This window comes from Geobacillus sp. FJAT-46040, from assembly GCF_002335725.1.
Classification (GTDB): Bacteria; Bacillota; Bacilli; order Bacillales; family Anoxybacillaceae; genus Geobacillus; species Geobacillus thermoleovorans.
On the sequence record NZ_NISS01000001.1, the window covers coordinates 2,597,892 to 2,655,562 of the forward strand.

Sequence of the window (57,671 nt, forward strand, 5' to 3'; positions counted from 1 at the left end):
ATAGAAAGCGAACGGAAGAAGCGCTGCGTTTCTTACGTGAAGTACATGTTCCCTTTGATAACAACCAAGCCGAACGCGATCTTCGCATGGTCAAAGTCAAAGAGAACATTTCGGGTACGTTTCGCGAAGAAACATTCGCGCAGTCGTTTTGCATCGCAAGAAGCATCGTTTCCACACTGACGAAACACGAAAAAAACGTGTGGGATTCGTTATGTCTTCTGTTGGCAGGCGAAACGATCGATCGAGTTCTTTCCGCTACCTAGGGCATTTTCTATGACCGAAATGCCCTATTTGTGCTGGGCTTTTTTATACACTAGCACTGGGGTGAATAGTTACAACGTAGCTCCTTTCACAGCCCTGTCTGATAGTTTATCAAGTTTAAGAGTTTGTAGTGCATAATACAAATATTCTGGTATTAGTTTATCCTTTTGAATGATAGGAAAAGACGCAATTGCTTCATTTGTATATAGTTCTTCAGTTGTTATTGCTATTTTTCCTATAGAAAGTTTAAAACTCATTAAAACAGTATTTTTCGGCACTATTTTCATTTTGCACTCGTTAACAGCTAAATCAGTAATCTGTTCTTTCGTGTTAGATACATATTTACCTTGCATATCAGAAATTGAAAGCCACTTGTTTCCATTTCCCCAATATGCTTGATTTGATCTAGAAGGGGTTTTCCCAATATTAATCTCACATAATTCATTTAGTTTTACATACTCCATTCAATCATTACCTTCCTATCATTTCTTTCAACTCTTGTAATCCCTGCATAATCTCTTTTTCCAACGTTTCCACTCTTTCAAGTATCACACTTGGCGCTTCATACTGCACTTCTTCATACTCAATCTCTTTATATTTGTTAATCGAAAGGTCATAGTCGTTTTCACGAATTTCTTCCACCGGCACGAAGAACGACTGCTCCGTGCGCTTCCGTTCTTTTTCCGCTTCACGGTTATGGAAGCGCGCAATGATGTCCGGAATGTCGTTGTCTTCAATCGGAGTGCGCTTGTCGTCCAATGAATAGCCGTCCGCTTTCATATCATAAAACCATACTTGATCCGTTCCGCCGACGCCCGTTTTCGTGAAAATCATAATCGCTGTCGACACGCCGGCGTATGGTTTAAATACGCCGCTTGGCATCGAAATAATGGCTTCTAATTTATGATTTTCCACGATTTCTTTGCGGATGTCTTTATGCGCTTTGGAGCTGCCGAACAATACCCCATCCGGCACAATGCACGCGCAACGTCCGCCCGTTTTTAAAATGCGTAAGAATAATGCCAAAAATAAAAGTTCGGTTTTCTTTGTCTTTACAACTTTTAACAAATCATTTGAAACTGCATCATAATCTAATGAACCTTTAAAAGGCGGATTGGCAAGGACAAGGGTGTATTTGTCCTTATCTTTGTTTTGTTCCGACAAGGAGTCGCGATATTCGATATTCGGATTTTCAATGCCATGGAGCATCATGTTCATCGCGCCAATCCGCAGCATCGTGCGGTCCATGTCAAAACCGTAGAACATATGGTTATTAAAATGCTCTTTTAAACTTTGCACTAAAAATAAATCGCTGCGATGTTTACGCAAATATTCTCCTGCCGCTACCAAGAAACCTGCGGAACCGGCGGCCGGATCGACAATAATATCTTCCGGTGTCGGTTTGACTAACTCTACCATCATCTTGATAATATGACGCGGTGTGCGGAATTGCCCGTTCGTGCCTGCGGTCGCGATTTTGGATAACAAATATTCATATAAATCCCCTTGTAAATCACGGTCTTTCAGCGGGAGCTTATCAATGCCGTCCACAATTTTGGAAAGCATTTGCGGCGTAGGAATCATAAAAATTGCATCGCTCATATACTTGGCATATGCGGAATTTTTATTGCCATGCAAGCTTTTAATAAAAGGAAATACTTCCTTAGATACAATTTCATACATTTGGGAAGCTTCTAGATTTTTAAACTTGCTCCAACGCAAGTGTTGTTTATCTTCAGGAAAGATTCGTTCAAACTCAATTCCTAATAAAGCAGCCTCTTGTTCTCTTTGGGTTTCAGCTTCATCGAGGCCTTTAATAAATAAAAGGTATGTAAATTGCTCAATGACCGTCAACGGATTTGTTATCCCGCCTGTCCAAAACGTTTCCCATATTTTATCGACTTTATGGCGCAATTCGCCTGTGAGCATGGCTTCTATGTACCTCCTTGTGATTTCCAATCTCCATTATATACGGTTTTCGGTACAAAAGGGGAAGAAAAATATGTTTTATGCCGGTTGACGCTCAGAAAGACGGAGAATGGCTTTCTTTGTGGAACAAAGAAACTCCCACTGTGCTTTGTTATGAAGCGGGAGTCGTTCACTATAACCGTTCGAGGAACACTTGCAAGTGGTGTGGATTCTCAATAGGATGAATCTCATCCAGCCCCCAGTTTTGCAGGCGGATGAAATCTTTATCATGTCATTCGTGTCGTCATGGCCGTTTGCCCAATTCGACTGCAAACAACAAGGCCGGATCCACCGGCCCGTTGTCTTATCTCAACTGAATCTTCGCCACACACTCCACATGCGCCGTATGCGGAAACATATCGACCGGCTGGACTTCGATCGTTTCGTAACCGCCGTCTTCTAGGATGCGCAAGTCGCGGGCGAGCGTCGCCGGGTTGCACGAGACGTAGACGACGCGCGGCGGTTTCATGGCGATGATCGTCTCAAGCAGCGAGGCGTCACAGCCTTTGCGCGGCGGGTCAACGACCAAGCAGTCAGCGCGGACGCCTTCTTCGTACCAACGCGGGATGACGTCTTCGGCGGCGCCGACTTCGAAGGTGACGTTTTGGATGCCATTCAGCTCGGCGTTGCGCTTGGCGTCTTCGATCGCTTCAGGGACGATTTCGACGCCGTAGACGTGTTTCGCTTTACGCGCCAAAAAGAGCGAGATCGTGCCGATGCCGCAGTAGGCGTCGATCACCGTCTCCCGCCCGGTCAGCTCCGCGTATTCGAGCGCTTTGTCATACAGCACTTTCGTCTGTTCGGGGTTGACTTGGTAAAACGAGCGGGCCGAGATGGCGAATTGGATGTCGCCGATGCGATCGGTGATGTATTCACTCCCCCATAACACCCGCGTTTTGGCGCCGAAAATGACGTTCGTCCGCTCGGGGTTGACGTTTTGCACGATCGATGTCACGTCCGGGATTTCACGGACGATGGAGCGAACGATCTCTTGTTCATGCGGCAAATGGTTCGTGCGGGTGACGAGCACGACCATCACCTCGCCAGTTGACGCGCCGTAGCGGGCGACAATATGGCGAAGAACGCCCTTGTGCGTGGTTTCGTCGTATGGGGGAATACCATAGCGCTCGGCGATGCGCTTCACGGCCTGGACGACGACATCGTTCGCCTCTTGCTGGATGAGGCAGGCGTCCATATCGATGATTTCATGCGTCCGCTCCTTGTAAAAGCCCGCGACCAAGCCCCCTTCGCGCTCGCCGACCGGCACTTGCGCCTTGTTTCGATACCGCCATGGGTTCTTCATCCCGATGACGGGATGGACGGTGACGCCGTCAAGCTTGCCGATGCGGGCGAGCACTTCTTTCACTTGCTTCTCTTTCGCCTTCAGCTGCCCTTCGTAGCTCAGGTGCTGCAGCTGGCAGCCGCCGCATTGACGATAGACAGGGCACGGGGGCTCGATGCGGTCGGGGCTTGGTTCGTACAGCTCCACGAGGCGGCCGTACCCGTAGCCTTTTTTCACTTTGACGACTTTTACGTTCGCCCGCTCCCCGGGAAGCGCGTGTTTCACAAACAACGGAAAACCGTCGACTTTCGCCACCCCGAGCCCGTCGTGGGTCAAATCGGTGAATGTGACGTCATAATACTCGTTTTTGGCGACTGGTGGTTGCTGCTTCGTCATGTCGTTCTCCTTTCTGCCGTTCCTCTGTATATGTAGCGTGCCCTTTATAGGGGAAAGGCATAAGAAAAGAACAGGCTTATCTTCCTGTTCTCACTTGTTCTGCCTTGTCTTTCGGCATGATGACTTCCAAATGGCGGTACAAATTGACAAATTCCCCTGGAAGCATGCCCCCGAATTCGCCGTCTAAGTTTAGCTGCATCGGCGAGTGCACCTTCACCCGGTTCGCTTTCGTGTAAATGACGTGCGGGTCGTTGATGTGCTCGCCGCGCGCCGCGAGGGTGACAAGGCGGATGAATTCGGCCAAGTTCGTTTTTTTGACGATGATAAAATCGAACAGACCGTCATTGAGCGACGAATCGGGAGCCAGTTTTTCAAAACCGCCGACCGAGTTCGTGAGCGAAACCAAAAACATCATAATCTCGCCTTCAAACAGTTTGCCGTCGTACTCGATTTGCGCTTCGGTCGCCTTGATGGACGGAAGCATCTCGATCCCTTTTAAGTAATAGGCCAGCTGGCCGAGCATCGTTTTCAGCTTGCTTGGCACTTCGTAGGTGAGCTCCGTCAGGCGGCCGCCGCCGGCGATGTTGATGAAATAGCGTGTTTTGTCTTCGTTCGTCACACAGCCGATGTCAATGGGGACGGGCTCGCCCGTGGCGATCACGTCGCACGCCCCTTCGATCGAGCGCGGCACGCCGATGGCGCGGGCGAAATCGTTCGTCGTCCCGACAGGAATGACGCCCAGTTTCGGCCGATACGGCTGATCGGCGATGCCGTTGACAACTTCATTGATCGTTCCATCGCCGCCCGCGGCGACAACGAGATCAAATTCCCGCTCGACGGCCTGACGCGCCGCTTTCGTCGCATCTCCCGGACCCTCGGTGGCGTGGCACGACGTTTCATAGCCCGCTTTTTCCAACCGAACGAGCACATCGGGCAAATGGCGCCTAAACAGCTCGCGCCCTGATGTCGGGTTATAAATGATTCGAGCTCGTTTCATCATCCTCAACCTACTTCCTTTTTTCCATTCCACTCGTTCCCATCATAGCGAAACAATGCTTAATACGCAACTCCGAAGAATGTCGCAAGTATGACCACGAAAAAAGCGCCCTTCGTTCGATCAAGGGCGCCGCACACCATGTTCATGACTGGCTCGCATTCGCCTCTTCGGCAACGGTTGGCTTGGCCGTGACGGCCGATGATGCACCGCTTGTCGTGAGATTCTCAAGCAGCTGCTTCACATCGATGCCCGTCGAAGCTTTTAACGTCTCCTGCAAGCTCGCCATTAAGTTCGTCGCATAGCCCGTGACACGGTTGGCGCCGCCTCCTGCCCCTGAGCCAGTGTCGACGATCGTCAGCTTCTCGATGTTCGCAAGCGGGCTCGCCACTTGTTTTGCATATTCTGGAAGCATCTTGATGATCATGTCGAGCACAGCTGCTTGGCCGTAGCGCTCAAACGCTTCGGCGATTTTTTGTTTCGCTTCCGCTTCGGCGAGACCTTTCAGGCGGATAATTTCCGCTTCTGCCTCCCCTTTTGCTTTCTCGGCCTCGGCTTTCGCCAGCCCGTCGAGACGGATGCGCTCCGCTTCCGCTTTCGCCAGCGTTTCGACGCGGTATTTTTGCGCATCGGCTTCGGCGATTTGCTTCGCCTTTTCCGCCGCCGCTTTTTGTTCAATCGCATAGCGTTCAGCGTCGGCTTTTTTCTTCACTTCCGAATCGTACTGGCGCTCGCGGCGCAAAATTTCTTTTTCTTCCAGCTCGATTTGTTTTTGCCGCTCGATGATTTTAATTTGCATTTGTTGCGCCATGACTTCCTGCTTCGCCTTCGCTTCTTCGAGGTGGTACGCCTGATCGGCGCGCGCTTTGGCGATGTCTTGCTCGCGGCGGAACTCAGCGAGCTTCAACTGGTTGATTTTCTCCGCCTCCGCGATTTCCGTCAGCCGCTCGAGCTCCGCCTTGCGCGCTTCCTTGTCTGCTTCAGCCCGCTTGATGCGCGTCTCTTTTTCCGCCTCGGCCGTGGCGATGTCAGCATCGCGCTTCACTTGGGCGATGCGCGGCTTCCCGAGCGCATCGAGGTAACCGTTTTTGTCGCGCACGTCTTTGATCGTGAACGAGACGATGACAAGCCCCATTTTCGCCAAATCTTGCGAGGCGACACGCTGCACTTCTTGCGAAAACTTGTCGCGGTTTTTATAAATTTCTTCAACCGTCATCGACCCGAGAATGGAGCGAAGATGGCCTTCAAGCACTTCACGCGCTTCGTTTTCCATGTCTTGACGCGTTTTGCCTAAAAACTGCTCGGCCGCGGTCGCGATTTCGCCAATCGAGCTGCCGACTTTGATGATCGCCACCCCGTCCGCCATCACGGGCACGCCTTGTTCCGTATACACTTCCGGCGTTTGTACATCCAATTTGATCGACAATAAACTAAGCGGCTCGGCCTGCTGGAAAATCGGCACGACGAACGTGCCGCCGCCGCGGACAATTTTGATTTTGTTTCCCGATTCGTCCACGTGGACGTTTTTGCTTCCTAAATAGCTGCCAGTGACAATAAGCGCCTCATCCGGCCCGACCGTGCGGTAGCGGGCGATGAAAATGGCAATGAGTCCGACAAGAAGCAGGACGACGACACCAATGACAATCAACCATGGCGCAACCATTGACAGGTCCCCTTTCTTTGTTTTAGATGGAAAGGTGATACGGATCGTGCCTCGCCACCACAGCGACGCCGTTTTCCATTTGTACGATGATGACCTCTTCCCCTGACGGAATGGCCTCATTATTTGCGCTTTTCGCCGCTTTGGCCACCGCGCCGCTTTTACGGGAGATGAGAATTTCGCCCAACCCGTCAGGCGGCACCGAGACGATCACTTTAGCAAGCGCCCCCTCCAAATCGGCGTCCGTATACCCAAGCGACGCCTCGGCCGAGCGGAGCGGCAAAAAAACGAAAAAGTGCAAAAGCAACACGGCAACAAGCGCCACCCCAATGCTAAGCCAAATGATAGAACCTGATGCCCAATCCGTATACATTTCCGCCAACAGCCCGATCGCGCTGCCGACGATGAAAAATGATAAAATGAGCTGCGGGCTGAACAGCGGATGATCGGCTACATCGAACAGGCCGTCAAGCACGTCGCTGAAGAAAAAATACAACACCGTCAGCAGCGCACTGACGACAAGCACCCATCCGTACACAACTTCAGGCGAATGGCTGAACAACTCCCCTCCCTCCTTTCCCCTTCGCTTATACATACGGCGAGGGCAGCCGTTGGTTTCATCATTTTTCCAATATCATCAAAATTCGACAATCCTCCCTGATTTCCTTCTTCTAACAGCAGAAAAAATGCAGGGAGACCGGCAGGATTTTGCATAGTGCAAGGCGAATCAAGCTATGCGAATCTAAAAACATATCGGGAGGAAGACCATGTCAGAAACGCGCATTGACCACGATCGGCTGTTTAAAGAGTTGTTGAGCACCTTTTTTGAAGAATTTGTTCTCCTCTTCTTTCCTCACGTACACGAACAGATTGACTTTCACTACCTTTCCTTTTTATCAGAAGAAGTGCTGACCGATGTCACCGCGGGTGAAAAACATCGAGTCGATTTATTGGTCGAGACGAAGCTGAGAGGAGAAGATGGACTGATCGTCGTCCACATCGAACATCAAAGCTACATCCAATCCTCGTTTTCAGAGCGAATGTTCATTTATTTCAGCCGCTTGTTTCAAAAACACCGCCGCCGCATTCTTCCGATCGCCATCTTCAGCTATGATGCCATCCGCGATGAACCATCTTCATTCACCGTTTCGTTTCCGTTTTTGACCGTTCTCGATTTCCGTTTTTTGACGGTGGAATTGTCCAAACTCCCATGGCGCACATACATCCGCCATGACAACCCGGTCGCTGCCGCCCTGTTAAGCAAAATGGGGTATAATGAAGAGGAGAAGGTGGAAGTGAAAAAGGAATTTTTGCGCATGCTCACCCGCCTCGAGCTCGATGAGGCGAAACAGCGTCTGTTGTTCGGCTTTTTCGAAACATATTTGCGGTTATCGGATGAAGAAGAAATCCGACTGCGAAATGAGGTGAATACAATGGAGGAAAAGGAGGCTGCCAAAGTCATGGAACTCATCGTTTCATACGAGCAGAAAGGAATGGAGAAAGGAATAGAAAAAGGAATAGAGAAAGGAATGGAGAAAGGAATGGAGAAAGCAAAGTTGGATGTTGCGAAACGAATGTTGGCAAAAGGATTTGATGCTGACACGATCCATGAACTGACCGGACTGCCGCTAGAAACGATTGAACAATTGAAGCCATGAGAAGGCAAACCCCTTCTCCCTGAATCATTCGAATGGCCGCCCCCACTCCTTCGAACTTTGAAACATCTTCAGGGAGAAGGCCTTTTCATCGTTCTTCGCTTTATTCCTCTGAAATCCCCAGCCGCTCCAATTCCCGCCCAAGCTGCCCCGTAAGCATGAGCCTGTACATGCGAAAATCGGCCCGAAGCGACCCAAACGGATGGCCGAAGGTGGCGGGGTTGTTTCCTTCGATGAAAAAGTGGCTGAACCAGGCGAGCGCATAGGCGGCGATTGGCGCGCCGAGCAACCACCACGCATTCCTCGTCACGATCGCGATGATCACAAACAAAAACACGAAGCTCGTTCCGACAAAATGCCAACGCCTTGTCGCTCGTTTCCGGTGCTGGGTCAAATAAAAGGGCCAAAACTCTTCATAATCGCGGAATTCCATCTCCCTTTCCCCCTTTCATCCTGCACACCCTAAGCGTTGCAGCACTTCCTGCGGACGTTCGTGGATGTCGTCCGCAAACCGAGCAATGGCCTAGACGATATCGTTTCGATGTTTGTGAAACACATTGGCGATCACGGTGTCTTTCAGCCATTTCCACAATCTGAATGCGGGCGTGATCCAACACCAAGACGATGAGACGGTCTGGATCGCGCTCTTTGAGCATTCTCAAGAAATTCAAGAACGTCGCGGCATTGGCGCGGCAGTCGTTTGATGAAGCACCGTTTCGCCATCGTGGATGTTGACCGCGCCAAACCGCGATACGTGGGCATGATGGCCGAACGTCGGCACTTGTTTTTGGCGGCCGACTTCTGACCATGTGGACCGCAAGACATGGTAAGAGCGGATATGGGTTTCATCGATGTACAGAAGAACGGCATCTTCTGTGTCCTTGGTGATCAAGTTTTTTGATCAGATCCATTTGCTTTTCCAATTGCTTTTGCTCATCCGGGTTCCCTTTCGCCAGTGTGTACGTCGGTCGTGTCCACGACAGCCCTTTGCGGTGCAGGAGTTTTCGCAGCGCTTCGCGGGAAATGGAAACACCGAATTGCTTTGCGACATAGGATTGCAGGAGTTTGGTGTTCCACGCCGAGGCGACGTCCCAGCCCAGTTCGGCGGGAGTGGTGGTCAACACAAGCTGTTTGATCTTTTCCTGCTGTTCTTCGGTGAGAAACGGCTCTCGCCCGGGGGCGAAATCCCGATGAAGCAGGAGTTCAAGGCCGCCTTCGTTGAACAGTGAGACATAATGGGACGCCGTTTGTCGGCACACGTTGACCATGGAGGCCGCTTCTTTGCCCGAATAGCCTTCCATGACGAGGCGAACGGCCATCACCCGTTGGCGAAGAAGGGTGTTTTTGATTTTCCGTTCCTGTTTGCGAAGTGTCCGAGGTGTCCATCCGTGATCGTTGGTGATTTTGAGACGTTTCATGCAGAATTCCGCTCCTTTTCCATACTTTTCCTTAGGGACAGTATAACCGGAGTGGGCACCGCTTATGCGAAGGTTAACTTTTCAATGAGCATGTATATAGAACATAATCAAATCTTTGTTTTTCTCGGCCTATGGCTCTTGATTTTTCTGCTTCCTGCTTTCCAATCTCTATTCACACAGTGGATGGAAGTCCGGGCAGATCATTTAGGAGCAACGCTGTTGGACGGTGGGAATGCTCAAATGGCTAACAGTTTGACGATCCTGTGTGAATATCAAGATCGAGCATTGGAAAAGTCTGTAGGATACCACATTGATTTTAAAAACGAGCAAGAAGCAAATAAAAAGGACAAAAAAATCTCTTCCTTAGAAAGAGATTCTTGGTTTTTTAGATTTTTGGAATTCCAGTTTATGTCCCATCCGCCCATGTATTGGCGTGTTCATGCGCTTCAAACAACAGAAACCGAATGGAGCATCAGGAAAATCAAATTATGGTGGTGCAGCCGCTTCCGAGAGTCGTTGCCCAATTGAAACCGTAGGTGAGCAAACTTACTCATCTCCATGGACAACTGAGATCCCTTCGTGAGACTTCGCTGTTGTACATATGAGGCACGAACGTCCTTGTGGCTCGTAGTAGGCACGCCTATTCTAGCCAAGGAATTCGGTCCTTGTGACAACAGCAAACGAAGCCCTTCCTCCAACATCATTCCGAGCGGCGTTATGATCCGGGTCATGGTGCGCCCTGCATTGCGGGCGCACCCACTCTCGGACATGCAGCGGCTGCGCGTCGTCATGCCAGCTCTCGCAATATGAGCAGACTCGATACAAAGTGCTGACGACACGGAATCAACGTACAGCCGTCTCATTTCGCTTTATACTCCAGCATCATGAGCAAGCGCTCCACACGAAAATGAAAATCGCCTCTTTCCAGCCGCTTCGGCTGAAAAGAGGCGCTGTTTCTTACGATTGGCTGCTGTCTCTCGCTTTTAAGGTGACGGATACGGTCGTCTCAAACCCATCGCGATAGATCGTCAGTTTGATGCGATCGCCCACCGCTGTTTTCGTATACAAATATTTGCGCAACGCGCTGACGCTGTCGATTTTGTCGCCGTTGATGGCGACGATGACGTCTTTTGATTTCAGCCCGGCTTCCGCGGCTGGGGAGAACGGTTCGACGGACGTGACGGCCGCCCCGCTTGTGATGTTCGACGGCAATTTCAATTCATTCGTGCGGACGTCATCGGACAGATCCGCCACATCGACAAGCTGGACGCCAAGGTACGGGCGTTTGATTTTCCCATCTTTCATCAGCTGTTCGACGATCGGTTTGACATTTTCGCTCGGGATCGCAAAGCCGAGCCCTTCGACGCCCGTTTCGGCGATTTTCATGCTGTTGATGCCGATCACTTGCCCCGCGCTGTTAATGAGCGCTCCGCCGCTGTTGCCCGGGTTGATGGCGGCGTCCGTTTGGATGACGTCGATTTCCCAATCTCCCGCTGACGTTGAGACGGGCATCGTCCGTTTGCCGCTGACGATCCCTTCGGTGACCGTCCGCGACAAATCAAGGCCGAGCGGGTTGCCGATCGCCGCGACAGGCTCGCCGATTTTCACCTTCGACGAGTCGCCGAAGCTCGCCACTTTCGTCACCCCTTCAGCAGGGATTTTCAAGACGGCGAGGTCGGTGAGTGCATCCACGCCGACGATCTCGGCTTTCACTTTTTTCCCGTTCGCGAGCGCCACTTCGACTTTGTTCGCCCCTTCAATGACATGGTTGTTCGTCACAATGTAGGCCGCATTGCCGTCTTTTTTGAAAATCACACCCGACCCCGTCCCCGCTTCCGTATCTTGTGCTTGATCAGAGAAAAAGTCGACTTGTTTTTGAATGTTGACGACCCCGACGACCGCATCGGCCACTTTATTAATGGCGGCGATCATGTTCGTGTTGACGTTCGCCGTCGGCTGCAATGGCAGCGCCTCGCTTTTTGCGGTCGTTTCCGCTGTTTCCGTTTGGGAATTCGTTTCTTCATGCATCCATTTCGGCGCCACATACCACGTCGTCGCGCTCCCGATCACCGCCCCCGCGACGGAAGCGGCGAGCCACGATACGAAGCGGCCGCGGCGTTTCGGTTCTGGCGTTGGGGTTGGTTCAAATGGCATCATGTCCATGGGTCATCTCCTCCTTCATGATCCCTAATCGCATATGCGGCATTTTTGTGCGAATGGCCGCCAAGCAGTGAAATGGCGGGCGAAATACGACGATGCCACCGACATCGATCGGCCTTGCATAAAGAGAAGACCAGCGTCGCTGTTTCTTCCGGTTGTTCTGATGCATCGTTTCATCCCTTCCTGCATACGTTATGTTGTCTCCGGCGCTGGCGTCATCCGCTTCTGCTTCCGCCTCCGTCCCGCTGCGAGCGTGCGGATCGACAGGAAAATCCCCGTCGCGGTCAAAATGATCATCGCCACCGCCGCGACATCAACCGCCCAGCGGATGTCAAGCGAACCGATTCTCCCTTCGTGCAGCTGGCGGACGAACATCATGAGCGACGATCCGCCTCCCTCGTCGCGCGGTGCCATCGGGGCCGTAGATGCCCCCGCTCCCGACGTCTGCCCCGCCCCGAACGCGTTCATTCCTTCCTGCGCGGCGCGGTGCATCTCGCCGCGCTCCGCCTAGCCAATGAGCCACGGCTCGGATAGAAGGAGCCCCGTCACCGCCTCAACAAGCAAAAAGATCGAACTGATCAGCCCAATCCAAAGATGCAAATTCCTCATTTTCCTCATCGCCGTTTTCCTCCTTTTCCTCTTCGTCCATCATGATAGCCAAGGAAGGTGAAAAAATGGTGAAAATTCTTTTTGAGAGAACGGCCTTCTGCGCGGCGAATCGGCTGCGTTTTCACCGTTTTTTCACGAACGATTTGATATGATAAGAAGGAAGAGAGACAGAACGGGAGGAATGGCGATGAAAATTTTGCTGGCCGAGGATGATCTTCACCTAGGGGAGCTGATCGTTCATTTATTGAAAAAGAAAGGCATCGACCATATTGATTGGGTGCAGGAAGGGGAAGATGCGTACGATTACGCCATGGCGGAGTTTTACGATGTCGTCGTGCTCGATTGGATGCTTCCAAACGGCGATGGGGTCGATGTGTGCCGCCGCCTGCGGCAAAACGGCTACACGGGCGCGATTTTGATGCTGACGGCGAAAGACGCCGTCCATGACCGCGTCACCGGGCTTGAGGCGGGAGCGGACGATTACTTGGTCAAACCGTTTGAAATCGACGAGCTCGTCGCGCGGCTCAAGGCGCTCGCCCGGCGCACGTTCGTCCCGCTTCAAGAGGAAAAAGTGGCGTTTCACGGCTTCACCTTAAACCGGACAAGCCATACGCTCCATCGCGGCGATGAAGAGATTTTCCTCACTCCACGCGAGTTTCAGCTTCTCGATTTGCTCGTGCAAAACCAAGGGCAAGTCGTGCCGCGCGAAACGATATTGGACCGCGTCTGGGGGTGGGATGCCGATGTGTCAATGAAAACGATCGACGCGACGATCAAGCTATTGCGCAAAAAGTTGAAAGATGATGTCATCCAAACCGTTCGAGGAGTGGGGTATAAAATTGAAAAATAACTGGAGGGAATGGCGCGGCTGGCTGCGCCGCTTAGAAAGCGCCGACTTGTTCCGCCGCGCCCATTGGCGGCTGACGGCGCTCTACAGCGGCATTTTCACGTTGTTTCTCGCCTTGTTTGTCATAATCGCCGCGGCCTTGTTTTACTGGATCGCTACCTCTGACCAAGAGCGGCGCATCAGCCGCCTCGCCGAGCAAGAGGCGAATACGATCGAACAAGTGCTGCTCAAGCAAAGCAATTTCGACTTGTTTGATGATGAAAATGTCATTTTGTTAAGCGAAGACCAACTCTTTTTTTACGTCATCGGCCCGGACGGGGGCTTGCTCGCCGGGGATGAAGTCCACCCGCGCCTGCGTCCGTATTTTTTAAACGCCTTGTCCCATCTCAAGGCAAATGAGCGCGCTCCCGTCTACATGAGCGTCTCTTTGCCGGAACATATGCCCGGCCTCGCGCGCGAAGCGGCCCGTGACTGGCGCGTGCTCGCCGCCGCCCGTCCGCTCGTCATCCACGGCGATTTCGTGGGCATGCTGTATATCGGCATGGACGTCACGTCGTTTTTCGGCGTGTTCCATTGGCTGCTTATTGTGCTCATCGGTTTGGCCGTTTTGTTTCTCGCCGTCGGCGTGGCGCTCAGCTTCTTTATGTCCAAGCGTGCGCTCGCACCGATTGAAGAGGCGTACGAGCGGCAGCGCCAGTTCGTCGCCGACGCCTCTCATGAGCTGCGGACGCCGCTCAGCGTCGTCTTCTCGTCCGTCGAGGCGCTTTCGCTTGAGGAGGATGTGATGAAAAACGACTTTGCCCGCCGCCTGCTCGACCGCCTGCGTGACGAATTGAAGCGAATCACGAAACTGATGAACGACTTGTTGACGCTCGCCCGCGCGGATGCGAAACACGCCGCGCTGGAGCTTTCAAAACAAACGTTCGATTTCCGCCCGCACGCCGAGCGCACGTTCCAGCTCATGTCGGAACTGGCGGCGAAAAAACAGATTACGATGCATTTTCACGCTCCCGAGCAAGCGCTCGTCACCGCTGACCCGGACAAATTGACGCAGCTGTTGTACATTTTGCTCGACAACGCGATCAAATACACCCCCGAAGGCGGCGAGGTGACGCTGTCGATCCGCACCGAGCCAAAGCACGTGTTCCTTTCCGTCAAAGACACCGGCATCGGCATCCCGCCGGAAGACATCGGCCGCATTTTCGACCGCTTTTACCGCGTCGACAAAGCGCGCTCGCGCCAACAAGGCGGCCACGGCCTCGGGCTGTCGATCGCCAAATGGATCGTCGACGCCCACGGCGGCGCGATCCACGTCCATAGTCAAATCGGGAAAGGAACCGAATTTCTTGTTCGTCTTCCTCGCTAAATCCAGGGGGCAAAACAGTAAGGCGAAGGCTTCCTTCCCCTAACAGAACGTGCCGTTGAGTGAGAAAAACGAAACATCATACTTTGTTGCTGTTGCAAACCGAACATATTCATGTTATGATTCAAAACGTAATGACCAAATTGTCCATTTAGTCAAAAATGAAGGATGAATGCCCATGTCGGATAAAAAACAACAAATTATTGATGCCGCCACTTAATCATTTTCGCTGTTCGGCTACAAAGCAACGACAATGGATCAAGTAGCGAAGATGGCTAATGTCGGCAAAGGAACGATTTATACATTTTTCAAAAGCAAAGAAGAGCTGCTTGACCATATCGTTTCCTCTGTTATATCCGAAATTAAGCATGAAGCGGATGCGGCTATGGATGATCGTTTGCCGTTCAGCGAAAACGTCCAACGCGCCTTGCAGCGTATTTTTACATTCCGTCAAGAACATGAATTAACCATCAAACTTTTGCAAGAAATGCGGGATATTGGCACCGCAGCTGTACGAGATGTGATGAAACGCCTTGATCGCGAAATGATTGCCTATATTCGCGAAAAAATTGAAGAAGCGATGGCAAAAGGGGACATTCGCTCTTGCGATCCAGAGTTAACGGCATTTTTCATGTTTAACTTCCCTCCGAAAGAAGTCTCCTACTTCTAAACGTGAAGGTGCGCCAGCACCAGTGAAAGTGGGAGATGAATTTCGGTTGGCGTTAGCCAACGAATAGGATAGAATATGGCTAGAACGGACACCTTCGGAACGAAGGGAAGCGTAAAGGGTTCTTGTGTGTGGCTTACCGTTCAGCGAACACACACAAGTCGCTTGAAGCCCCCACCTCTAAGCGAAGCGTAGGTGGTGGGTAGTTCACAATGTACATCGCATTAAGCATTGAATGGGAAAAAGATCACGAACCATTGTCTCAACAAACCATTGCCGAACTGTTTGATCTGTATTTGCTGAAAGGATTGTCTCCATGATAATCCTTCTCTTTTCGGAGCGAAATGACTAAATGGACAAATCAGTCAGAATTATAAACAAAGGAGGTTCGGGCATGCACGCATTTCAATTATGGTTAAAAGAATGGAAGGCCATTCTGTCCAACCGCAAAGTGCTGATTCCTGTCATAGCTGTATTATTCATCCCTCTTCTATACAGCGGCATGTTTCTATGGGCATTTTGGGATCCATACGATCATTTGGATGAACTTCCCGTCGCTGTAGTCAACCAAGACAAAGGGGCGGTTCTCAACGGCAAAGAGATTCATCTTGGGGAAGATCTTGTCGAAAAGTTAAAAGAGAACAAGCAGTTTGACTGGCATTTTGTAACCGAACATGAAGGGGAAAAAGGGTTAAAAGAACAAAAGTATTATATGCTCATTCAAATCCCTGAAGATTTTTCACAAAATGCGACGACGTTGCAAGACGATCATCCGAAAAAACTGCAGCTCATTTACAAACCGAATGAGGGATTTAACTTTCTATCGGCACAAATCGGCGAAACTGCAGTTGAAAAAATAAAAAACGAAGTAGCGAACGCCATAACAGAAACATATGCCGAAAGCATGTTTGATACGATTCAAACTGTCGCTGACGGATTGACAAACGCGAGTGACGGAGCCGCACAACTGCATGACGGACTCAGCCAAGCACAAGACGGAACAAACCGACTGTATGATGGCATGAAAAAAGCACAAGACGGAACTGAAACGTTATATCACCATTTAGCGACACTCGCGGAAAAATCCGTGAGCTTTACTGACGGACTGCACCAAGCTGCCAATGGCTCATTGCAAGTTCAAACCGGGGCCGAAGCGCTTTACAACGGGATGAAACAGATGACCGCTGGGCAAGAGAAACTCCTCTCCGGAGCAAAGCAGGCTCAGCAAGGAGCAGCGAATCTTGCTTCAGGGACAAGACGCGTATATGAGGGAATGCAAGCGCTCGACGCCCGCACTCCGCAGCTTTTGCAAGGTTCGGAACAATTAAGCGGGGGAGCCGAAAAGCTAGCATCATCGCTTGCGCAATGGCAACAAGGGGCGGCTCGGGTTCAAACAGGGGCGACCCAAGTAACAGGCGGGCTTGAACAGTTAGCGGCGCAGCTTGATGCACTCATTGCTCAAACCCCCGATCCGACACAAAAGGCGGTGTATGAGCGGCTAAAGGAAAATGTTGAGAAATTATCATTCGGAAGCAAACAAGTCGAAAACGGCATTGCGCAGTTAAACGATAGAGCCAAAGCATTACAATCAGGAGCAGCGTCGTTAAACAGCGGGGCGAAACAGCTGCATGAAGGGCATATTGCTCTCGACCGCGGGGTCGACGAACTGCTTTCTGGACAACAGCAGCTTGTCAATGGCGCAGACGCACTGGCGAATGGCCAAGAACAACTCGTCAGCGGCATGAAAACAATGTATGACAAAATGCAAGAAGCTGCACAAGGAGCAAGCCAGCTTGCCCATGGCAGTGGAACACTTTCTTCAGGCCTGCAAACATTGGCTCAAGGAGCGGATCAGCTTCAAGATGGTACGCGCCAGTTGAGGGACGGTTCACAACAAGTAGCGGCTGGAACGAAGGAATTAACGAACGGGACAAAACGTTTGCAAGATGGTGTCAACCAACTGACAGACGGCTCGAAAGAATTGGCGGATAAATTGAAAGAAGGAGCCGAACAAGCAAGCGATGTCAAAGCCAATAAGGCTGTCTACGACATGTTTGCCCAACCAGTGAATCTCCACAAGGAAGAAATCAATAAAGTGCCGAACTACGGAACAGGGTTTACGCCGTACTTCTTATCACTTGGATTGTTTGTCGGAGCGCTGTCGCTTTCCATCGTCTTTCCGCTTCGCGAACCAGCGGAGATTCCGCGTTCACCATTGCATTGGTTTTTGGCTAAATTCGGCGTCTTGATCGGCATCGGGATTTTGCAAGCACTGCTGGCGGATGTCGTGTTGCTGGTTGGACTCGATTTACACGTAAAAAGCGTCCCACTCTTTATCGTGTTTAGCATTGTCACTAGCATCACATTTTTATCTGTCATTCAATTTCTTGTTACCGTGTTCGGCGATCCAGGAAGATTTATCGCGATTGTCGTGCTGATTTTGCAATTGACAACAAGCGCGGGAACATACCCGCTCGAACTAATTCCACGCTTGTTGCAACACTTTAACGCATGGCTTCCGATGACGTATTCGGTTCTCGGATTGAAAGCGGTCATCTCAAGCGGTGATTTCTCGTTTATGTGGGAAAACATCGGCAAGCTGCTTCTATTTGTTGTTGCCATGATGATGGGAACACTCGTTTATTTGACTATCCAACATCGCCGCCAATTTGCCACGGCCGTCGAACAAGCTTCTGAAGCGTAATGCTTCAGAAGCTTGTTTTTTTCTATCGACCCTTGCCATCGTTATCATTCTTTCATGATTTCTCTCTGATGCAAGGGACAATGATGGAGAACAGTTTTTCATGTTCTTCCTCACATTTCAACTAATGATTCTTGAACGGTGAGACAGGCGTTATGAGCCGCTTCAGCGTTTTTTCGCAAACGGAACGTCGCCCTGCTTCAGGCGATGCAACAGGTGGAGGGCGTGGAGAATGCCAAATATATCAACGCATTCACAACCGCGTTGATATACTGCATAACCAAGTCTCCGACATCGCGGATTTCGATCGGAAACAGGCGGATGATGAGGACAGACACCGCGATGATGAGGAACGAACCGATCAGAGTACCGCCGAACCGCGCCTGCGGATGCCATCGAATTCTCGCCAAGCCGACGATCAACGAACCGATGGCAAACCCCAAAAACGAGCCGTACGCATAATATCCAACATAAAACGTCGGAAACAAAAAGGAAAACAACAACACCAACAAAGCGCCGCCCACATCAACCCCATACGACCGAACCACGTCTTTCCTTCCTCCCCCGTCATGTCATGCGAACATCACCGTTCATCTCGCAGCTCCCCCCTAATGGATGATATGCTCAAAACCCCTCCAAAAAACATTCGCTTTTCACCTAATTTTCTCCTTCCCCTTCTACAATACAAACCGTAAGCCAGTCCACCACACAAAAGGAGGTGACGAGATTGAAAAAAGCTCGAGCGGTGTTTCTGCTCGCCTTTGTCGCTCTCGCGGGGGTCAGCCTGTTTCACGTTCTCTCTCCGCATGAAGTGATGGCGCACGGGCGTCCGGGCGCTCCGTTTGACGGCATGCCGGGCGGATTCGGTCATCCCCATCGGGAGTTCATCATGGAGCGGCGCGATGGCTGGATGATGCCGATGTTGTTCCTAAAGTGGCTCATCCCTCTTTTGCTTGCCGCCGTCGGGGCCGTATGGCTCGCCGCGGCGCGGTCGAAGCGCTGGATCGGCTGGGTGCTCGTCGCTGTAGGGATTGCGGCGCTCCTGCCGAAATGGGTGTTGATTTTGCTTGCACTGGCCGCGGTGTACGCCTCGGGGCGGCGTCAAGCGCGCAAACCATCTGCTGTTGAGGCGTTGATGCCAGCGGCGCCATCCGTTTCCGCCGATTGGCTTGATGAATGGGAAAAAACGATTCAAAAGGAGGCACAAACAAATGGGCATTTTTCGCCGAATGAAGACGATCGTTCTCGCTGAAGTGAACGAACAAATCGACCGCTGGGAAGACCCTGTCGCCATGACGAAACAATATTTGCGCGAACTTGAAGAACAGCTCGAACGAGGGCGCCAGGCGCTCGCCCAGCAATGGGTCGCCGAGCGGCGCTATGAGACGCTCATCGCCCAAGCGGAGGCGACGATTGAAAAACGGAGCCGCCAAGCGAAACTGGCGCTCGAGCGCAACGAAGAAGCCGTCGCCAAACTCGCCTTGCGCGACAAGCTGTTGTATGAGAAAAAGCTGGAGGCGTACAAACAACAATACGACGCCATCAAAGCGAAAACAGCCGAAGTCGCCAACCGTCTGAACCAACTGCGCGAGCGGTACGACGAGCTCGCAGCTAAGCAGCTGGAGCTCGCTACCCGCGTTAACGCCGCGCAAGCGTTGAAGCAAATCGACTCGGCGCTCGCCTCCTTTTCCGCCGACGAGGCGCTGCGCGGATTCGCCCGCATGGAAGAGCGCGTCATCGCGCTGGAAGCCGAAGCGGCAGCCGCCCGATTCGGAACGAACGCCGTGTTGTCCCCCGTGCCGTTTGAGGAAGAAGTGGAACGTGAATTAGCGAAATGGAAGGAAGCCCAAGCCAATAACGCCTAATCCCCTCCCCCTTTGACATAGATGACCCCCTTGCCGGGCAGGCAAGGGGGATTCGTTTGTTTCGCTCCCTTGGACAAGCGGCGGCCAAAAGCACATGCAGCCCGCGACAAGCCTGAACGATGCCCGATGCCATGGTCTTGCCCCATTGATAAGCAAAATCGTTTCCTTTGTTTTTCCATCGTGCTAAAATTAATTAGAGAGACGAAAGAATACAGGAGATGACCTGCCTTGAACTGGAAACGAAGCGTCCGCGTTCTTTGGCTGTGCAATTTCATCCTATTTCGCGCAGGAGACTCCCACTTCAACGACCAAAGGGAGTAAGTGGGAGAGGAATGCGCGTTCCCCTTTTCTTTTGTGTATGATATAATAAAGGCGTGGAGAAAACCGTTTAATAAAGGCACTCCAATAACTGCTACTCGATGTATGGAGTTGGTTACAGGAAACGTTGTAACCGTAAAACATCGAGCGTAGGTCCGTCTGTTGTGTGTGGAAGCCAAGTACTGCCAACAGACACACCGAGAGAATCGGTAACGATGCAGGCATGACCTGCGTCGTTGGGTAGTTGTCAACCTGCCCTGATGCAACCCCAAGTCAAGGAAGGAGGACGAAGTCCGCTTGTACTTCTGGGGAGTTGCAAGCCCCCACTTCAAGCGTTAGCTAAGTGGGGGTAGTTGACGGTGTCGGCGGGAATGACGATAGTCATTCCGTTTTTGTCGCTGCTGTTGTGGGAAATGGGCATCACCGAGCACCATTCGTTGAGCGTCTGGACCGGTCTTGTCTTTTCGGCGACGTTTTTGTCGGCGGCCATCATGGCGCCGATTTGGGGGGTATTCGCCGATAAGTACGGCCAGCGCGCCAACCTCATCCGCGCGGGGATCGGCATGGGGCTGATCACCGGATGCATGGCGTTCGCCGCCTCACCGATAGCGCTTCTTGCTCTCCGATTTCTTGTCGGCTTTTTCTCGGGATTCATCACCGTCTCGTTTTCGTACTTGGCGCGCGTCGTGCCAAAAGACCATAGCGGCGAGGCGCTCGGGACGCTGCAGACGGGAAGCATCGCCGGCAACATCATCGGGCCGCTCATCGGCGGCGCCTTATCCGATTGGTTCGGCTTCCGCCCGGTGTTTCTCGTGACCGGGTTTTGCATTTTACTGACGCTCTTACCGGTCATTTTTTGGCTCGAAAAAGATCCCGTCGTGCCGCAGACAAAAGAAAACAAGGCCAGCTTCAAAGAAGTATTCAGACACCGGCCGCTCATCGTCTTATTTATCGCCACGTTTCTCGTGCAAATTGCGGTTCTTGGCGTCAACTCAATGATGACGATTTTTGTCCAGTCGCTCGTCGGCCATTCTCGCAATCTCGCCTTTCTATCCGGCCTCGCCTCGTCGATCACCGGCATCGCGACGATCATCGGCGCACCGTACTTAGGGAAACTCGGCGACCGGATCGGGCAGGAGAAAACATTACCGATACTGCTTGTGCTGTCCGGCTTGTTCGCCTTGCCGCAAGTATGGACGGACAACATTTATGAGCTGTACGTGTGGCGCTTCTTGCAAGGGCTTGTTGTTGGCGGCGTATGGCCGTCTATTCAAGCGCTCATCAACGCGCAAAGCCCGCGCCGCATTCAAGGGCGGGTGTTCGGCGTCACGGCAAGCAGCCGCTTCCTCGGCAACTTGACCGGCCCGACCGCCGCCGGCGCGGTCGCTGGGCTGTTTTCCATCGCCTACATGTTCGCGTTGTCCGGCCTCTTGCTCATCGCCACCGGCGCATTGGTCGGCTACGCCAACCGCCAGGCGGCAGCGGGGGCGCAGTCGTTTGACATAAAAGAAAAACTCGCCGCTTGGAAACACCGCCTCCATAGCCGGCACTAAGCCCGGTCCGTTTCGCAACGCCGGCGAAGAAACGTCGGTTTTGCCAGACCTCTCATTCGAAAAGAGGCAGTGCTCCGCCGTTTTCCACTGATAGACGCCGCCCGGCGAAAAACGGACAGAGCCCGAAAGGCGGATTCCTTTCGGGCTGTTTTGTTGAGCCAACGCCACAAGCAGAGAGCCTTGTCCCCATGCAAACGATGCGATAATCTTGACTTTCATCCCTCTCCATGACCGCCGTCCAGCTGGCAAGACGGCTGTAGCCATTCTCACCACGCCCGTTTCATCCGTTCCAGCAGCGCATACGGAATCGCTTCCCCGATCCGCCCGTTGCGCCCGGTCGTCGTCTCAGCCATCGTAAGCGAATTCCAAATCGCTTCCTCGGTCGCCTCAATCGCCGCTTGGAACAGCTCATTCATAAGCGGCGCATCGTCGCGGATGAGCGGCGGGACCGATTGAAGGGCAGAATCGGAAAAATGCGGGATCGTGTAAGCGTTGGAAAACGCAATCACAATATCACCGCTCCCGTGATGGACGCAGCTTCCCGTCCGCCCGAGCCCCACCGCCGCCCGCCGCGCCAGCCGCTTCAACTGCCGCGCATCAAGCGGCGCGTCAGTCGCGACGATCATCATAATCGACCCAGGCGGCACATCCCGTTCATCGAACGCCGGCGGCACATACGGCACGAACCGCAACTCCTCACGCCGGCCGAAATTGCTCACCACCAGCGCCCCGACCGTATACATCCCGCCCGCGATCCGCGATGAACTGCCGATGCCCCCTTTCCAGCCGAAACACATCATCCCCGTCCCGGCCCCGACCGCTCCTTCCTCCATCTCCACCCGGGCGTCGGCCAACGCCCGTTTCGCGTGCTCTTTCGTCACCGCCAGCGCCCGCGCCGTGTTCAAATAACTGTCATTGCACTCGCCGACGACAATGTTGATCGACCCGGTCGTATCGCCAATCTCCGGCGTCGCAGCAAGCATGGATTCGAGCGTCCCTTGCCAAACTTCCCCGACACTGAACGTATTCGTCAGCATAATCGGCGACTCGATCGTCCCAAGCTCCTCCACCTGCACCAACCCGGTCGTTTTCCCAAACCCGTTCAACACAAAGCAAGCCGCCGGCACTTTCTCCAAAAACAAATGGCCTCCGTGCGGCAGCACCGCTGTCACCCCGGTGCGAATCACCGTCCGTTCATCGACATCTTTACGAATCGTCACATGACCGACCCGCACCCCAGGCACATCCGTGATTTGATTGCGTCTCCCCACCGGAAGCGTGCCGATGGAAAAACCGAGATCGCGAAGCTTGCGGCGCATCCATCCCACCCCCGTCGCTTTTCTCCGCCTTCTTTCAAACCGTCCAACGCCAACGCAGCATGTCCGCCGACACGACGGTGAACGAGAAAGAAGCGTGATTGTTCCCATGTCAAGTATATCGCATCGGACTGAGGAAATGCAGCAGCGGCAAAGAAAGGCGGTGAACAACCATGCCTGGTGGATCAATGGGGCCATACAAAAAAAGCAGATGCCAAAACGTTCTCCATGTGCGAAACAAAAAAGCGGCTTCCTGCAAAGCAAGCGGCGCAAGAATGAGCAGCCGAAGCAAAACGAAGCGGTCGATCGGGGAAGTGCAGCCATCCGGTTTCTTCAAACGGAAGACGTTCATACGATGGCGTGACATTGAAGAGGGTTTCGCCTCTTATAGGCGCGACAAAAACTGGGCGGAAACGCGTGGAGAAAGCGGCCGACTCCGGTTTCAATCCCTCGTAGGTACGATAAAAACCATTGATAACAGCCAAAATATTATAAAGGTCAAACGGTTTTCAATCCCTCATAGGTACGATAAAAACGCCAATGCTGCATAATCGACGGCTTCAACTTGACGCCGTTTCAATCCCTCATAGGTACGATAAAAACGCGTCAAGTTCTGCGCGTTGCCGTAGCCGTCAAGGATGGTTTCAATCCCTCATAGGTACGATAAAAACTTTCTCTGACTTTCGATACTAGGTTCATCCCACATGGTTTCAATCCCTCATAGGTACGATAAAAACCCAAACCATGCGCATCAAATCAAGCTTTTTCCCTTTGGGTTGTTTCCAGAATATCACGTTGCAAATATTCTGTCAATATCGTTCAGCCGTGTTGGCTGTAGGATTTTGGCGCAAAAGAACATTGTCGTCGATCCCCCGGGGTTTTGGCACGATTGGAGGTCGACGACAATGTGGGGCTTGACGGCGAAGAGCCGTCTCACCCCTTCATCCTTTCAATCTTCTCCATCGGCAGTCCGGTCAGTTCGTGGATCGTGTCGACGTCGTATCCTTTCGCCAGCATTCTCTTCACCACGTCGAGCTTCCCTTCCTCGATCCCTTCTTGGCGTCCTTGCTTCATCCCTTGCTTTAACCCCTGTTCGATTCCTTGTTGTATTCCCTTTTCCAGCCCCCGCTGTTCGTATGAGACGATGAGCTCCATCACACGCTTTGCTTCCTTCGTTTCCATTTGGCTCACCTCGTGTCGCCGTTTTGCTTCCTCCTCTTCGGATCGCCGCAAATACGTCTCGAAAAAACCGAACAACAGCCGCTGTTTCGCTTCATCCAATTCGAGACGGACAAGCATGCGCAAAAATTCCTTTTTCACGTCGACTTTCTCCTCTTCATTATACCCCATTTTGCTTAGCAAGACGGTGGCAACCGAATTATTTGGTGGATGCAGCGCTAGGGCAGAACCATACGAGTGGGTTTCCCTCCACTCAAAATGATCTAATTTTTGAAAAAATGATTGCGTTTTCTAAAATTCCCCATTATTATAGTAATAGGATCATACCACAGCAATGATCTCAGGGTTACTATGATAAGGGCTTTCTGCCTAAGGCAGACTGACCCGCGGCGTTGGGGATCGCCTGTCGCCCGCTTTTGGCGGGCATTCCCCATCTTTGCGCAAACTCAGACCTTGGCGGAAAACGCTAAGGTCTTTTTTACTACATAGCTCTATTAACGGGAGGGGATCGACATGAGATACAAAATCGGCCTTGATATCGGCATTACCTCTGTAGGTTGGGCAGTCATGAACTTGGATATTCCTCGCATCGAAGATTTGGGCGTCCGCATTTTTGACAGAGCCGAAAATCCGCAGACGGGAGAATCCCTAGCTCTTCCCCGACGCCTCGCCCGCTCCGCCCGGCGTCGCCTGCGCCGCCGCAAGCATCGGCTGGAGCGCATTCGCCGTCTGATCATTCGTGAAGGAATTTTAACGAAAGAGGAACTGGACAAACTATTCGAGGAAAAACACGAAATCGACGTCTGGCAGCTGCGTGTTGAGGCATTGGATCGAAAATTAAACAACGACGAGCTGGCTCGCGTCCTCCTTCATCTAGCCAAGCGGCGCGGCTTCAAATCCAACCGCAAAAGCGAGCGCAGCAACAAAGAAAACAGCACGATGCTCAAACATATCGAAGAAAACCGGGCCATTCTCTCAGGCTACCGGACCGTCGGCGAAATGATTGTGAAAGATCCAAAGTTTGCGCTCCATAAGCGCAATAAAGGAGAAAATTATACAAACACGATCGCCCGCGATGACTTAGAACACGAAATTCGACTCATTTTCTCCAAACAGCGTGAGTTTGGAAACATGAGTTGCACGGAAGAGTTTGAGAATGAATATATCGCCATTTGGGCTTCCCAGCGTCCTGTCGCTTCCAAAGATGACATCGAGAAAAAGGTCGGCTTTTGTACCTTTGAACCGAAAGAAAAACGGGCGCCAAAAGCAACTTATACATTCCAATCGTTCATCGCCTGGGAGCACATCAATAAATTGCGGCTCATCTCCCCATCAGGCGCACGGGGGCTCACCGATGAGGAACGACGCCTTTTGTATGAACAGGCATTCCAAAAAAACAAAATCACCTACCATGATATACGGACGTTGCTCCATTTGCCTGATGACACTTACTTTAAAGGCATTGTGTATGATCGAGGCGAATCACGAAAGCAAAATGAAAACATCCGATTCCTTGAACTCGACGCCTATCATCAAATTCGGAAAGCCGTCGATAAAGTGTATGGAAAAGGGAAGTCAAGTTCATTTCTCCCAATCGATTTCGATACATTCGGTTATGCCTTGACGTTGTTTAAAGATGATGCCGATATTCGCAGCTACTTGCGAAACGAATATGAACAAAACGGAAAACGGATGCCAAATTTAGCGAACAAGGTATATGACAACGAGCTAATTGAGGAACTATTGAACTTGTCATTCACCAAATTCGGCCATTTGTCGCTAAAGGCGCTCCGCAACATTCTCCCGTACATGGAACAAGGAGAAGTCTACTCTTCGGCTTGTGAGCGGGCGGGATACACATTTACAGGGCCAAAGAAGAAACAAAAAACAATGTTGCTACCAAATATTCCACCGATCGCCAATCCGGTCGTCATGCGTGCATTGACACAGGCGCGAAAAGTGGTGAATGCCATTATCAAAAAGTACGGTTCGCCGGTATCCATTCATATCGAGTTGGCCCGCGATTTATCACAAACGTTTGACGAACGGCGGAAAACAAAAAAAGAACAAGACGAAAACCGGAAGAAAAACGAAACCGCCATCCGCCAGCTCATGGAATACGGGCTGACGCTAAATCCAACCGGTCTTGACATTGTCAAATTCAAACTGTGGAGCGAACAAAACGGGAGATGCGCCTACTCACTTCAACCGATCGAAATCGAGCGGTTGCTTGAACCAGGTTATGTAGAAGTGGATCACGTAATCCCGTACAGCCGCAGTTTGGACGACAGTTATACAAATAAAGTGTTGGTATTGACAAAAGAAAACCGCGAAAAAGGCAACCGCATTCCTGCCGAGTATTTAGGCGTCGGAACTGAACGCTGGCAGCAGTTTGAAACGTTTGTGTTAACAAACAAGCAGTTTTCCAAAAAGAAACGGGATCGACTGCTCCGGCTTCATTACGATGAAAATGAAGAAATGGAATTTAAAAGCCGAAATTTAAATGACACTCGGTATATTTCACGCTTTTTCGCCAACTTTATTCGTGAACATCTGAAGTTCGCCGAAAGTGACGACAAGCAAAAAGTCTATACGGTCAACGGCCGCGTTACCGCCCATTTGCGAAGCCGCTGGGATTTCAACAAAAACCGTGAAGAATCCGATTTGCATCATGCAGTAGATGCCGCCATCGTCGCTTGCACAACGCCAAGCGATATCGCCAAAGTCACCGCCTTTTACCAACGGCGCGAACAAAACAAAGAACTGGCCAAAAAGACAGAACCGCACTTCCCGCAACCTTGGCCGCACTTCGCCGACGAACTGCGGGCGCGTTTATCAAAACATCCAAAAGAGAGTATAAAAGCTCTCAATCTTGGAAATTATGATGATCAGAAACTCGAATCGCTACAGCCGGTTTTTGTATCCCGAATGCCGAAGCGGAGCGTTACAGGGGCGGCTCATCAAGAAACATTACGGCGCTACGTCGGTATCGATGAACGGAGCGGGAAAATCCAAACTGTTGTCAAAACGAAACTGTCCGAAATCAAGTTGGATGCGAGCGGGCATTTTCCGATGTATGGCAAAGAAAGCGACCCAAGGACATACGAAGCGATCCGCCAGCGTCTGCTTGAACATAACAATGACCCGAAAAAGGCATTCCAAGAGCCTTTGTACAAGCCGAAAAAGAACGGCGAACCCGGGCCTGTCATTCGGACCGTAAAAATCATCGACACAAAAAACCAGGTCATCCCGCTCAATGACGGCAAAACCGTCGCCTACAACAGCAACATCGTTCGGGTTGACGTATTTGAAAAAGATGGGAAATATTATTGTGTCCCTGTCTACACCATGGACATCATGAAAGGGATTTTGCCAAACAAAGCCATCGAGCCGAACAAGCCGTACTCCGAATGGAAGGAAATGACGGAGGACTATACGTTCCGATTTAGCCTGTACCCGAATGATCTCATTCGCATTGAGCTTCCGCGGGAAAAAACAGTGAAAACGACTACAGGTGAAGAGATCAACGTTAAGGATGTGTTTGTCTACTACAAAACGATTGACTCAGCCACAGGGGGATTAGAGTTGATCAGCCATGACAACCGTTTCTCGCTCCGCGGCGTCGGTTCAAGAACCCTCAAACGATTCGAGAAATACCAAGTAGATGTGCTCGGCAACATCTACAAAGTGAGAGGGGAAAAAAGAGTTGGGTTGGCGTCATCTGCTCATTCGAAAACCGGGGAAACTATCCGTCCGTTACAATCAACTCGTGATTGAACAGGAAGAAAAAGTTTCGATCCCGCTCGAGGATATTTGTTCCATTATCATCGAGGAGCAAGCTGTCAGCGTGACAGCAGCCGCTTTAAGCAAAATGGCCGAACATAACATTACATTATTCACCTGTGACCAAAAACGGCTCCCCAATGGGGTTCTGCAGCCGTTCCAAAAACATTCTCGTCAAGTGGGCGTGCTGCACATGCAGTACGCCTACTCCAAGCCTTTTAAAAAGCGAATTTGGCAGCGAATCGTGATTCAAAAACTCATCAATCAAGGCAAGTGTTTGGAGTTCCTGAACAAAGAAGGAGCCGACGACCTATACCGCATCAGCAAAACCGTCGACTCTGGGGACAGCAATAACCGTGAAGCGTATGGAGCGAAAAAGTACTTCCAGTATTTATTTGGCAGCGAATTTACTCGGCGAAGCGACTCCGTGGTGAACGCTTCTTTGAATTATGGATACGCCATTATGCGGGGACTCGTCGCCCGCTCTCTCGTTGGGGTAACTATTCAGCCACATCATAAAGTGAGCTGAATATTTTCTTCTTTCCTTGTCTATGATGTGAATATTGATAGACAAGGAGGTGAATCGCATGTTGACGGTACAACAAGCTGTATTTACAGTTGAGAGCTTAATCGGCAAAGTCCAACAACAAAAACAGCTCATTACTCACCAACAACAAGTCATTGAGCAACTGTTGAAAGAAAACAAACAGCTACGCAAAGAAAATGAACAACTGAAGTACCGTGTTCAAGAGCTGGAAGCACGCACGAAAAAAAACAGCTCCAATAGCCATTTGCCCCCATCTTCTGACCGTTTTGAGAAAAAGCGTTCCTCCCGCGAGCCGTCTGGCAAAAAGCCTGGTGGGCAAGAGGGACATGAGGGGAAGACGCTCCGTCAAGTGGAACATCCACATCATCGTGTCGTCCACCGTGTGCATACGTGTCAAGGATGTGGAGCTTCTTTGCGTGAAGTCAAACCGTTCAAAGTCGATATCCGTCAAGTGTTTGATGTCCCTCCTGTGGCGATCGAGGTGACACAACATGAACGTGAAGTGAAATCGTGTCCACATTGTCGATGCGTGCAACAAGCCGAATTCCCATCCCATGTCACGAATCATGTGCAATACGGTCCACGGCTCACGGCGCTCGTTGTTTATTTACATCATATCCAATTGATCCCGTACAAGCGTTTAAGTGATACAATCGAAGCGTTATATCAACACTCGATTAGTACGGGAACTCTTGCCAATATGGTGAAACGAGGACGCGAATCGTTGGAATCAAATATGGACATCATCGAAGACGCCTTACTTGAATCCAACATCCTGCATGTCGATGAAACGAGTTTGCGCATCAATGGGAAACTCGCATGGGTGCATGTCGCGTGTACATCGAGATATACATACTTGGCTCCTCACGCTTCTCGTGGAAAAAAAGCGACCGATGATATCGGGATTCTTCCCCGATATGAAGGGACGATGATGCACGATGCGTTCGGTACGTATCCGAAATACACACATGCCACCCATGCCCTTTGTCATGCCCACCATTTGCGTGAGTTAAAAGGATTCATCGAACAGGGGCATACGTGGGCGATGCGCATGACCACGTTTCTGTTAGCCGCCAAGCAAGCCGTCGAAGCCCATCACGGTGCACTTTCCGAAGAAGAAGCGAGACGGTGGGAACGAGTGTATGATCGCATCCTAGAAAGAGCACAACACCGATTAGAAACGATGACGCCTCTTCCGAAAAAAGCACTCGCTTTTGTTCGACGCCTTCAAAAACGAAAGGAAGAAGCGCTGCGTTTCTTACGTGAAGTACATGTTCCCTTTGATAACAACCAAGCCGAACGCGATCTTCGCATGGTCAAAGTCAAAGAGAACATTTCGGGTACGTTTCGCGAAGAAACATTCGCGCAGTCGTTTTGCATCGCAAGAAGCATCGTTTCCACACTGACGAAACACGAAAAAAACGTGTGGGATTCGTTATGTCTTCTGTTGGCAGGCGAAACGATCGATCGAGTTCTTTCCGCTACCTAGGGCATTTTCTATGACCGAAATGCCCTATTTGTGCTGGGCTTTTTTATACACTAGCACTGGGGTGAATAGTTACTCGTTGGGTATGGTTTTTTCCCATGCTTAGGAATTTACCATGATAACGAGTTGAACAAATTTAATCTCGCCGACGACTTTATGGAAGTATTGCGTCCGCTCGTTGACCTATACGTGGCCCAACACATTCAACCGGACGATGAATTTTCTCCGTCCATTCGGGCAGACTTATATAATTTAGCCAACATGGACATACTAGTGAATGGAGAAAAACTGACCGTCGTGAACGCGGTGGAAGAAATGACAAAAAGCTTCGTCACGGCAAGCCGAAGCCAAGACCCTTCGTTGTTGAAATTGCCGGAACTTCTCCCGTTGCAACTGCACGTGTATGAGTAAGTTTATGCGGTTGCTCGTCTTTTTCGATCTTCCCGTCGTGACCAACCGGGAGAAGCGCGAATACCGGCGATTTCGCACATTCCTGCTAAACGAAGGGTATGATATGTTGCAGTTTTCGGTCTACAGCCGCGTCTGCCACGGACATGAAGCAACGGACAAACATTTGGCAAGATTAAAACGCAACTTGCCCCCTCGAGGATCGATTCGGGCGATGGTCGTAACGGAAAAGCAGTACGCAAAAATGCAGCTGCTTCTCGGGGAACCAACGGCGCAAGAAAAGAAAGTGACATCCACCCAGCTGACGCTTTTTTAAAAAAAACAGAAATGGTTCCTCTTTTTGCATAAGCGCCTTTGCATTTTTTGAAAGCAAAAAAGCCTGCGATCCTTGAGATTGCAGGCTTTTTTGGATACGTATTATACCACAGCGATAATCTCAGGGGAACTATGACAATGCATTAAGTTTAATTTTTTTAAGCTCTATTATACCACAGCGATAATCTCAGGGGAACTATGACTGAGAAGGTTGATTCAAAATAATTATAAAAAATTATACCACAGCGATAATCTCAGGGGAACTATGACAGTTTTGCTTTTATATTTTGCCTGTTTTTGATTATACCACAGCGATAATCTCAGGGGAACTATGACACGGCGTTCCTCCTCTCGCATAAAACGCTCATTATACCACAGCGATAATCTCAGGGGAACTATGACCTTGAATCCAGATGGCAGCGTGAGTTGGAAATTATACCACAGCGATAATCTCAGGGGAACTATGACGGATTGCAACTTTTTGTTTTTCCCGTTTCAATTATACCACAGCGATAATCTCAGGGGAACTATGACTCCGATCACACTCCTTTTTTGTCTCGCAATATTATACCACAGCGATAATCTCAGGGGAACTATGACTGTCGATGGCGCCGTCAGCGACTTTCGAAGATTATACCACAGCGATAATCTCAGGGGAACTATGACTTGGTGAACTCCTCCTCGTCCTCTTGGTAGATTATACCACAGCGATAATCTCAGGGGAACTATGACAAAGCTGATGTACGGTCAGCCGCTGTTTATTATACCACAGCGATAATCTCAGGGGAACTATGACTTGAAAGGGGGAAAAGCAATGGATTTGTTTATTATACCACAGCGATAATCTCAGGGGAACTATGACAACCGGCTATTTTTCGATCATGGACAAAGTATTATACCACAGCGATAATCTCAGGGGAACTATGACGTGAAATTCGATGTTAACGAGACTACTGAGATTATACCACAGCGATAATCTCAGGGGAACTATGACGGAATCGCGGCAATCCATACAGAGGCCCCAATTATACCACAGCGATAATCTCAGGGGAACTATGACTGAACCAATTAGGGTCTTCACCATTTTCTGATTATACCACAGCGATAATCTCAGGGGAACTATGACCAATCCACTCTTGTGGGATTTCGATTGGTATTATACCACAGCGATAATCTCAGGGGAACTATGACACCGAATGTTCACAATAGCACCTTGTATAAATTATACCACAGCGATAATCTCAGGGGAACTATGACAAGCAGGGAAATTGACCGGCTTCCACATGCATTATACCACAGCGATAATCTCAGGGGAACTATGACATAAAGTACGGCTGGAAACCACGTTATAAAATTATACCACAGCGATAATCTCAGGGGAACTATGACTTCACATGGAGACCGGCTGGCAGGCCTTCGATTATACCACAGCGATAATCTCAGGGGAACTATGACTTCACACCCACAAGCAATTCCACATCCTCAATTATACCACAGCGATAATCTCAGGGGAACTATGACCCAACACACCGAACAATCACTTCGATTTGTATTATACCACAGCGATAATCTCAGGGGAACTATGACTCATCCGTCGGTCTTTCATGCGCAATTGTTATTATACCACAGCGATAATCTCAGGGGAACTATGACCCATTTCTGCTTCGATTTCGCTTGGGTCTCATTATACCACAGCGATAATCTCAGGGGAACTATGACCGACCTTTTTCTCTGGTGCCGGCTTCACGAATTATACCACAGCGATAATCTCAGGGGAACTATGACGGGTGTCACTATGACGAAACCGACATCCTTATTATACCACAGCGATAATCTCAGGGGAACTATGACATAACTATCTTCATCCGGAGAAGAATTCTCATTATACCACAGCGATAATCTCAGGGGAACTATGACTGGATTTTCTGCCGCTCATACTTTCCCCTATTATACCACAGCGATAATCTCAGGGGAACTATGACGCTAGTTGATGATTAAACTGGATGAGTTGATTATACCACAGCGATAATCTCAGGGGAACTATGACTCCTCAAAGAGGATGTCGCATATTTCCGCGATTATACCACAGCGATAATCTCAGGGGAACTATGACAAACGCATAAAACCGTTGTCGTCGATCCCCCGGGATTTTTGCACGATTGGGGGTCGACGACAATGTGAGGCTCGACGGCGAAGAGTCTGCTCTGCTTACCCCTTCACCCGTTCGATCTTCTCAACCGGCAGCCCGGTCAGTTCGTGGATCGTGGCGACATCATACCCTTTCGCCAGCATTCTCCTCACCACGTCGAGCTTCCCTTCCTCAATCCCTTTTTGGCGCCCTTGTTTAATGCCTTGTTTGATCCCTTGTTCGATTCCCTTCTCGATTCCCTTCTCGATTCCCTTTTCCATTCCCCGCTGTTCGTACGAGACGATGAGCTCCATCACTTGCTTCGCCTCCTTCGTCTCCATTTGGCTCACCTCGTTTCGCAGTTTGGCTTCCTCCTCTTCGGACAACCGCAAATACGTTTCAAAAAAACCGAACAACAGCCGCTGTTTCGCCTCATCGAGATCAAGGCGGACGAGCATGCGCAAAAACTCTTTTTTCACTTCGACCTTTTCTTCTTCATTATACCCCATTTTGCTTAACAAGGCAGCGGCGACGGGATTGTCATGGCGGATGTACGCGCGCCACGGCAGTTTGCGCAGCTCCACCGTCAAGTAACGAAAATCGAGAACGGTCAAGAACGGAAACTGGACGACCAATGAGGAAGGTTCATCGTGGTGTTCATCATAGCTGAAGATGGCGATCGGAACAATACGGCGGCGGTATTTTTGAAACAAGCGGCTGAAGTAGAGGAACATTCGCTCGGGGAAGGTCCGCTGTGCGTAGCTTTGGTGTTCGACATGAACAATGACGAGCCCATCTTCCCCTTTCATCTTCGTTTCCACCAACAAATCGACGCGGTGCTTCTCTCCGGCCGTCACGTCGGTAAACAGTTCTTCTGTGAGGAAAGTAAGGCGGTGAACGTCGATGTGCTCGTACACGTTGGGAAAGAAAAGAAGCAAAAACTCTTCGAAAAACGTCGACAGCAGCTCTTTGAACAACCGGTCGTGATCGATTCGCTGTTTGGCCACGTTTTCCCTCCTTGCGACATGGAATTCACGATATGTATTCGCTCTACGCGACGCAATTCCTTCTCATGAATGTAACTTTTTAGGAAGGAGGCCCGATCGCTTTGGGCTCCTTCCCTTGTCCTTCCTCTAGCTCGTGAATGCACTACCCGTTGATATCCCCTGTCAACCTCCCAATGATCGCCTCTTGATACCCGGCTTTTTTCTTTCGCCCGATGGCTTCTTTCACCGGCCGCAATGGTTCCGATGTGACGGATGCGAGTTTGGCGAGGCGCTCGGGTGTGAGTTCAACGACTGGGTTGGCGGCCGCATAATCGTCCAAGGAAAAGCGCCAGAGCGTGACGGCCTGTCCATACCGCTCCTGCAGCCGCTCTGCCATGGCCAATCCTTCTGGGTCGAAGTCGCCGGAGTAATACAGCTTGGCGCCTGAAGAGGCAAGAAGATCGAGTAGCTTCATCGTCGCCAAGTTCATTTGCCCGTTCGTGCTGACAAGCGGGGCGCGGGTGTCAAGCAGCGTCGAAAAGACGCCCGCGTTTTCGACAATGTACACCGTCCCCCCATGGGCAGGGCGGGCGCGGACAAGCGACAGCACATCTCTAAGCGGCATGTTCAGCGCCGTGTTCGCCTCCCAGGCAGCGGAGAAAACAGGATGCGGTCCGTCCTTGGTTTCAGCAAGAATGTTGGCGCATGTGACAAAGTTCAGGATATCCTCACGGAGCAAGCCGACGGACTGGAGCAACTCGTTGACGCTCTCTACAGATGCCATGTCCCAATCCCCGGGCACGGTCGCTTGCAACGCCGAAAGCAACAATCTCCCCGGTAGCGTGGACAAATCGAACGCATGCGGGTCGCCCGCCACTTGCTGGGCAAAGAGCGGGAGGCGCATGTATGACGGGAGCGGGAGGCGGCCGAGAGCCGCGCTGACAAGGCGGATGGCCTCCTCCAGGCTGCGGCGGTCGGTTTCGTACGCCGTTTGGACGAAGCGCTGAAGGCGGACCGACTCAACCCAATGATGCTCCTCGGTCAGACGCGCAAAAAAACGATCCCGTTCCTCTTCCTCCGCCTGGCGCCGTTCTTTGTTTGAGACAAGCGGGGCGCCGAAGTACTGTTCAAGCAGCTCGACAAGCCCAACGCCCGCAAACCTCGTCTGTCCGAGCTGTTTTTCAAACGCGATAAGGGAGACGCGGGAGACGTCTTTGCCGAAAAAGGCGGCCACCGCCTCCCGCTCTTCATCGGTGAACGCCTCTAAAGACACCGCGCCGCCGACGCGGCCGAGCGACTCGTACTTGTGCTTCATCTCGATAAACAGACGGCGGAAGCCCGGTTCAGAGCGGAAAAAGGCAGCCGCCTCCTTGGCCGTGCTCACGTTTCGATCGTCTCCCATTCTTTATCATTGACCATCAGCTGTTTGACGCGCCCGTTCCAACGGTAATGAATGACGGTCACAAACGACGCATTGCGCGGACGGACGAGTTCGCAAATGGACAACGCGGGCACGGTGTCGTAGTCGCCCCAAAGCGCCTGCGAGTTCATGATGTAGTTAAAGCCGAGCTGTTCGACAAGTCCGAACAGGTTGCGGATGTTGTTTTCATCGACGCCGGCGAACGCCTCGTCGAGCGAAATGATGTACGGGGCATCATCGCCCGCTTCTTGGTAGCGCGAATACGCCGCGGCGAAAAGGGGAATGTACATCGCCATCGCCTTTTCCCCACCGCTGAATTGGTAAAAGCGGTGGTTCGTCAGCTCGCGTTTCGGCTCGTTTGTTTTTTCATAGTACAAAGTGAAGGAAAACCATTTCCGATAGTCGAGTACTTCTTTAATGATTTGATGGAGCGTGCTGCCTTGGCCGCGCTCTTCAAGCAATTCGCGGGCGCGGGCGATTTTCGAGCGGAAATGGTTCGTCACTCGCTGTAAATCTTCCTCTCTAAGCAGCCGCGGATCAAGCCGCAACAGACGGACCAACTCTTTCGTATCGAGCTCCGCTTCCGTCTCCGCCGTTTTCGGCTTCCATTGAATGGACAGCACAAGCCCTGATGATGTGTCGAGGCCGCCCATCAGTTTATTCATCTCATTCACCCACCGTTCGGCGCGCTGGATGCGGCTGCGCAAAATGCGGCCGACTGATTTTAAGATGACGTCCTCATACAGCTCGCGGTCTTGTTCTTTCATATACTCGTGCTGCAAGACGATGTCGCGCTCCACTTCCGCCAGCACCGCAAACGGCGTGGCGCGCTCGCCTTTGTAGTCGAGGTAAATGACGTGCCGTTCTTGTTTCTCCCGCCAGTCCGCGGCTTTCATGGCCATCTCATCGTCTGGGGCAGCGGCGGTCCATTCGGGCTTCGTTTGTTCTTCCAGCGGCTCGAAGGACGCCCGGTATTCGGTCAAGTTGGACGACTCTTGGAAAAAGACGGTGTTCAGCCGCGCCAGAAGCGAGGAACGCGTCTCTTTTAACACTGCTTCGTACCGTTGTTTCGCTTCTTTCGCCTGCTCCAGGAGAGAGCGGGAACGATCAAGATCCACAAGCCCAAGCGCCGCTTCACGGGCAAACGACTTTTCCCACATCACGGCGAGCTCGCGGGCGAACGCTTCCCGCTGCGCCCCTTTTTCCCGCTCTTCGACTAAGCGCATGAGCCGCTGTTCCGTCCGCGCCCGTTCGTTGACAAGGCGCGGAATTTCTTGGCGCAAAGACGCCAACCGTTCTTGAATGCGGGCGATTTCGGCGCGAATGTCATCCGCCCCCATTTGTGCGAGCGTCCGCTCCATCTCCGCGATTCGCAAGGCGAGCCGCTCGGTTTCATCCCGAAGCCGATTTCGTTCGCCTTTCGCTTCGTCGATCTCCGTTTCCAGCGCCGCGAGCCGCTCGCGCTGTTGGGCGATCATCGCCTCGGTATGGCGCGTTTCGCGGTAAAGCACTTCGAGTTCGTGCACATGGCGGACGTACGATTTCATGGCGAGCTGGGCTTGTTCACAGCCGTCTAAAGTAAAGGCCAAATCGAGCTCGGCCGACTCGTCGTGGAGCTGTTGTTTGATTTGTTTCCATTCGCGCGCCAAGAGAGCGGCTTTTTCTTCTTGCCGCTTCCATTCCCGTTCTTTGCTTTCGGCTTGGCGGCGCGCTTCTTGCGCTTCGTCAAACGCGGTGCGCACATCGCGGTCCGATGGGAAGGACGCCAACCAGTCGGCGAGCGCTTGAATGGCCGCTTCCACCGCCTGATGCGCCCCGCGCAGACGGTCGATCTCTTGCCCCACAGCGGCGATCTCGGCTTCCAGCGCCGCGATGTTTTCAAGCCGCCACCGTTCGCGCGCCGCACGGCCAATGAACATCGCCTTCGATCCCCGCGGCGCATGGCCGCGGACAAGGCCGAGCGAATAGCGCCCCGTTTCATCGATCGTCATGCCGCCTTCTTGGTCGGCATCGGTGATGACGATGCTTCGGAGCACTTCGTCAATCCGCTCCATTGACACAGGGGCATTGGCATCTGGGCGCAAATAATCAGCAAGCGTGTGCGCCATATGGACCGGTTTCGGAATGAGCACACGGTCGCAGGCGACGTCGATCTCGCGAGCAGTAATGAGGGCATCAAGCAGCCCCGCGTGCGAAAGCGCCGATTCGATTCGCTCGCGCACATCGTCAGGCACATCGTCGACAAATTCCACCGCGGCATAAAGCGGGACAAACGGAATGCCTTTCTCCTCCAACGCCAACCGGGCGGCAGTGGTTTGTTCATCCCGTTCAGGCTCGGGGTCGCGTTGTTCCCGCCAACGGCGCAGTTCGGCTTCACGTTCTGCCCGTTTTTCTTCCAACAGACGGATGTCATGCTCGAGCCGCCATTTCTCATCCTTTTTCTTGCCGACGGCATCGTAATACGCTTGCACGAACGGGCGCTTCAGATCATCGAGCGAATACTGTTCATAGAGGGCGCCCATTTGTCGCAAAAACGCCTGAATGTCCGTTTCGGAAACGTCGATTCCTCCCTGCTCGACCCAGGCAAGCACGGCTTGTTCAAACCGCTCTTTCTCCTCTTCGAACAGCTCTTCCCATTTCCATTGCTGGTGGCGCCATTCGTCCATTTCCCGCCGCCTTTCGCCTGCTTCGGTGCTCGCTTCTTCATAGCGTCGTTTCACCTCGTCATGCCTGCGCCAAAGACGCGCCAACTCCTCGAGCTGCTCGATATGGCGGTCGGCTTCCTGTTTCCAAGCGGCAAACGAAAACTCTTGTTGCTTTTGGCGATGGCGGTGAAAATCGTCTTCGTTCGTTTCATGCAAGGAAAAGGATCCTTCGTCGGCATCCATACGCAGCTGCTCCAGCTCGTCTTCAAGCTTCTGCTCAAGGTCATCCAGCCGCGCTTCCGCTTCATCGAGGCGGCGGCGGTGCTGACGTTCCTGTCGTTCTTTTTCCGCAATCGTCTGCTCGTGCCGCTCCCGCCGTTCCTCTAGGCGCTGCCGTTCGGCTTTCAGCTGTTCATACTTTTCCGCCTGCTGGAACACTTCATGGCCAGCCAAGTCGATTTCGCGCGCTCGCAGCACGTCTTCTTCGCGGCCGAGGCGGGTGATGGACTCCTCAAGCTCATCAAGCGCCTTTCGCGTCTTTTCTTCTTCATCGTGAAGGCGTTGTTGCTCGGCGGCGAGCTGTTCGGCCTGCTTGACCGCTTTTACGTATTCTGCCGCCTTTTCGGCGATCATATATTCGTTGTACAGGCGGTATTGATCGCAAAGGCGCTTCAACGCCCGTTCGTCGCGTTCGAGCTGCTCAAGCTGCTGCTTGGCTTGGTCCATGTTTTCAATTGTTTCGGATAAATGGCGGAGCTCGTCATCGGTCAACGGAGGCAGCGAGCTTTCCAAAATCTCATAAATCACCGTCGGCTTAAAGTCTTTCGACAGCTTCGGGCTGCGCAGTTGAATGAGCAGTTCGATCAATTCTTGAAACGCCTCGAGCGATTCAAAGCGAAACACATGCTTATTGACGAGCTCCATATACTCTTTTTGCGTCTCGACGACCGTCCCGCCCGCGCCGAGCGCTGTGGCCAGCTCCCGCTTGGTCAGCGGGATTTTTTCACCTGTTTTTTCTTGTTTATACAACTGAAGGTCATAGCCGATGCGGCGGTTGTCGAACATGACAAACCCCCAAAAGTCGAGGCTTTTTTGCCGCTTTGCCCGCAGGCCGATGCCCGTTGTGACGTATTGGTCGGATGCTTTTCGTTTGTATTCCAAAAACAAATACCCCGTCCGCTCATCGCGATTGACGACGTCTTTTTCCCCAAGCAAGTAGTCTTCCATGCGCCGCGCCCGTGAGCCGAACGGATCGAGGCGATCGGGCGTCTTCTTGCCGTCTAAAAGCACCGGGATCAAGCTTTGCATCGTCACCGACTTGCCCGCCCCGTTGCTTCCCCGCAACAGCAGCTTGCCGTCAGCGAAATGAAAATACTGCTCGTCGTAATACCAAAAATTAATCAGCCCCGCACGATGAAGCACCCATGGATTCGCCATGTTCTCCTCCCTCTTTCGCGTCAAAATCATCTGGATACCGTCCCGACACCCGCCCGAGGAGGGGATAAAGGACGATCATTCCGGTGTCGTGCTCCACATCGGCCATGCGCCATTCGTTGAGCGCCGCAAGCACTTCGCGGACAAGCTCGGCAGCCGACATGTCGCGGTACGTTTTCCCCCACCCCGCCCCGTAACGGCGGCGGCAATCGGTAAGCCAGGCGGAAAATTGTTCAGACGTCAACCGGATGCGGCCGTATTCATCCGGCGGATATTCCCCAAGCCGCTCGCGCACCAAGGCGGCAAAATGAAGGATGATCTCCGACGTTCCTTTCTGATCAGGAAATACGGTGTACGGCGCCTGCCGCTCAGGCAACGTCAACATGGCGGCGTTTTTGTACAACTCGTACCGAAACGGCGTATGCGCTTCGATGTCATCGCGCAGCCGATGGCGGAAGTTGCGCAAGTAGTAAAAATCTTGCTCGTCCCCTTCCGTCCGATGCACCGCCGGGGATAAAAACAGCTTCCGATACAGGCGATGGCGCCGATAATCTTGCGGCGAGGCTTTCCACTCCTCGGCGAGCAATTCGTCGATCGATTCATATTGCAACAAATCTTTCGGATACGTGCGCATAAAATAACGAGCCAACACTGGCACTTCGTACAACGCCTCTTCCTCCACATGCTGGGCGAACGCCTCAATCTCCCCATCCATCCGGCGGACGAGTCCGATTTGTTCCGCCGTTTTCAACACGCGGATGAGCGCGCGCCGATGCGCGTAGTTCGTCCAATCGACTGGCAAATCCCCTGGGTACATGGCGCGGATTTCTTCGCATACGTCAGAAAGCAAAAACTTTTCTTCCACCGCCTTGCCTTCCAAATACGCCATCAAGCAGCAAAACAGCGCATAATCGAGCGGCTCTTGAAACGACTCGATGCCCATCCACGGCTCGGGATCGGCGGGAATTTTCTCGAGCTTGGCGAAATAGCGGTGGACGATGAGTCGATACCCAAACTTCTCCTCCACATACCGTTTCAACACATGTTCACGCTCGCGGACGAGCTGGTACAAATCCGGCTCTTGGTCGCGAATGATCCAAAACTGCTCAAACAGCGCGGCGAGCGCTTCTTTCGCCTTGTCGTCAAACGCCGTTTCCATCCTCACTCACCTCCCGAAAGCACATGAATTTCGTAGTTCGGCATCACGAGTTCCCCATCTTCTGCGCGAAGGCAAATCGTCCCCTCTTTGTTCACCACTTTGACCACCCACCCGTTTTCCGTCTTCATTGCTTGCCCCTCGCGCCCCATCGCCTTGGCGATCCAACCGAGCAGCGTTTTCCGTACGTATGGGGTCACCTCAGGAAGGTCGGCAAGCACGATTTTCCCGTCGGTCACAAATTGCTTCAGCTCGGCTTCCTCGCGCTCTTTTTCTTCCAAATAGCGAAGGCGCGCTTCTTCTTTCTCCCGTTCTTTGTCTTCTATCGCCTGCGGCTTTTTCTTTTCCCCGTAATGGCGGACGCGCGGCTTCGTCACCCACTCGGCTGGCGGCTCGTCCCATACGTCGCGGTATATGTTGTCGGTCGCCTCCGCATCAGCGACGAGATGTTTCGTATGGAAGCAGCCGAACACGACCGCTGACAGGCAGTGCGCCTCTTCAATCGATTCAAGGCGGGAAAACCAGCGCGCCAAATGCAAGTAGTCGCCTTTGCGGCTGCGAAAATGATGATGCCGCTCGCCAAGCCGCTGCACGACGCGCGTCAGGCGGCGAATCGCCTCATTTGTCTGGTATTGCAAAAACGAAAGCTCGCTCTCGCGCCCATCGCGGCCTAAAAACCATTCGCACAGGCTGCGCCACGTCTCCCATTTTTCTTCAATCTGGACAGCGCGCGGCGGCGGCGCATCGGCAAAGCGCGGGATCGACCGCTCATAGTCGACGACACGCTCGATGAACTGCCGAACCCCTTCTTCCGGCAAGTCTTCAAGCAATTGTTCAATCTGCATCGACGTTTTTTGCAAGGCGACGATAAAATCGCGCAAATAAGCAGTAAACTGCTCTTTATAAACGAGAAACGACTCCGATGTCATCCGCTCTTCCAAATTTTCACCGTGCAAATAAGCGATATAGTCGGCGGAATTTTGGATGATTTTTTTGAAATAATCGAACGTCTCTTCCCATACTTGATGCATTTCATCCGGCTGCTCTTGAAAATCAGAGGCGATGATCGTTTCTATGCGAGAAAGAGAGGCATACAAACGGTCAAACCGCGTTCTCTCGAGCGACCCCCCAAATGAATCCCCAAGCTGCTCGAGCGTGCGGATCATCCGTTCGATTTCGACCGTGTACGGGCTGCATTGATAGCGGAACCGCTTTTTCTTAAACTCTTCAATCGTCCGCACGTGAGAAGTCTCTTGACGGGCGATCAAGTTGTTCCATTTGACGAGCTGGTCGAGGTCTTGCTGCAGCTCTTCCTCAGTGTAATCGGCAAACTCCTCGTGCTGCTTTAAAAAGGCGTACACTTCTTCCGGAAACAAATATTGCCGCATCCGCTCGTGCTGAATGTAGAAATAGCGCAAAATCGCCCGGTAGCGGTGCGCGTTTTCCGTCGATAAATATTTTGTTTCGACAATGGGCTTCAACCACGTGGCGTCCATCTCCGTCCACCTTTGCTTCGGTTTTTTCCTATGTTTATTGTAACGATTTTCTCCGCTCTTTTTCTAGCAAAAACCGTTTTCCTATTTTTTCTCGCCATCGGCGCGCGTTTTTTGTAAAATAGAGGGGAAAAGGAGGTGAAACGAATGGAAGCGTTGCTGCGGGAAATTTTGCATGAAGTGAAAGCGACGCGCACGGCGGTCGAGTCGCTCGAGCAGCGGGTTGGCGCCTTGGAGGGGCAAGTGGCCAATCTCAATGAAAGAACGGGTGCCCTTGAAGTGCTGGCGGCCAACCTTAATGAACGAACGGGCGCTCTCGAAGCGCAAATGGCCCAGCTCAATGAGCGGACGAGCGCCCTTGAGCAACAATTCACTCAGCTGAACGAGCGGACAAGCAACCTCGAACACCAAGTCGCCCAACTGAGCGAACGCATGGGCACCGTCGAACACCAAGTCGCCCAACTGAACGAACGCATGGGCACCGTCGAACACCAAGTCGCCCAACTCAACGAACGCATGGGCACTGTCGAACACCAAGTCGCTCAACTGAACGAGCAGACGACCACGCTTGCGCAACAAATCGACTTGCTGGATGAGCGCACAAGCGAAACGAAGGCGATCGTTGAAGCGCTCCGCCATGGGCAAGAAGTGCTGACCGCCAAATACGAGGCGATGGCGCACGACCTTCATCATATGAAAGGCGACCTCACCCGTATCACATCCATCCTTGAAGACAAAGTGCTGCCTGCCCTCGCCGAACATGAAGCGGGACTCTCTGTTTTAAACGCCCGCGTCTTCAAAACGGAAAGCGCCCTTCATCGCCTTGTTTATGCGTAACACGTTCCCCACAGAGAAATGTTCAACACCTATTCCCTTTTCACTAGGCAGCCGTGAGCTGCCTTTTTTGTTCGAGTGTTTATCGATTAGCCTTCACCTTGACCATTTGCCAAGGCGCCGGCCTTCTCGCGGCAAGTGGTAGCATAACCCCGCACTCTCGATGAACGGCGCGGGTCATGCCTGGCTGGCGCATCGATGGATGAACACGAGGCTTATGCAAACATCTCGAATTCGGAGCATCTAGGAGGATTCGCAAGCATTCCCGAGCATTTTTCAGGATCAAGGAGGAGAGAACGTTCATCGCCGCGAGAGCAAGCGAGAAGCAAACATATCGGCCGATACCAAATTTGCCAGCCGCACCCAAATTACGGTATCCTTTGTTTGTGACGCTTTTTCACCTCCCTCCGCGTCTTTTTGCTGCTTTTTTTATCCCCGTTCATTTGTATGATATCAGCTGAAAAAGCTCACCTTTGGGTCAGACGCCGAGTTTTTTGAGCGAAGCGACGGCTATGACGGGCTTGTTGATACGTACTGGTTTCAGTTCAAGAAAAAAGTGACGATCGACCCAGACTTGCAATACGAAGCAGCGAAAAATGGAGAGATTGACGTCATCACCGCCTACACGACCGATGCCCGCATAAATAAAACCTTCCTCTTTCAAACCAAACAAATTGGCCGCATGCTCGCTGTCGCGGAACACATATGAGCTTGTTTGGTAAATCGGCACCGCCCGCGCGCCCGTTTCCGCATCCGGTTTTTGCCCGGCGTGGATGGCGAGCGTCTCCGGGCGGAAGGTTTGTTCATTGCTCATCGTTTCCTCTCCCCTCTTTGACCCTTCGAGATTTCATATCCTACTAAATCAATTGGTTTTTTCTTATAAAAAATCTATCATTCGATCACAACGTTTGTCAATTTTATTTTTTTAATAGTGCAAAAATTTTTATTGAAAACAGAGCCTGCCGGTGGGCAGGCCTCCTATTGTTTCATTATCGTTTTCCAATTTCCTCTACTAACAGCTTATTGACAAGCGGCGGATTCGCTTGCCCTTTTGTTGCTTTCATCACTTGGCCGACAAGGAAACCGAGTGCGCGGTCTTTGCCGTTTTTATAGTCTTCGACCGACTGCGGGTTGGCGTCGAGCACTTCGAGCACGATTTTGCGCAGCGCTCCCTCGTCGGAAATTTGCACGAGCCCTTTTTCTTTGACGATTTTCTCTGGATCGCCGCCGTGTTCGACGAGTTCTTTGAACACTTTTTTGGCGATTTTCGACGAAATCGTGCCGTTTTGGATGAGTTTGATCATTCCAGCCAAGCTTTCCGGCGTCAAGGCGATGTCATGGAGCTCTTTTTGCTCGGCGTTTAAGTACCCGGATACTTCGACCATGAGCCAGTTCGACGCCAGTTTCGGATCGGCGCCGTTTGCGACGGTCGCTTCAAAGAAGTCGGCCATTTCTTTTGTCAGTGTGAGCACTTTGGCGTCATACTCCGGCAAGCCCCACTCTTCGACATACCGCTTCCGGCGGGCGTCCGGCAGCTCCGGAATCGAGGCGCGGACGCGCTCTTTCCATTCGTCGTCAATATAGAGCATCACCAAGTCCGGCTCTGGGAAGTAGCGGTAGTCTTCCGAACCTTCTTTGACGCGCATCAAAACGGTCGTTTTCGTCGCTTCATCAAAGCGCCGCGTTTCTTGACGGATGACGCCGCCCGAGAGCAAAATTTTCTCCTGCCGCTTCGCTTCGTATTCCAACCCCATGCGAACGAAGTTGAACGAGTTGAGGTTTTTCAATTCCGTTTTTGTACCGAACTTGTCCGAACCGAGCGGGCGAAGCGAAATATTGGCGTCGCAGCGAAGCGACCCTTCTTCCATTTTGCAGTCGGAAACGCCGGTATATTGGATGATCGCTTTTAATTTTTCCAAGTAGGCGTACGCTTCTTCCGGCGAGCGGATGTCTGGCTCGGAGACGATCTCAATGAGCGGCGTCCCTTGACGGTTAAAATCCACGAGCGAATAGCCGTCGCCCGTATGCGTCAGCTTGCCGGCGTCTTCTTCGAGATGGATGCGGGTGATGCCGATTTTTTTCTTTTTTCCGTTTACTTCAATTTCAATCCAGCCATTTCGGCCAAGCGGCTGATCGTATTGCGAAATTTGGTACGCTTTCGGGTTGTCCGGATAAAAGTAGTTTTTGCGGTCAAATTTCGTCTCGGTCGCGATTTCGCAGTTTAACGCCATCGCCGCTTTCATCGCAAACTCGACCGCCTGTCGGTTCAACACCGGCAGCACGCCTGGATACCCTAAGTCAATGACGTTCGTTTGCGTGTTCGGGGGCGCGCCGAACGCGTTCGGGCTGCTGGAGAAAATTTTCGATTTCGTTTTCAGCTCGACGTGCACCTCAAGTCCGATGACCGTTTCAAAGTTCATCACCTAACCCCCCTTACAACACCGGTTTTTGCTTATGGTAGTCGGTCGCTTGTTCAAAAGCGTGGGCGACGCGGTAGACGGTGCTTTCATCAAAGTGCTTGCCGATAATTTGCAAGCCGACCGGCAAGCCATCGACAAAGCCGCACGGCACGGAAATCGCCGGTACACCCGCAAGGTTGACTGGAATCGTTAAAATGTCGTTTGCGTACATCGTCAGCGGATCACTCGTTTTCTCGCCGATTTTAAACGCCGGCGTCGGCGTTGTCGGGCCGATGATGACGTCATATCGTTCAAATACGTTTTCGAAGTCGCGCTTGATCAACGTCCGAACTTTTTGCGCTTTTTTGTAATACGCATCGTAATAGCCCGAGCTTAACGCGAACGTCCCGAGCATAATGCGGCGCTTGACCTCCGCCCCAAACCCTTCGCTTCGCGTCAGTTTATACATATCGATCAAGTTTTTCGCGTTGTCCGTCCGATAGCCGTAGCGGACGCCGTCAAAGCGAGCCAAGTTCGCTGATGCCTCGGACGAAGCGAGCAAATAGTACGTCGCCAAGGCGTATTTTGAATGCGGCAGCGACACTTCTTCCCACGCCGCGCCAAGCTTCTCAAGCACGGCAAGCGCCGCAAGCACTGACTGGCGCACGCCTTCATCGACGCCTTCACCTAAATATTCTTTCGGCACAGCGATTTTCAACCCTTTGATATCGCCCGTTAACGCCTCCACATAGTTCGGCACTGGAATGTTCGCTGAAGTCGAATCCATCGGGTCGACGCCCGCGATCGCTTGCAATACATACGCGTTGTCTTCGACCGTGCGCGTAATCGGGCCGATTTGGTCCAGCGACGACGCAAACGCGACAAGCCCGAAGCGCGAGACGCGTCCGTACGTCGGCTTCAAGCCAACAACCCCGCAAAACGCCGCCGGCTGGCGGATCGAACCGCCCGTATCAGAACCTAAAGCAAACGGCACTTCGCCGGCCGCCACCGCTGCCGCCGAACCGCCGCTTGAGCCGCCCGGAACGCGCTCTAAGTCCCACGGGTTGCGCGTCAGCTGAAACCCGGAGTTTTCCGTCGACGAGCCCATGGCGAACTCGTCCATGTTCAACTTCCCGATCGTGATCGTCCCTGCGGCATTCAACCGCTCCATGACAGTGGCGTCGTAAATCGGGTCAAAGTTGTACAAAATTTTGCTGGCGCATGTCGTACGCAGCCCTTTTGTGACGATGTTGTCTTTAATGCCGATCGGCAAGCCGAACAGCGGGTTCGTTTCTTCGCCTTTGGCGAGCTGGTTATCCAACTCTTTCGCTTTCGCCCGCGCCTGTTCTTCATTTAATGTTAAAAACGCTTGCACTTTCTCTTCCACTTCATCGATGCGGCGGTACGATTCGTCGACTAAATCGGAAATCGACACTTCTTTTTTCTTCAGCAACGTATGTAATTCTGACACGGAATGGTCAAAAAGCGACATAAATCCCCCTCCTTACTCTAAAATGGCCGGCACACGGAACTGGCCGTCTTGCTGATCTGGCGCGTTTTTCAACACTTCTTCGCGCGGCAGCCCCGGTTCTGGAATATCCTCGCGCATCACGTTTCTCATATCAAGCACGTGCGAAGTCGGCGGAACGTTCTCCGTATCCAATTCATTCAGCTGCTCGGCAAACGTAATAATCGCATCGAGCTGTTTCGTAAACATCTCGGCCTCTTCATCCGTAATCGCCAACCGCGCCAAATCGGCGACATGTTTCACTTGTTCAATCGAAATTCGCGACATTGTATTCACCTCCGACATGATCGACCTTCCACAATACTATGATGATACCAAACGTTTAGGAAATAAAGCAACCGTCTGGCCCTCTTTTGCCTAGTTGCCCGTTGACGAAAACGAACATATGTACTATAATGGCCATAACGGACAAAAAAGGGGGAATCATGACGATGAGTGACGCTTTGCTCGCCCAAGTGCTTGACCGCTTGAACGCGATGGACGGGACGCTGCAAAAGCTCGTGGAAGGCCAAGAGCGGCTCGAGCGGGAACAAATCGCCATTCGCCAGGAACAAGAAGAAATTCGAAAAGAACAACAAGAAATCCGAAAAGAGCAGCAGGAAATCCGTTTGGAACAACAGCGTCTGCGTCAAGAACAAGATTCGCTTCGCGCCGGGCAAAAGGAATTGAACGGCATCGTGGCCGCTCTTCTCCACCGCCAAGACGAAACAGACGCCAAACTGGAAGCTCTCGCCGCTGACGTCCACCAGCTTCACCAGGAATTTGCCTCATTGAAACAAACGGTGGACCGCCTCGAACAAAAAATGGACTCCCGTTACGAACAATTGACTGCCCAAATCGAAGACATCAAGCTGGACTTGAATTTTATCGCCCACCGCACCGTCGACAACGAACGAATCATTTACAAACTGAAAGAAATGTTGTTCCGCTGATCGATTGATCTAAAGAGGAGGCCACCGCCATGCATGTCGCGTTTGACCATCTCGTCCATCTCGTCGAACGACCGGAACAAGTGAAAATGGCGTTTGAACAATGGGGGCTTGCGGCCATCCACGGCGGCCGCCATCCGTCATGGGGAACGTACAACGCCTTATGTTACGTAGAGCATTTGCGCTACATCGAGTGGATCGGCATTGCCGATATGCAGACGGCGAGAACGTGCGGAAACCCGCTCATCACTCAGCTTGTCACCGACCGCCAAGAAGGAAACGGCTTCTCCCAATTTGCCTTCCGCACGAACGACATCGAAGCGGTGGCGGCACAGCTCAAAAGCAAAGGATTCACCCCAGTCGGTCCGTTCCCCGGCAGCCGCGAGCGCGATGACGGCAAGCGGCTCACATGGTCGATGCTGTTTATCGAAGACGACACAGACGGCGTGTTTCGCTATCCGTTTTTCATTCAGTGGGGCGACCGTGATGATGTACGGATGAACGAGCTGGCGCCGCTCATGAGACACCCAATTGGCTCTGTTTCGCTCTCGTCAATTAGCCTCTACACCCTCGGTCTCGAGCGGGCGGTCAACGGCTATCGCCGGCTGTTTGACTTGCCCGAACCCGATGTCGGGCGCGATGAGGCGGGAGCATACGCGGAGCTCGCTGTCGGCGGCATTGCGATTCGGTTCTATGAGGCTGACCGCCGTCATCCATCGACGCGCCCGTTTTCGTGCCGGCTTGTGGGAATGCAGGAGCAGCGCCGCATCGAAATCGATGGCGCGACGTATATCGTTTCCAAGCCGTGACGGGCATTCCTATTCTCACATACTCCCCTTTGCCGCGGAATAAGATGGAATAACCGCACCTTCATCCTCGCGCGGTGAAAACGGCAAAGGGGGAGTCCAACCGTGTCCCACCCGTATGTTTCTCCAAAACTTTCGATGGAAACGATGATCTCGATCATTCGAAACGGCTTAAAGAAAACCGCGGCGCCTCGACACATCATCATCATCGGCGCCGGAATGGCCGGACTTGTCGCAGCGTCATTGCTGAAGCAGGCGGGTCATCGCGTCACCATCTTAGAAGCATCCGAGCGGGTCGGCGGCCGCATCTACACGCTCCGCTCCAACTTTCGCGACGACCAGTATCTCGAAGCCGGCGCGATGCGCATTCCTCACACCCATGCTTTGACGCTGGAATACATCCAAAAATTCAACTTGCCGCTTCCCCCGTCCACGGTCAAGAGTGGCGGCGACGGCAAAATGTGTTCATCTGTCCATACAGCGTCGGAACGTCTTCGGCGCTGACAATCAGCTCAAGGTCTTCCGGCGCGGCGAATCCGCTGTCAACTGTATGCCGAAGCAAATGAAGAAGAGGATCGAAAAACCCTTCCACGTTAAGCAGGCCAATCGGTTTTTGGTGGAGGCCGACGCGCGACCACGAGAGCACTTCAAACAGCTCCTCGTACGTTCCATAACCCCCTGGCATGGCGATAAATCCGTCGGCCGCCTCGTACATTTTCGCTTTGCGGGTGTGCATTGTATCGACGACCAACAGTTCGCTCAACCGATTATGCGCCACTTCCCGGTCCTTCAAAAATTGCGGAATGATCCCAACCACGCGCCCTTGATGACGGAGCGCCGCCTCAGCAACCTCTCCCATCAAGCCCCGTGTCCCTCCGCCGTAAATGAGCGTAATGCCGCTTCGGGCTAAAAACGTTCCGAGCGCTTTCGCCGCTTCCTTGTATTTTACGCTTTGTCCATAACTTGATCCGCAAAACACACAGATGGCTTTCATGATCGCGACACACCTTTACTCGCATCTAGGTCTTCATTATTTTACCAGTCTGTCCCCCATCCGGCAAATCACACCGACAGGGGCTGCCACCGAATCCGTTTACACCAGCCTTTTCGAACCGCAACATCGCAAAAAACACATCCCCTCTGGCTCGTCCAGAGGGGATGTGGCACGTTGTCATTGATAAATATGCACAAACGGCTCGTCTGCTTTCGCCTGGCGCACGATGAGGCTTTCCGGCTGGCCGGCCGAGGCGATGTAGACGTTGACGGTGATGTAGTCCGGGAATTTTTCCATCACCAAGCCGGTCACGTATTGGGTAAAGCCGATCACTTCCGCTTTGCCGTAAAACGGCATCGTAATGTTGATCGTTAACTTCTGAAGCTGGTCGTTGACATACAGCCCTCTGCCGACGATGCCCGTGTAGTTCGGGAAAAAGTCCTCAACGTCTGATTTAAAATTGTTGAATTTCAGCCAGTCGTCGCGGTGGTTTTCTTCCGCCTCATCAGACGGGAATAAATAATATTCCTCGTTCACCGCCTCCCAATCATCGATGGCGCTGCTTCCTTCATCGACATGGGCGACGGCGAAAAAGTAGCCTGGAACAACAGATGAACGGGGCGCTTGTTTGTACAGGGCGATCGTAATCGGCACGTTCCCAAGCCCTTTCATGCTCCGCAGCCGCTTCAGCACCTCGGCGGCGATCCGCTTTCCTTCCCGTTCGATGACATCGTCTTTGATTTTGACCTCCCGCGGATAGCCTTGCTCGGTCGAATAATAGTGGACGGAGTTTAACGCCAGGCCGATGGCGACGCCACCAAGCTTCACCTTGTCGTTATCGACTTTCACTAAGTAGTCGTGCTCCAAAATGCTGGCCAGGTAAATCGGGCTTTGTTTGTTTTTTTGCTCATTCGTTCCTTTGTCGCTGATCGGCGGGTTTAAGCCGATGTTGTCTTCCGGTTTCATTTTCTCTGCCTTCAGCTGGCTGTCCGTCCGCTTGCGGGCGAGCCAGCGCCCGATCGTTTCGCTGTCCAAATATTGCCCTTCCTGAAACAAATATTCATCCGGGGAAAATTGCTCAGATGCCAAGCGCATCAGCCCGGTTTCAAATTCATCGACATCAAGCCGGGTGTTGACGTCGTTGACGACCCGCCCGCGCGCCCCGGACGGCTTAAAAGGCAAGACAACGCGGTAATACGAATCAGGAATGTTGTATTTCGGGATGACCGCTTCTTGCTGTTTGCTGCCTTTGTCTTGCACGACTTCCTCACCTTTGTCAAACTTCGGCGCACACGCAGACAACAAACAAATCGAAGCGAGGCCGACAGCGGCCAACCGCTTTCGGGCCCGATTCGTCCAACGGCAGGCAACCAAACTGCGAAGTGGTGAGATTCGTTTCATCGTTTCCCCCTGCTGATCTCTTGCAAAAATCGTGATTCGTCCCAAATCTCAATGCCAAGCTGCTGGGCTTTCTCCAGCTTCGATCCGGCGTCCTCACCGGCGATGACGATGTCGGTGCTGCGGCTGACGCTGCCGGTGACGCGCCCGCCGAGCCGTTCAATCTCTTCTTTTGCCTCATTGCGCGACATCGACGCGAGTTTGCCGGTCAAGACGACCGTTTTGCCGGTGAAGGCGGAGTCAGCAGGCGCTTCAGCCGCCCGCTTCAGCCCTTTGTATGCCATGTTGACGCCGTAAAGCCGCAGCTCATGGAGCAGCTCGGCCGCTTCTGGCTGGGAAAAGAAGGCGATGATCGAGTCCGCCATTTTCTCGCCAATTTCCGGCACGGCCATCAATTCCTCTTTCGTCGCTTTTTCCAGCCGCTCCATCGTTTCAAAATGCTCAGCCAAAAGTTGGGCGGCTTTCGCTCCGACGTAGCGGATGCCAAGACCGAACAGCAACCGCTCGAGCGAGTTTTGCTTCGATGCCTCAATCGCTGCAAGCAAGTTGGTTGCTGACTTTTCGCCCATCCGTTCCAAACCGATGAGCTGTTCTTTCGTCAGCCGGTACAAATCGGCGACATCGTGGACGAGGCCAGCGTTAAACAGTTGGGTGACGACTTTTTCGCCCAACCCTTCAATGTTCATCGCTGCTCTTGAGGCAAAATGGATGAGCCGTTCGCGCAGCTGGGCCGGGCATTTCGGGTTTAAGCAACGGAGCGCCACTTCTCCATCTAGGCGGACGAGCTCGCTTTCGCATTCCGGACAATGCGTCGGCATCACAAACGGCGTTTCATCCCCGTCGCGCCGGTCGACGACGACGCCGACCACTTCCGGGATGATGTCGCCCGCTTTTTTAATGATGACCGCATCGCCGATGCGAATGTCTTTTTCCCGTATAAAATCTTCATTATGAAGAGTGGCGCGCTGCACGGTCGTGCCGGCGACGCGGACCGGCTCTAAGATCGCTGTCGGAGTGACGACGCCCGTGCGGCCGACGTTCACCTCAATGCCGATGAGCGTCGTCACCACTTCCTCGGCTGGGAATTTGTAGGCGATCGCCCAGCGCGGGCTTTTTGCCGTCGCACCAAGCTCCCGCTGTTGGGCGAACGAGTCGACTTTAATGACGATGCCGTCGATCTCGTACGGCAGCTGCGGCCGTTTTTCGTGCCACTCGTTGACGAAGGCGATCACCTCATCGATGTTGGCGCAGCGCCGCCGCTCGGGATTCACTTTAAACCCAAGCGCCTGTAAGTAGTCGAGCGCCTCGCTGTGCGACTCAATGCCAAGCTCTTCAGCATTGGCCAAACCATAAACGAACAAATCGAGCTGGCGCGACGCCGCCACTTTCGGATCGAGCTGGCGGAGCGAGCCAGCCGCAGCGTTGCGCGGGTTGGCAAACAGCTCCTCGCCTCGGGCTTTTCGCTCCTCATTCAAGCGCAAAAACGACGCTTTCGGCATGAACGCCTCGCCGCGCGCCTCCAGCGACACCGGCTCCTTCAGCCGAAGCGGCAGTGAACGGATCGTTCTCAAATTTTCCGTAATGTCCTCGCCGGTCGTTCCGTCGCCGCGCGTCGCCCCTTGGACGAAATAACCATCTTCATAGCGGACGGAGACAGCGAGACCATCGATTTTCAACTCGCACACGTACGCTGCTTCGCCGACCTCTTGGCGGACGCGGCGGTCAAAATCGCGCAAATCCCCTTCGTCAAACGCGTTCGCGAGACTCATCATGGGAACAACATGCGTCACTTTGCGAAACGCCTCAAGCGGAGGGCCGCCGATGCGCTGGGTCGGCGAGTCGCTCGTTTTCAATTCCGGATACTGTTCCTCGATGGCCATCAACTCTTGCATGAGCCGGTCATACTCGGCGTCCGGGACGGACGGCCGGTCGAGCACATAATATTCGTAGCCATAGCGGTGCAGCAGTTCGCGCAGCTCGGCCGCGCGCCGTTCGGCTTGTTGGCGGTCCATACGTTCACCCGTTCTCCTTTCTATACTTTCTCAATCGGCGCAAATTTAGCGAGCAGACGTTTAATGCCGATCGGGCTCGGGAAGGCGATATCGAGTTCTTGGTCGTCACCTTCGCCACGGACACTGACAACCGTACCGATTCCCCATTTCCGATGGTTCGCCCGGTCTCCGACTTTCCACACCCTGATGGCGCCGCCTGCCTGCAAGCGAGCGGACGCTGAACGGGAAACAGACGGTTTCCCACGCGAGACCGTCTCCAGCAAATGCGCGGGAATCTCATCTAAAAAGCGCGACGGCCGGTTCATTTGGATGTTGCCAAACAGCGTCCGCATTTGCGCGTTCGTCAATACGAGCTCTTCCTCGGCCCGAGTGATGCCGACATACGCCAGCCGCCGCTCTTCTTCCATTTCATCCTCATTCTCCAGTGAACGAAGATGCGGAAAAATGCCTTCTTCCATGCCAATCAAAAACACGACCGGAAACTCAAGCCCTTTGGCGGCGTGCAGCGTCATGAAGACGACGGCATCGCCCTCGGCCGCCTGATCTGTCCCATTCAGCTCGTCCAAATCAGAAATGAGCGCCAAGTCGGTTAAAAAGGCGACGAGCGATTTATCGTCGCTTACATTTTCGAAATGCTTCGTCACCGACAAAAACTCGTCCAAGTTCTCAAGCCGGCTTTGCGCTTCAATCGTCCGTTCCGCCTTGAGCATCTCGCGGTAGCCCGATTGGTCGAGCACTTCCTCCACAAGTTCCGTCACCGAAACGTATTCTTGCAGCTGCGTCCATTGCTCAAGCTGTCCGCGAAACGCGGCGAGCGCCCCGGCCGTCTTCGCGCTGAAGCCGATCATCTCCAGCTCGCCGAGCGCTTCAAACAAGGACAGCTCATGCTCGGCCGCATAGCGGACAAGTTTGTCGATCGTAGAGGCGCCGATGCCACGCTTTGGCACGTTGATGATGCGAAGCAAGCTCAAATCGTCATCGGGGTTGGCGATGACGCGCAAGTAAGCGAGAATGTCTTTAATTTCTTTCCGGTCATAGAACTTTAAGCCGCCGACGATTTGGTACGGAATGTTCGCTTTTAAAAACATTTCCTCGATGACGCGCGACTGGGCGTTCGTCCGATAAAGCACGGCAAAATCGCGGTAGCGGCGCTCCCCGCTCTCAACCGCCTCTTGAATGCGGCGGGCGACAAATTGCGCTTCGTCCACTTCGTTCATCGCTTCATAATAGACGATTGGCTTCCCTTCCGGGTTTTCCGTCCACAACCGCTTTGGTTTTCGATTGACGTTATGCGCAATGACTTCATTTGCCGCCTGCAAAATGCGTTTCGTCGAGCGGTAGTTTTGTTCAAGCAAAATGACTTTCGCGTTCGGGTAGTCGCGCTCAAACGATAAAATATTGCGAATGTCCGCCCCGCGCCACCGGTAAATCGACTGGTCGGCATCGCCGACGGCGCAAATATTTTGAAACCGGTCTGCGAGCTTTTTCACCAGCGTATATTGAGCGCGGTTCGTATCCTGGTACTCATCGATATGGATGTACTGGAACTTATACTGGTAATATTGAAGCACATCCGGCACGCGGTCAAACAAGTGGATCGTCGTCATGATCAAATCGTCGAAATCGAGTGAATGATTGCGGAGAAGGCGCTGTTGATACTCTTGATACACGTCGCCGACGATCTTTTCGTAGTACGTCGATGCCCGCTTTGCGAATTGCTCGGGCGTGAGCAAATCGTTTTTCGCCCCGCTGATCGTCGCTAAAATCGTCCGCGGCTCAAATTTTTTCGGATCGATATTTTTGTCTTTCAAAATCGCTTTGATGACCGAAAGCTGATCCGTCGGGTCAAGGATGGAAAAATTGCGATTGATGCCGATGCGGTCAATGTCGCGGCGCAACATGCGGACGCACATCGAATGGAACGTCGAAATCCACACGTCTTCCGCCGCCCCGCCTAAGAGCGCCTGCACCCGCTCCTTCATTTCACGCGCCGCTTTGTTCGTAAACGTAATGGCTAAAATATTCCACGGCGCCACCTGTTTTTCCGCCATCAAATAGGCGATCCGGTGCGTCAGCACGCGCGTTTTTCCGCTGCCCGCTCCCGCCATGATGAGCAATGGGCCTTCTGTCGTTTTAACGGCTTCTTGCTGCTCTTTGTTTAAATGCGCAAGCAGCTTTTCCGATAAAAAATTCATCATGTCCACCACCAACAAAACATATGTTCTATTTTCCGTCATCGCCGTTGCGTTGACCAGCCATCTGCTTCACCGCCGCCACCGTCGCCAACGCCTGTTCGAACGCGTCGTAAATCGCGTTGCCGACGACCACCGTATCGGCATAGCGCGCCATATGCTCCGCCTGCTCAGGAGTTGTGATGCCGCCGCCGTAAAACAGCTGCGTCTGATCAAGCGCTTGTTTCACTTTTTCCACGACAGACGGATCTCCATAAACTCCGCTATACTCAAGGTAAAAAATCGGCAGCTTGTACAAATGCTCAGCCAAACGGGCATAGGCCACAATATCGTCGACGTCAAGCTCCGTATCGGCTCTCGTCAGCTTGGCGGCCTTGCATTCCGGATTTAAAATGCAATAGCCCTCTGCGGCAATCTCATCCCAGTTCATCATATCACCGTATTGTTTCACCGCCTCGTGATGACGGCCGATGATCCACTCCGCCTGCCGGCTGTTTAACACGATCGGAACCAAATATACGTCAAATCCCGGCGTCAGCGCTTCGACGTCGGTGACTTCGAGCGCGCATGGCACCGAAAAACGGCGGATGCGAGCCAATAAATCAAGCACGTTGTCGATGGTCACCCCGTCGGTTCCGCCGACGATGACGGCATCCGTTCCCGACTCGCAAAGGCGCTCAAGGCGCTCGTCATCAATCGGTTTATTCGGGTCGAGTTTAAACACATGGCGCCAAGCGCGAATCTCCTCCATAGCGGCAACCCTCCACTCCGTCTCCATTGTTCCATTATAACAAATCCGCAAAAAGAAAAGGAGTTCCTTTGCAAATGGAAGGAATCTCCTTGTCGCGTCAGTCTGTGACCGCTTCGTCGGCTTCTTTCTCTTCTTGCTGTTGCTCCTCTTTAATGCGATCGAGCGCCATGGCGTAAGCATCATTGCCGTAGTTGAGGCAGCGCTTGACGCGCGAAATCGTCGCCGTGCTCGCTCCGGTTTCCGTTTCGATTTTGTGATACGTATATCCTTCGCGCAGCATGCGGGCGACCTCGAGCCGCTGGGCGAGCGCCTGGATTTCATTCACGGTGCATAAATCATCAAAAAAACGGTAACACTCTTCTAAATCGCGCAGCGATAAAATCGCTTTAAACAGTTGATCCAACTCTCTGCCGCGCAGTTTGTCAATTTGCATAGCTGCTTCCTCCTTGCGTTTTGGCGGGAAAAATGTTGTAGCCAACCAATCTGCGAATCCACCGCCCCTTTGCCTTGCAACAGACAAGGCGGTTATGATTTCCACTGGACGATCGCCAGTTCCGGCACGATATTGATCCACGTTTTTCCCGGCACGAATCCGATCGGAGCCCCGTTATGGTACGGCAGCAGCCGGCCGTCGACGTTTTTCCATTCGATCGGCTGCATGACGCCGCCCTGCAGCAAGTACCCCTTGCCACCGGAGGCGAGGTCGATGTCGCGCCGTCCGTGGCTATCGATGACTCGATGCCGGGCAGCGATAATCATGACGTTTTGCACGACAACCGGCTTATGCGTATCATAATCGATCGTTTGCTCGCCGCCGCTGTACCGGTAATACCCCTTTTGTTCAGGAACATATTGGTATTCAACCTGGGCATAGGCGCGATGCGAATAGGCGATGTGAACCGTCTCGACCTTTTGGCCGCTCGGCTCATCGGTGCGAAACGATAGCGGGGCAACGTGGTCCGTCCAAGCATACCCGTTTTGTTTCGCTCCTTTTTCGATGTTGGCGAATGAAATGTATGAGTTGTGCGGCGCCTTGCGGAACGGGACGCGCTGAAACAATGTGCCGTCGTAAAACAATCCGTTCAAATAGTCGATTCCGCCTCCCTCAAGACGCGCTTTCGCCTCCGGACTCCAGCCGTGACATACATACAGTGCATTGTAGCCTTCACTCAAGTCAATATAGTAATCACGCGCGCTTCGCACCGGTCCGACCCGCTCCGGCAATTCGCTTTGGTACAACGCCAACAAACGGGTGATATCGCCCTCGGCAAGCACCTCATACACGATGTCCGCCGCACGAAGCCCCGATTGCGGCCGCGCCTTCGGGTGATTGTTGATCATCACGCCGACGACCCGTTGATGGATGTTCCCTTTCGCCGGCAGCCCCGTCAGCGGGAACGTTTGTTTTTCCTCCGCCGGAGGCTTGGACGGCTGCTCCTGCCGAGGAGCCGGTTTGGCTGGTTCAGCCTGCTTCGGCTCGCTTTTGGTCGTGCAGCCCCCTAACAACAATGCCGCGCAGCTGATGACGAACAGCCAATGTTTCAATGGACACACAACCTTTCCTTTTTTATTTTACCGCATTATCGAAGGAAAGAGTACCGTTTTGTGCATCACATCATAAATGCCGCGTTGGGTGACGCGCACATACGGCAGGTGGGTCGATTGCAAAAAGAGCAACGAATACACCGGGTCTTCGAACGGATATCCACGCTCGCGCAACAAACGGACGAACGTTTTTTCTTCGTTGATCAATTCATCCACCTCCAAGGAGGACATCATGCCGCCTAAAGGAAGCGAGAGCTCAAACAAAATCTC

General features: G+C 52.4%; 46 protein-coding genes, 6 pseudogenes and 2 CRISPR repeat arrays (1 of these 54 only partly in view). Of the genes and pseudogenes, 21 read left to right on the forward strand and 31 right to left on the reverse strand.

The window, feature by feature from the left end; translation table 11 throughout:
* A partial coding sequence (locus tag CD000_RS13860) for an IS66 family transposase (RefSeq protein WP_143425286.1) occupies positions 1-263 on the forward strand: 263 nt, incomplete at its 5' end.
* A 69-nt stretch (positions 264-332) separates the two neighbouring features.
* Here the strand turns inward: CD000_RS13860 and CD000_RS13865 are convergent.
* The 6 genes from CD000_RS13865 to CD000_RS13890 all read right to left on the reverse strand — a co-directional run bounded on the left by CD000_RS13865 (position 333) and on the right by CD000_RS13890 (position 7,123).
* Positions 333-725: a restriction endonuclease subunit S gene (locus CD000_RS13865; protein ID WP_096225879.1), complete on the reverse strand. Its 393-nt coding sequence runs from the start codon at positions 723-725 to the stop codon at positions 333-335.
* Between the two features lie 7 nt (positions 726-732).
* On the reverse strand, positions 733-2,190 hold the full coding sequence (locus tag CD000_RS13870) for a type I restriction-modification system subunit M (RefSeq protein WP_096225880.1): 1,458 nt from the start codon (positions 2,188-2,190) through the stop codon (positions 733-735).
* A 343-nt stretch (positions 2,191-2,533) separates the two neighbouring features.
* Positions 2,534-3,907 (reverse strand): 23S rRNA (uracil(1939)-C(5))-methyltransferase RlmD, encoded by a 1,374-nt coding sequence (rlmD, locus tag CD000_RS13875; RefSeq protein ID WP_096225881.1) that lies wholly within the window; start codon positions 3,905-3,907, stop codon positions 2,534-2,536.
* A gap of 76 nt (positions 3,908-3,983) precedes the next feature.
* Positions 3,984-4,904, reverse strand: a complete 921-nt coding sequence (locus CD000_RS13880) for a diacylglycerol kinase (protein ID WP_096226299.1) — start codon at positions 4,902-4,904, stop codon at positions 3,984-3,986.
* A 142-nt stretch (positions 4,905-5,046) separates the two neighbouring features.
* On the reverse strand, positions 5,047-6,564 hold the full coding sequence (locus CD000_RS13885; protein ID WP_011229845.1) for a flotillin lipid rafts scaffold protein FloT: 1,518 nt from the start codon (positions 6,562-6,564) through the stop codon (positions 5,047-5,049).
* A 22-nt stretch (positions 6,565-6,586) separates the two neighbouring features.
* Positions 6,587-7,123 carry an NfeD family protein gene (locus CD000_RS13890; RefSeq protein WP_096225882.1) on the reverse strand — a complete coding sequence of 179 codons (537 nt, stop codon included), beginning with the start codon at positions 7,121-7,123 and terminating at the stop codon, positions 6,587-6,589.
* Between the two features lie 205 nt (positions 7,124-7,328).
* Between CD000_RS13890 and CD000_RS13895 the strand changes: the two genes are divergently transcribed.
* A complete protein-coding gene (locus CD000_RS13895) occupies positions 7,329-8,219 on the forward strand; it encodes an Rpn family recombination-promoting nuclease/putative transposase (RefSeq protein ID WP_096225883.1) in 891 nt (296 codons plus the stop codon).
* 100 nt (positions 8,220-8,319) lie between these two features.
* On the opposite strand, the gene CD000_RS13900 is transcribed toward CD000_RS13895, so the two are convergent.
* Both CD000_RS13900 and CD000_RS18900 read right to left on the reverse strand, forming a co-directional pair.
* Complete coding sequence (locus CD000_RS13900; protein ID WP_096225884.1) at positions 8,320-8,649, reverse strand: Mpo1-like protein; 330 nt, start codon at positions 8,647-8,649, stop codon at positions 8,320-8,322.
* Between the two features lie 412 nt (positions 8,650-9,061).
* Positions 9,062-9,634, reverse strand: a complete 573-nt coding sequence (locus CD000_RS18900; RefSeq protein WP_198962514.1) for a helix-turn-helix domain-containing protein — start codon at positions 9,632-9,634, stop codon at positions 9,062-9,064.
* On the opposite strand from CD000_RS18900, the gene CD000_RS13910 reads away from it, so the two are divergent.
* Positions 9,605-10,162 carry a M48 family metalloprotease gene (locus CD000_RS13910; RefSeq protein WP_233130457.1) on the forward strand — a complete coding sequence of 186 codons (558 nt, stop codon included), beginning with the start codon at positions 9,605-9,607 and terminating at the stop codon, positions 10,160-10,162. The two genes, CD000_RS18900 and CD000_RS13910, sit on opposite strands and share 30 nt — an antisense overlap.
* 429 nt (positions 10,163-10,591) lie before the next feature.
* On the opposite strand, the gene CD000_RS13915 is transcribed toward CD000_RS13910, so the two are convergent.
* From CD000_RS13915 to CD000_RS13925, 3 genes and pseudogenes are all read right to left on the reverse strand, one after another.
* Positions 10,592-11,797, reverse strand: coding sequence for a S1C family serine protease (locus CD000_RS13915; protein WP_096225885.1), 1,206 nt, complete (start codon positions 11,795-11,797; stop codon positions 10,592-10,594).
* Complete coding sequence (locus CD000_RS13920) at positions 11,778-11,963, reverse strand: hypothetical protein (RefSeq protein ID WP_041468178.1); 186 nt, start codon at positions 11,961-11,963, stop codon at positions 11,778-11,780. Before CD000_RS13920 ends, CD000_RS13915 begins: the two co-directional genes overlap by 20 nt.
* A gap of 23 nt (positions 11,964-11,986) precedes the next feature.
* Positions 11,987-12,412, reverse strand: a pseudogene (locus CD000_RS13925) (PepSY domain-containing protein).
* A 178-nt stretch (positions 12,413-12,590) separates the two neighbouring features.
* On the opposite strand from CD000_RS13925, the gene CD000_RS13930 reads away from it, so the two are divergent.
* The 4 genes and pseudogenes from CD000_RS13930 to CD000_RS13950 all read left to right on the forward strand — a co-directional run bounded on the left by CD000_RS13930 (position 12,591) and on the right by CD000_RS13950 (position 17,984).
* Entirely contained in the window at positions 12,591-13,253 is a 663-nt protein-coding gene (locus CD000_RS13930) for a response regulator transcription factor (RefSeq protein WP_033011729.1), read from the forward strand.
* Complete coding sequence (locus tag CD000_RS13935; RefSeq protein WP_369806588.1) at positions 13,207-14,616, forward strand: sensor histidine kinase; 1,410 nt, start codon at positions 13,207-13,209, stop codon at positions 14,614-14,616. The genes CD000_RS13930 and CD000_RS13935 overlap by 47 nt, the downstream gene beginning before the upstream one ends.
* 226 nt (positions 14,617-14,842) lie before the next feature.
* Positions 14,843-15,250: pseudogene (locus tag CD000_RS13940) on the forward strand (TetR/AcrR family transcriptional regulator); the annotation flags it as partial.
* 424 nt (positions 15,251-15,674) lie between these two features.
* Positions 15,675-17,984, forward strand: coding sequence for a YhgE/Pip domain-containing protein (locus CD000_RS13950; protein ID WP_096225886.1), 2,310 nt, complete (start codon positions 15,675-15,677; stop codon positions 17,982-17,984).
* 197 nt (positions 17,985-18,181) lie between these two features.
* Here CD000_RS13950 and CD000_RS13955 read toward each other — a convergent pair whose 3' ends face one another.
* Complete coding sequence (locus CD000_RS13955; RefSeq protein WP_015373855.1) at positions 18,182-18,529, reverse strand: hypothetical protein; 348 nt, start codon at positions 18,527-18,529, stop codon at positions 18,182-18,184.
* A gap of 179 nt (positions 18,530-18,708) precedes the next feature.
* On the opposite strand from CD000_RS13955, the gene CD000_RS13960 reads away from it, so the two are divergent.
* From CD000_RS13960 to CD000_RS13975, 3 genes are all read left to right on the forward strand, one after another.
* Positions 18,709-19,233 carry a hypothetical protein gene (locus CD000_RS13960; RefSeq protein ID WP_096225887.1) on the forward strand — a complete coding sequence of 175 codons (525 nt, stop codon included), beginning with the start codon at positions 18,709-18,711 and terminating at the stop codon, positions 19,231-19,233.
* Positions 19,193-19,846: a PspA/IM30 family protein gene (locus CD000_RS13965; RefSeq protein ID WP_096225888.1), complete on the forward strand. Its 654-nt coding sequence runs from the start codon at positions 19,193-19,195 to the stop codon at positions 19,844-19,846. The genes CD000_RS13960 and CD000_RS13965 overlap by 41 nt, the downstream gene beginning before the upstream one ends.
* A 689-nt stretch (positions 19,847-20,535) precedes the next feature.
* Positions 20,536-21,717 (forward strand): MFS transporter, encoded by a 1,182-nt coding sequence (locus CD000_RS13975; RefSeq protein WP_096226301.1) that lies wholly within the window; start codon positions 20,536-20,538, stop codon positions 21,715-21,717.
* Between the two features lie 266 nt (positions 21,718-21,983).
* Here CD000_RS13975 and CD000_RS13980 read toward each other — a convergent pair whose 3' ends face one another.
* Positions 21,984-23,036: a DmpA family aminopeptidase gene (locus CD000_RS13980; RefSeq protein ID WP_096225889.1), complete on the reverse strand. Its 1,053-nt coding sequence runs from the start codon at positions 23,034-23,036 to the stop codon at positions 21,984-21,986.
* Positions 23,037-23,130: 94 nt separating this feature from the next.
* Here CD000_RS13980 and CD000_RS13985 point away from each other — a divergent pair, with 94 nt between their 5' ends.
* Positions 23,131-23,397 carry a hypothetical protein gene (locus tag CD000_RS13985; RefSeq protein WP_223812571.1) on the forward strand — a complete coding sequence of 89 codons (267 nt, stop codon included), beginning with the start codon at positions 23,131-23,133 and terminating at the stop codon, positions 23,395-23,397.
* 75 nt (positions 23,398-23,472) lie between these two features.
* A CRISPR array of direct repeats spans positions 23,473-23,770; the repeat unit is 30 nt; unit sequence GTTTCAATCCCTCATAGGTACGATAAAAAC.
* A gap of 196 nt (positions 23,771-23,966) precedes the next feature.
* Here the strand turns inward: CD000_RS13985 and CD000_RS13990 are convergent.
* Positions 23,967-24,416 (reverse strand): annotated as a pseudogene (locus CD000_RS13990) (RpnC/YadD family protein); the annotation flags it as partial.
* 309 nt (positions 24,417-24,725) lie between these two features.
* Here CD000_RS13990 and cas9 point away from each other — a divergent pair.
* The 5 genes from cas9 (at position 24,726) to cas2 (ending at position 30,752) form a co-directional block, all read left to right on the forward strand.
* Positions 24,726-27,989: a type II CRISPR RNA-guided endonuclease Cas9 gene (gene cas9 / locus CD000_RS13995; RefSeq protein ID WP_096225890.1), complete on the forward strand. Its 3,264-nt coding sequence runs from the start codon at positions 24,726-24,728 to the stop codon at positions 27,987-27,989.
* Positions 27,919-28,524 (forward strand): type II CRISPR-associated endonuclease Cas1, encoded by a 606-nt coding sequence (gene cas1 / locus CD000_RS14000; RefSeq protein ID WP_233130458.1) that lies wholly within the window; start codon positions 27,919-27,921, stop codon positions 28,522-28,524. Before cas9 ends, cas1 begins: the two co-directional genes overlap by 71 nt.
* Positions 28,525-28,582: 58 nt before the next feature.
* Entirely contained in the window at positions 28,583-30,031 is a 1,449-nt protein-coding gene (locus CD000_RS14005; protein ID WP_096225413.1) for an IS66-like element ISGst1 family transposase, read from the forward strand.
* A 123-nt stretch (positions 30,032-30,154) separates the two neighbouring features.
* The gene (locus CD000_RS14010) at positions 30,155-30,439 is read left to right on the forward strand and encodes a CRISPR-associated endonuclease Cas1 (RefSeq protein ID WP_233130459.1); all 285 of its coding nucleotides are present in this window, start codon (positions 30,155-30,157) and stop codon (positions 30,437-30,439) included.
* A gap of 4 nt (positions 30,440-30,443) precedes the next feature.
* On the forward strand, positions 30,444-30,752 hold the full coding sequence (gene cas2, locus CD000_RS14015) for a CRISPR-associated endonuclease Cas2 (RefSeq protein ID WP_033016933.1): 309 nt from the start codon (positions 30,444-30,446) through the stop codon (positions 30,750-30,752).
* A 100-nt stretch (positions 30,753-30,852) separates the two neighbouring features.
* Positions 30,853-32,864: direct repeats of the CRISPR family, unit length 36 nt; unit sequence ATTATACCACAGCGATAATCTCAGGGGAACTATGAC.
* Between the two features lie 95 nt (positions 32,865-32,959).
* Here cas2 and CD000_RS14020 read toward each other — a convergent pair.
* From CD000_RS14020 to CD000_RS14040, 5 genes are all read right to left on the reverse strand, one after another.
* Entirely contained in the window at positions 32,960-33,886 is a 927-nt protein-coding gene (locus CD000_RS14020; RefSeq protein ID WP_096225891.1) for an Rpn family recombination-promoting nuclease/putative transposase, read from the reverse strand.
* Between the two features lie 142 nt (positions 33,887-34,028).
* Positions 34,029-35,249, reverse strand: a complete 1,221-nt coding sequence (locus CD000_RS14025; RefSeq protein ID WP_096225892.1) for a TIGR02679 family protein — start codon at positions 35,247-35,249, stop codon at positions 34,029-34,031.
* Positions 35,246-39,367, reverse strand: coding sequence for a TIGR02680 family protein (locus CD000_RS14030; RefSeq protein ID WP_096225893.1), 4,122 nt, complete (start codon positions 39,365-39,367; stop codon positions 35,246-35,248). The genes CD000_RS14025 and CD000_RS14030 overlap by 4 nt, the downstream gene beginning before the upstream one ends.
* On the reverse strand, positions 39,327-40,523 hold the full coding sequence (locus CD000_RS14035) for a TIGR02678 family protein (protein WP_096225894.1): 1,197 nt from the start codon (positions 40,521-40,523) through the stop codon (positions 39,327-39,329). The genes CD000_RS14030 and CD000_RS14035 overlap by 41 nt, the downstream gene beginning before the upstream one ends.
* A 2-nt stretch (positions 40,524-40,525) precedes the next feature.
* Entirely contained in the window at positions 40,526-42,016 is a 1,491-nt protein-coding gene (locus CD000_RS14040) for a TIGR02677 family protein (RefSeq protein ID WP_096225895.1), read from the reverse strand.
* 144 nt (positions 42,017-42,160) lie between these two features.
* Between CD000_RS14040 and CD000_RS14045 the strand changes: the two genes are divergently transcribed.
* Together CD000_RS14045 and CD000_RS14050 are read left to right on the forward strand one after the other, a co-directional pair.
* Entirely contained in the window at positions 42,161-42,850 is a 690-nt protein-coding gene (locus CD000_RS14045) for a hypothetical protein (protein ID WP_096225896.1), read from the forward strand.
* A gap of 463 nt (positions 42,851-43,313) precedes the next feature.
* Positions 43,314-43,496 (forward strand): annotated as a pseudogene (locus tag CD000_RS14050) (glycine betaine ABC transporter substrate-binding protein); the annotation flags it as partial.
* On the opposite strand, the pseudogene CD000_RS14055 reads toward CD000_RS14050, so the two are convergent.
* The 4 genes and pseudogenes from CD000_RS14055 to gatC form a co-directional block, all read right to left on the reverse strand.
* Positions 43,479-43,661 (reverse strand): annotated as a pseudogene (locus CD000_RS14055) (PLP-dependent transferase); the annotation flags it as partial. The pseudogenes CD000_RS14050 and CD000_RS14055 overlap by 18 nt on opposite strands.
* Positions 43,662-43,836: 175 nt before the next feature.
* Positions 43,837-45,267, reverse strand: a complete 1,431-nt coding sequence (gatB, locus tag CD000_RS14060) for an Asp-tRNA(Asn)/Glu-tRNA(Gln) amidotransferase subunit GatB (RefSeq protein ID WP_031212135.1) — start codon at positions 45,265-45,267, stop codon at positions 43,837-43,839.
* 13 nt (positions 45,268-45,280) lie between these two features.
* Positions 45,281-46,738: an Asp-tRNA(Asn)/Glu-tRNA(Gln) amidotransferase subunit GatA gene (gene gatA, locus CD000_RS14065; protein WP_096225897.1), complete on the reverse strand. Its 1,458-nt coding sequence runs from the start codon at positions 46,736-46,738 to the stop codon at positions 45,281-45,283.
* A gap of 12 nt (positions 46,739-46,750) precedes the next feature.
* A complete protein-coding gene (gene gatC / locus CD000_RS14070) occupies positions 46,751-47,041 on the reverse strand; it encodes an Asp-tRNA(Asn)/Glu-tRNA(Gln) amidotransferase subunit GatC (RefSeq protein WP_011229790.1) in 291 nt (96 codons plus the stop codon).
* A gap of 158 nt (positions 47,042-47,199) precedes the next feature.
* On the opposite strand from gatC, the gene CD000_RS14075 reads away from it, so the two are divergent.
* The 3 genes and pseudogenes from CD000_RS14075 to CD000_RS14085 all read left to right on the forward strand — a co-directional run.
* Complete coding sequence (locus CD000_RS14075; protein WP_096225898.1) at positions 47,200-47,706, forward strand: hypothetical protein; 507 nt, start codon at positions 47,200-47,202, stop codon at positions 47,704-47,706.
* 29 nt (positions 47,707-47,735) lie between these two features.
* A complete protein-coding gene (locus CD000_RS14080) occupies positions 47,736-48,512 on the forward strand; it encodes a VOC family protein (RefSeq protein ID WP_096225899.1) in 777 nt (258 codons plus the stop codon).
* 135 nt (positions 48,513-48,647) lie between these two features.
* Positions 48,648-48,938: pseudogene (locus CD000_RS14085) on the forward strand (flavin monoamine oxidase family protein); the annotation flags it as partial.
* A 7-nt stretch (positions 48,939-48,945) separates the two neighbouring features.
* Here the strand turns inward: CD000_RS14085 and CD000_RS14090 are convergent.
* The 8 genes from CD000_RS14090 to CD000_RS14125 form a co-directional block, all read right to left on the reverse strand.
* Entirely contained in the window at positions 48,946-49,503 is a 558-nt protein-coding gene (locus tag CD000_RS14090; RefSeq protein WP_011229787.1) for an LOG family protein, read from the reverse strand.
* A gap of 177 nt (positions 49,504-49,680) precedes the next feature.
* The gene (locus tag CD000_RS14095; RefSeq protein WP_096225900.1) at positions 49,681-50,904 is read right to left on the reverse strand and encodes a CamS family sex pheromone protein; all 1,224 of its coding nucleotides are present in this window, start codon (positions 50,902-50,904) and stop codon (positions 49,681-49,683) included.
* Positions 50,901-52,913, reverse strand: coding sequence for an NAD-dependent DNA ligase LigA (ligA, locus tag CD000_RS14100; protein ID WP_096225901.1), 2,013 nt, complete (start codon positions 52,911-52,913; stop codon positions 50,901-50,903). The genes CD000_RS14095 and ligA overlap by 4 nt, the downstream gene beginning before the upstream one ends.
* A gap of 20 nt (positions 52,914-52,933) precedes the next feature.
* Positions 52,934-55,108, reverse strand: a complete 2,175-nt coding sequence (gene pcrA, locus CD000_RS14105) for a DNA helicase PcrA (RefSeq protein WP_096225902.1) — start codon at positions 55,106-55,108, stop codon at positions 52,934-52,936.
* Positions 55,109-55,136: 28 nt separating this feature from the next.
* Positions 55,137-55,856 (reverse strand): heptaprenylglyceryl phosphate synthase, encoded by a 720-nt coding sequence (pcrB, locus tag CD000_RS14110; protein ID WP_011229783.1) that lies wholly within the window; start codon positions 55,854-55,856, stop codon positions 55,137-55,139.
* Between the two features lie 97 nt (positions 55,857-55,953).
* Positions 55,954-56,289 carry a YerC/YecD family TrpR-related protein gene (locus CD000_RS14115; protein ID WP_014194772.1) on the reverse strand — a complete coding sequence of 112 codons (336 nt, stop codon included), beginning with the start codon at positions 56,287-56,289 and terminating at the stop codon, positions 55,954-55,956.
* 92 nt (positions 56,290-56,381) lie between these two features.
* On the reverse strand, positions 56,382-57,401 hold the full coding sequence (locus CD000_RS14120) for a DUF3048 domain-containing protein (RefSeq protein WP_198962515.1): 1,020 nt from the start codon (positions 57,399-57,401) through the stop codon (positions 56,382-56,384).
* 27 nt (positions 57,402-57,428) lie between these two features.
* Positions 57,429-57,671 carry the 3' end of an adenine deaminase C-terminal domain-containing protein gene (locus CD000_RS14125; RefSeq protein WP_096225904.1) on the reverse strand. 1,503 nt of this gene lie beyond the right edge of the window, so the window shows 243 of its 1,746 coding nt (coding positions 1,504-1,746); its start codon lies beyond the right edge, outside the window; its stop codon occupies positions 57,429-57,431.

Coding starts and splice junctions, on each gene's coding strand:
- CD000_RS13865 (WP_096225879.1), bottom strand. CDS start 725: ATGGAGTATGTAAAACTAAATGAATTATGTGAGATTAATATTGGGAAA.
- CD000_RS13870 (WP_096225880.1), bottom strand. CDS start 2,190: ATGCTCACAGGCGAATTGCGCCATAAAGTCGATAAAATATGGGAAACG.
- rlmD (WP_096225881.1), bottom strand. CDS start 3,907: ATGACGAAGCAGCAACCACCAGTCGCCAAAAACGAGTATTATGACGTC.
- CD000_RS13880 (WP_096226299.1), bottom strand. CDS start 4,904: ATGAAACGAGCTCGAATCATTTATAACCCGACATCAGGGCGCGAGCTG.
- CD000_RS13885 (WP_011229845.1), bottom strand. CDS start 6,564: ATGGTTGCGCCATGGTTGATTGTCATTGGTGTCGTCGTCCTGCTTCTT.
- CD000_RS13895 (WP_096225883.1), top strand. CDS start 7,329: ATGTCAGAAACGCGCATTGACCACGATCGGCTGTTTAAAGAGTTGTTG.
- CD000_RS13900 (WP_096225884.1), bottom strand. CDS start 8,649: ATGGAATTCCGCGATTATGAAGAGTTTTGGCCCTTTTATTTGACCCAG.
- CD000_RS18900 (WP_198962514.1), bottom strand. CDS start 9,634: ATGAAACGTCTCAAAATCACCAACGATCACGGATGGACACCTCGGACA.
- CD000_RS13915 (WP_096225885.1), bottom strand. CDS start 11,797: ATGGACATGATGCCATTTGAACCAACCCCAACGCCAGAACCGAAACGC.
- CD000_RS13920 (WP_041468178.1), bottom strand. CDS start 11,963: ATGCATCAGAACAACCGGAAGAAACAGCGACGCTGGTCTTCTCTTTAT.
- CD000_RS13930 (WP_033011729.1), top strand. CDS start 12,591: ATGAAAATTTTGCTGGCCGAGGATGATCTTCACCTAGGGGAGCTGATC.
- CD000_RS13935 (WP_369806588.1), top strand. CDS start 13,207: ATGTCATCCAAACCGTTCGAGGAGTGGGGTATAAAATTGAAAAATAAC.
- CD000_RS13950 (WP_096225886.1), top strand. CDS start 15,675: ATGCACGCATTTCAATTATGGTTAAAAGAATGGAAGGCCATTCTGTCC.
- CD000_RS13965 (WP_096225888.1), top strand. CDS start 19,193: ATGGGCATTTTTCGCCGAATGAAGACGATCGTTCTCGCTGAAGTGAAC.
- CD000_RS13975 (WP_096226301.1), top strand. CDS start 20,536: ATGACGATAGTCATTCCGTTTTTGTCGCTGCTGTTGTGGGAAATGGGC.
- CD000_RS13980 (WP_096225889.1), bottom strand. CDS start 23,036: ATGCGCCGCAAGCTTCGCGATCTCGGTTTTTCCATCGGCACGCTTCCG.
- cas9 (WP_096225890.1), top strand. CDS start 24,726: ATGAGATACAAAATCGGCCTTGATATCGGCATTACCTCTGTAGGTTGG.
- CD000_RS14005 (WP_096225413.1), top strand. CDS start 28,583: ATGTTGACGGTACAACAAGCTGTATTTACAGTTGAGAGCTTAATCGGC.
- cas2 (WP_033016933.1), top strand. CDS start 30,444: ATGCGGTTGCTCGTCTTTTTCGATCTTCCCGTCGTGACCAACCGGGAG.
- CD000_RS14030 (WP_096225893.1), bottom strand. CDS start 39,367: ATGGCGAATCCATGGGTGCTTCATCGTGCGGGGCTGATTAATTTTTGG.
- CD000_RS14035 (WP_096225894.1), bottom strand. CDS start 40,523: ATGGAAACGGCGTTTGACGACAAGGCGAAAGAAGCGCTCGCCGCGCTG.
- CD000_RS14040 (WP_096225895.1), bottom strand. CDS start 42,016: ATGGACGCCACGTGGTTGAAGCCCATTGTCGAAACAAAATATTTATCG.
- CD000_RS14045 (WP_096225896.1), top strand. CDS start 42,161: ATGGAAGCGTTGCTGCGGGAAATTTTGCATGAAGTGAAAGCGACGCGC.
- gatB (WP_031212135.1), bottom strand. CDS start 45,267: ATGAACTTTGAAACGGTCATCGGACTTGAGGTGCACGTCGAGCTGAAA.
- gatA (WP_096225897.1), bottom strand. CDS start 46,738: ATGTCGCTTTTTGACCATTCCGTGTCAGAATTACATACGTTGCTGAAG.
- gatC (WP_011229790.1), bottom strand. CDS start 47,041: ATGTCGCGAATTTCGATTGAACAAGTGAAACATGTCGCCGATTTGGCG.
- CD000_RS14075 (WP_096225898.1), top strand. CDS start 47,200: ATGACGATGAGTGACGCTTTGCTCGCCCAAGTGCTTGACCGCTTGAAC.
- CD000_RS14080 (WP_096225899.1), top strand. CDS start 47,736: ATGCATGTCGCGTTTGACCATCTCGTCCATCTCGTCGAACGACCGGAA.
- CD000_RS14090 (WP_011229787.1), bottom strand. CDS start 49,503: ATGAAAGCCATCTGTGTGTTTTGCGGATCAAGTTATGGACAAAGCGTA.
- CD000_RS14095 (WP_096225900.1), bottom strand. CDS start 50,904: ATGAAACGAATCTCACCACTTCGCAGTTTGGTTGCCTGCCGTTGGACG.
- ligA (WP_096225901.1), bottom strand. CDS start 52,913: ATGGACCGCCAACAAGCCGAACGGCGCGCGGCCGAGCTGCGCGAACTG.
- pcrA (WP_096225902.1), bottom strand. CDS start 55,108: ATGAATTTTTTATCGGAAAAGCTGCTTGCGCATTTAAACAAAGAGCAG.
- pcrB (WP_011229783.1), bottom strand. CDS start 55,856: ATGGAGGAGATTCGCGCTTGGCGCCATGTGTTTAAACTCGACCCGAAT.
- CD000_RS14115 (WP_014194772.1), bottom strand. CDS start 56,289: ATGCAAATTGACAAACTGCGCGGCAGAGAGTTGGATCAACTGTTTAAA.